This window comes from Sphingomonas sp. P3_C5 (assembly GCF_056402635.1).
The window spans coordinates 57,672-114,101 of record NZ_JBFUHA010000008.1; the positions used below are offsets into that span (position 1 = coordinate 57,672).

The window sequence follows — 56,430 nt, forward strand, 5'->3', positions numbered from 1 at the left end:
TGGCGTGCAGCATCTCGGACCGAACGTCGGCGCCGCTGAACGCTGTGTAGGTGCCGTAATACTGCACGCTCCCGTCATCCTCGACGAAGCGCACCATGCGCATGTCTTCGATCCCCTGACGCTGGCTCGGCAGGATCGGGAAGATGACGGTTTCGGACACTTCGCGGCTGTCGCCACAGATGAAGCGGACGACGTCGTCATTCTCATTGCCCTGCTCGATCCGCGGCGGCACTCCCTCCGGGCTCGCCGGATCGACGACGATGCTGCCATCGGCATGCCAGATGCCGGTGCGAAAGGTGATCGAGGAGACATGGCCCTCGCCGATGCCGCGCAGCGAGAGGATGAAGCGCAGGCATCCCTCCGGCACCTCTTCCTGATCGGGATGCGGCACGATGCTGGGATTGAACAGCGCGGCTGCCTCGAAAGAATATTCCTCGCTGAAATAGGCGCCCATCAGGAGCCTTTGTTCGCGGCTGAGCGGCCCGCGCCCGGTCAGCTTGCTCACCTCTTCGGCCCGCCTGAGGAACAGGTCGTCGACGCCGCGGTGCCGCGCTTCCATCGTGCCGAGCAGCAGCGACTGGACGTCGCCGAGCCAGCCTTCGTCCATGGAGAGCACACGGTCGGCGATCCGCTGTGCGCGCGGGTGGTCCTTGACCGCGAAAGCGGGCGGGTCCTCCGGGGCGAAGGGCCGGATGACGGTGCGCGACGGGTCGGGCCGGAGGATGATGTCCGAATGCGTCATCAGATCGGGCCCGATCAGCTCGTCGCGTGTTTTGCCTTTGGTCATGCCATTCCGCCCCGCAGGAGTTTCGCGGGCGCAACGCGCGCCGGGGTGATTGAGGTCCTTAACCACCGTGAATATCCGCGATGTTTCGCAACCGAAACCGCTTCAAATCCCCGGTGCCTCGATTGACGGCGGGACGGCCACCCCTTTAGCTTCGGCCGCGTCGCTGAGCCGGAGAGATATCATGCCGAAAACGCCACGGATCATGTTCATCCGCCATGCCGAAAAACCCGACAAGGTCGCGACCGGCGTGACGGCGGCCGGCACGCCGGACAAGGAGGACCTGATCGTCCAGGGCTGGCAGCGCGCTGGTGCGCTTGGCCGCTTCTTCGCACCGGTCGATCCGGCGACGCGTGTAAAGGGCATTTCGCAGCCCGGCATCATCTTCGCGGCGATGGTGAATACGAAGAGTAGCAGTCTGAGGCCGCAGCACACGGTCGGGCCGCTCGCGGGCCTGCTTGGGCTGACGGTGAATATCGGTTTCGGCGAGGGCGACGAACCCGCTCTCGCCAAAGCCGCGATCGCCGCCGCGCAGACCATGCCGGTGCTGATCGCCTGGCAGCACCAGGACATCCCCACCATCATCAAGGCAATCAACAACAAGCACCATCTCGGCCCGCACAAATGGCCGGGCGACCGGTTCGATCTCGTCTGGGTGCTGGATGGCGACGGCAAGGGCGGCTGGACCTTCTCGCAGGTGCCGCAGTTGCTGTTGCCGGGGGATAGCCCTGAACTGGTTCCGGTGAGCGGTTAGGCGCCGCCCTCCACAAGCCAATCCTCGCAGCGCAGCCCGTCGACGCGGGTAAACTCCCCCAGATTGCCGGTCACGACGACAAGGCCCTTGCTCCGGGCATGGCCGGCAATCAGCACGTCATAGCCACCGATCATCTTGCCCGCGCGCTCGAGCGTGGCGCGAATATCGCCCGCGTGAGCAGCAGCCTCCTCGTCGAAGGGCAATAAAGTAAGCCGCGCAACGAAGCGTTCGACCTCTTCGCGGTTTTCGATCGGCCGCGCCGACTTGGCGGCACCGTGGAGCAATTCGGTGAGCACGATGGTCGAAATACAGAGTCCGCTTGCCTCGGCATTGAAGCGGTCGCGTAAACCCGCCGGTCGATCACGCAGGACACGGATGCATAGATTCGTGTCGAGCAGGTAACGCAGCATCAAAAACTCTCGCGTTCCTGCGCCTCGGGCTGATCACGGTCGCCGAGATCTACGCCCGGCGCCGCAAAGAAATCGTCCCACAGGGCATTGGTCGGCACAATGACGCGGCGCCTGCCCTCACGCAGAATCGTCACATCCTTCACACCCTGAGGGAAGGCAACGTCCTTGGGCAATCGCACCGCTTGCGAGCGATTGGACTGAAAAAGGACAGTGCGGGTCATATCAGGTCTCCGAGCAACGGAGGAGATATGTATATCCCGCTGGGATATGTCAACTTATGCGGCATACCGCGAGCGGCCCGAGCTCTTGCGAGCCCGAACCGCCCATAATATTCCCTCAAGTGGAGGCGCTCGCCGGCCCACCTTTCACCCGGTAACCCCAGAGCGCGTAGTACAGCACATAGAGTTCGCAGGCGGCCGTCACCAGGAAGGCCCATTGGATGCCGAACTTGTCGGCGATGTCGCCCTGGATGAAGACCAGCGCGCCGCCTGCGATCGACATGATCAGCAGGCCCGAGCCCTCCTCGGTCAGCGGGCCGAGGCCGCGGATCGCGAGGGCGAAGATCGTCGGGAACATGATCGAGTGGAACAGCCCCACCGCGATCAGCGCGTACATCGCCATCGGGCCGCTCACCAGGCTGGCGACAAGCGCGCCAACAAGAGCGCCGACAGCGAACACCGCCAGTACCTTTTCAGGCGCGATATAGCGCATGATCCACGCACCGGCGAAACGGCCGACCATCATCCCGCCCCACACGAAGGTCAGGTAGAAAGCGGCTTTTTCGTGCGTGATGTTGGCGATCGTCGGCTGCGAGGCGAAGTTGATGAACAGATTGCCCACACCGATTTCGGCGAGGACGTAGAGGAAGATGCCGATGCAGCCCAGGATGAGGTTGGGGTGCCGCCAAATCGACATCCCCTTGCGCGCCTCGGCCGAGGCCCGCTGCGTGGCGGCTCCAAGCGCGGGCAGTTTGGCGCGGGCGATGATGACCGCCAGGATCGCCAGCACGACGCCCACGATCAGATAGGGCAATTCAGTGGCCTGCGCGTCAGCCATGCGCTGGGCATAGGTGATCTGGGTGCCTTCCACTGACGTGCCGCCGGTGGTGCGCGCGAGGATCAGATAGCGGCCGAAAATGACCGCAAGCACGTCGCCCGTCGTGTTGAACGCCTGCACCAGCGTCAGCCGCGATTCGGATGATTCAGCCGGTCCGATCACTGCGACATAGGGGTTGGCGGCAACCTGCAGCAGCGCGATGCCGCATGAGACGATGAACAGCGAGGCGAGCGTCACCCAGTAAGAGGGCAGGCTCGCGGCGAGGATCATGCCGAACGAGCCCACGGTCATGACCGTCAGCCCGACCGTCAGCGCGCGCTGATAGCCGATTCGCTCGATCAGGAACGCAGCGGGCAGCGAGGCGACGAAATAGCCGACGAACCAGGTCGATTCGATCAGCGTCGTCTGCAAATAGTTCAGCTCGAACACACTTCGCAGATGGGGCAGCAGCGTGCCGTTGATGACAGTGATGAACCCCCACATGAAGAACAGGGTCGCGAGCAGGGTGAGTGCCCCGCGATAGCCCTGCGCCCCTGGTGGCGCGTCGAGCCGCACTCCACCACCGCCTATTGGTCCCGCCATAAATCCGTACTCCCTGAAGCAGCCCGTCGGGCGTCGCTTGTTTTTTGTCTGAGTATATGCAAGCAAATTCGCGGTCAATGTCGCCGAGTGAATGACGGCAACGGGGAGTGGATGATGCAATTGATTTCGAAGACGATGGCCATGGCCCTGATGCTGGCGGCAACGACACAGGCCGAGGCGGGGACAGTCTCGCGCAAGCCGCTTGGTGATGTCGGCGGCAGCCCGGTCGAGGCGATCACCCTCGCCAACACACACGGCGTCTCGGCGCGAGTCCTGACTTATGGCGCCACGCTGCAATCGCTGATCGGCCCCGATCGCAAGGGCAAGCTCGCCGATGTGGTGCTCGGCTATGACGATCTCGCCTCCTATGTCGCCAAGCCCAATTATTTCGGCGTCACGGTCGGCCGCTATGCGAATCGCATTGCCCGCGGGCAATTCTCGATCGACGGCAAGACCTATCAGCTGCCGATCAACAACACCCCCAATTCGCTGCACGGCGGGACGGTCGGTTTCGACAAGGTCGTGTGGCGCGTCGTCTCGGTCGAGAACGGCCCGGTCGCCAAGGTCGTCATGGCTTATACCAGCCCGGACGGCGACCAGGGCTATCCCGGCAAGCTCGAGGTCACCACGACCTACAGCCTTGACGAGAAGGGCAATCTGTCGATCGATTTCAAGGCATCGACCGACAAGCCGACCATCGTCAACATGACCAATCACGCGATCTTCGATCTCGCCGGCGAGGGCTCGCGGCTCGGCATCCTGAACCACCGCTTGACGATCCCGGCCCGCGCTTACACCCCCGTGGACGCGACGCTGATCCCGACCGGCGAGCGCCGCCCGGTCGCGGGCACCGTCTTCGACTTCACCAAGGGGCGCGTCCTTTCCGACGATCTTCGCGACGGGCGCGATCCGCAGATCATCGCTGGGCGCGGCTATGATCATAATTTCGCGCTCGATGCCGGCCTGACCGCAACGCCCAAGCTCGCCGCGCGACTCGAAGATCCGGCCTCGGGCCGCGTGCTCGAGGTGCTGACGACTGAGCCGGGCGTGCAACTCTATACCGGCAATTTTCTTGACGGCACGCTGGTCGGCAAGCGCGGCCATGTGTACCGGATGGGCGACGGCGTCGCCCTCGAGCCGCAGAAATTCCCCGATACCCCGAACCAGCCGAATTTCGGCTCCGCGCGGGTCGATCCGGGCAAACCCTACCACCATCTGATGGTCTACCGCCTCTCGGTGGCACCGAAATGATCGTTCGAAAGCCTTTTTCTAAATGACTGACACTCCCCCACCCGGCCTCCGTTCGCGCGCCTGGTTCGACAATCCCGCCAATATCGACATGACCGCGCTCTATATCGAGCGGTACATGAACTTCGGGCTGAGCCAGGAGGAGTTGCAGTCAGGCAAGCCGATCATCGGCATCGCCCAGACGGGCTCCGACCTGAGCCCGTGCAACCGGCACCATCTGGTGCTGGCGGAGCGGCTGCGCGAGGGCATTCGCGAGGCGGGCGGCATTGCGATCGAGTTCCCGGTCCATCCGATCCAGGAGACCGGCAAGCGGCCGACGGCCGGGCTCGACCGCAACCTCGCCTATCTGGCGCTCGTCGAAGTGCTTTACGGCTATCCGCTCGACGGCGTGGTGCTGACGATCGGCTGCGACAAGACCACGCCCGCCTGCCTGATGGCGGCGGCAACCGTGAACATCCCGGCGATCGCGCTCTCGGTCGGGCCGATGCTCAATGGCTGGCACAAGGGCGAGCGGACCGGCTCGGGCACGATCGTGTGGAAGGCGCGCGAGCTGCTCGCGGCCGGCAAGATCGACCATGCCGGCTTTGTGAAGCTCGTCGCCTCGTCGGCGCCGTCGACGGGTTATTGCAACACCATGGGCACGGCGACGACCATGAACAGCCTTGCCGAGGCGCTCGGCATGCAGCTGCCCGGTTCGGCTGCGATCCCCGCGCCGTACCGAGACCGCCAGGAGATCGCCTATCTCACCGGCAAGCGCATCGTCGGGATGGTCGCTGAGGATCTGAAGCCCTCGGATATCCTGACCCGCGACGCCTTCCACAATGCGATCGTCGTCAACTCGGCGATCGGCGGCTCGACCAATGCGCCGATCCATCTCTCGGCGATCGCCCGCCATATCGGCGTCGACCTGCCGCTCGACGACTGGCAGACTCATGGCCATCATGTGCCGCTGCTGGTGAACCTCCAGCCCGCCGGCGAATATCTCGGCGAGGATTTCTACCATGCCGGCGGCGTCCCGGCCGTGGTGGCCGAGCTGATGCGCCAGGGGCTCATCCATGAAGATGCGATCACCGCCAATGGCCGCAGCATCGGTGACAATTGCCGCGACGCGACAATCGAGGACGACAAGGTCATCCGGAGCTTCGACGCGCCGCTGATGGAGGATGCCGGGTTCATTGTCCTCAAGGGCAATCTATTCGACGCCGCGATCATGAAGACCAGCGTCATCTCGCCCGAGTTCCGCGAGCGCTATCTGTCGAACGCCGATGATCCCGAGGCGTTCGAAGGCCCGGCGGTCGTATTCGATGGCCCTGAGGATTATCACGCCCGCATCGACGATCCGGCGCTCGGCATCACCACCGCCTCGCTGCTGTTCATGCGTGGCGCCGGCCCGATCGGCTATCCGGGTGCCGCCGAAGTCGTGAACATGCGCCCGCCGGCTTACCTGATCCGCGAGGGCATCTCCGCCCTGCCCTGCATCGGCGATGGCCGGCAATCCGGCACCTCGGGCTCGCCCTCGATCCTCAACGCCTCGCCCGAAGCTGCTGCGATGGGCGGGCTTGCCCTGATCCGCACCGGGGACAGGGTGCGCATCGATCTTGGCCGCGCGACGGCAAATGTCCTGATCGACGATGCCGAACTGGCCGAGCGCCGTCGGGTGCTGGCCGAAGCGGGCGGCTATCCCTACCCTGCGTCCCAGACGCCCTGGCAGGAGATCCAGCGCGCGGTCGTCGGCCAGCTCAATCAGGGCGCGATCCTCGAAGGTTCGGAACGCTATCAGCGCATCGCCCAGACCAAGGGACTGCCGCGCGACAACCACTGATCCCATCGCGGCGGCGCGGGGCGATTCAACTCTTCCGGGTTTTTGCTATGGTCCTGCCGATCCGGCCTTGTGTCGGATCGGCTCTTTCCCATTGTCGAGACAATCGAAACGGCAGAATTGGCCGGCGGTGAGACCGCGCTCGCTGCGGTCCAGAGTCGTCCTCGATCAGGTCAACCGTCATGCGGGGACTTGGCCCGATCAACATTCAGGAGACCCACATAATTCCTCTCCTTTGGGAGAGGATAGTGTAGCTTGTCAGCTTGCTGACTAGCGAAACTTGGTGAGGGGCTCCGGGAGCTATCGAGAGCTCCCGGAGCCCCTCACCAACTCCGACTAAGTCGCTGCGCTCCTAAGTCTTCGTATCCTCTCCCAAAGGAGAGGAATTATGTACCTCCCAAATGTCGATCAGCCCTCGTTCCGCCATCCACGGCGGCGCGCTTAGTCGACCCCGGAACCAGCCCGGGGTGACGATTGAGCTTGGCTCGCAATCGCCCCCAAACCGGAAAAGTAAGAAAAAGGGCACAGAATTCACGCGACTCGCAAAATTGAATACTTTGGCATGATGAATAACCAATCCCATCAGCGACAGCATGGATGATATGCCAAGGAATAAATCGGGAACCAGCCTCGTAACGGCTCTAATTCAGTACCAAAAGCGCACCGGACTCAAATTTGAATCCCCGCCTGGTGGCTCGCAAAAATGCCATTTCGCAACCCACGGCACCGAGGCGAGCCCCAACAGGAGCGCTTATTAGCCTCAAAATTACGGCGTCATAAAACAGATACTAAAAGATACTGACACTTTCCAACACAGCGGCTGCCAAACAATAATGCGATGCATCAATCCATTCACATCACTGGATAATAAGCCAAAAACAGCCCAGAATCCCGGCAGTTTCACCGCTTTTTCCCCAATTTTCCCTCTAATTCGGAAAAATCCGGCAACTAATCCTGTTGGATATCATGAACAGGAATCCGCCTGCTGGTCACCCCAGCGACATCTCCGTATCCACCAGCGCCCGCCGCACAAGTTCGGCCATCGCCGCGCGCGCCGCGTCTGCATCGCCCTCGGCAATGGCGTCGTACAGGAGCTGATGGTCGGGCAACGGGTCGCGCGGCAGCCGGCGCTTGCGCTGCTTGAAGATCGTCGTCCACCCGACCGCGGCCGCGATCGAGCTCGACAATGTCGTCAACGGCTCGTTGCGCGTCGCCTCGAGGATCAGATGATGGAAGGCCTGGTCAGCGGCCCGCCCTTCGACGGTGGTCAGCCCATGCCGCGCCATCTCGCCGAGCGCATGCCCAAGCGCCGACAGTTCGCGGCCGGTCCGCCGCTCCGCCGCCAATGCCGCCGCGGCGGGCTCGACGATCATGCGAAGCTCGAACAGGCTGCGGATGAACGCCTCGCTAGGCTCCCCTTCGAACATCCATTCGAGCACATCGGGGTCGAGCAGGTTCCACCGGCTCCGCGCGCTCACCTGCGTTCCCGCCTTGGGCCGGCTTTCGACCAGTCCCTTTGCGGCCAGCATCCGCACAGCCTCACGGTACGCGCTGCGCGAGACATGCAGGGTCTCCGCGCATTCGATCTCCCCGGGCAGGGTGTCGCCCGGCTGGTGCGCGCCGGTGACGATCGCCACGCCCAGATCACGCGCGATCGACGCGTGGATGCGCCGCGCCTTTGGCGTGGCGGCCTTCATCGGGCGGGCGGGGTCATGTATTTCCATCCAGCCCTACAGCACCCGCACGCCGACATCGCGCGGCTTCTCGATCGCAATCGGGTTGCGCGCCGGCAGCCGGAAGGGCGGTGCCGAGATCTCGAACACATCCCCCTCCTGAGTCGTCACCCCTTCGGAGAAGGACAGGGTCGCTGTCCCGAAGAAGTGGACGTGAATGTCGCCCGGCTGGCAGAACAGGTCATATTTGAAGTGATGATGTTCGAGATTGGCGATGCTGTGCGACATGTTCGCCTCGCCCGTCACGAACGGCTTCTCCCACAGCACCTCCCCGTCGCGCAGGATCCGGCTGGTGCCGCGCACGTCCTGAGGCAGTTCGCCGAGCAGCAGTTCCGGCCCCAGAGCCGCCACGCGCAGCTTGGAATGGGCAAGCCACAGATAATTGCCGCGCTCAGTCACATGGTCCGAGAATTCATTGCCGATCGCAAAACCGAGCCGCGCCGGCACGCCATCGTCACCGATCATGTAGATGCCGGCAATCTCCGGCTCCTCGCCCGCATCAAGCGCGAAATCGGGCGACCTGAGAGTGGCGCCAGGCGCGACCAGCGAGCAGCCATTGCCCTTGTAGAACCATTCGGGCTGCGCACCGGCCTCACCCGCTTCCGGCTTGCCGCCCTCGACGCCCATCAGAAACATCCGCATCGAATCGGTCTGTTCGTTGGACTCAGTCATGGAGCGGTGCATCTTGTCGCGGCCCTCGGCCGAGCCGAGATGAGTCAGGCCAGTCCCCGTCAGCGCCAGATGCGCCGGGTCCTCATGGTCGATCGGCGGCAACAGAGTCACCGCGTCGAGATCGACCTCGCCCCCGTCCCCGGCCGCATCGACCTGCGCGACGAGACTCGTCCCTGCCGCCATTGCTGCCCGAGCCAATTCCCGCACGCTCTCGATCCCGGCAAGGCGACGCGGCGGCTCCATATAGCGGAGCACGGCGACCCCGCGACCGGCACTATCCTCGAACTGGACCAACGACACTCGCATTTTCCGACTCTCCGCCTTTTCGCTTGTCCAATGATATATACTCGGACAATATAATGCCGATAGCCATCGAACGTGAGCGTGGCAAATCTGAGGGGATGGTAATGGTTGGCCTGGGACAAAAAGCGCGGTTCGCACTGTTCGGAGCATTGGCTTTGGCGGCGACCACAAGCGCTGTCGCGAAAGAGGCGACCGTCATCGTCCATGCCGACAAGCCCGGCCCCAAGGTCCAGCGCCAGATCTTCGGCCAGTTCGCCGAGCATCTCGGCACCGGCGTTTATGGCGGTCTCTGGGTCGGCCCCAAATCGTCGATTCCCAACACCAACGGCTTCCGCAACGACGTGATCGGCGCGCTCCGCGCCATCAAGGTGCCGTTGATTCGCTGGCCGGGCGGCTGCTTCGCCGACGAATATCACTGGCGTGAGGGTGTCGGCGCACCGGCAAAGCGTCCGGTCAAGGTCAACACCCATTGGGGCGGCGTCACTGAGCCCAATGCCGTCGGCACCAACGAATTCATGAACTTCTCCGAGCTGGTCGGTGCCGAGGCCTATGTCTCGGGCAATGTCGGCAGCGCGCCGCCGCAGGAAATGGCTGACTGGGTCGAGTATATGACCTCGCCGACCGCCTCGACGCTCGCCAATGAGCGCCGCGCCAATGGCCGTAAGGAACCGTGGAAGCTCCCCTATCTCGGCCTCGGCAACGAGCTCTGGGGTTGCGGCGGCAATATGCGGCCGGAATATGCCGCGGACGTCACCCGCCGCTACGCGACCTTCGTCAAGGCGCCGGCCGGTACGCACATCATGAAGATCGCAAGTGGCGCCAGCGACGAGAATTACAACTGGACCGAAGTGATGATGCGCGAGGCCGGTCGGCAGATCGACGGCATCGGCGTCCACTATTACACCGTCGGCGAAAGCTGGGCGCACAAGGGCTCGGCGACCGGCTTCGACGAGACCTCCTGGGCGCGCATTCTGTCCAAGACGCTGAAGATGGACGAATATATCACCAAGCACAGCGCGATCATGGACAAATATGATCCCGAGAAGCGCGTGTGGCTCGCGGTCGACGAATGGGGCACCTGGTATGATCCGGAGCCCGGCACCAACCCCGGCTTCCTCCAGCAGCAGAATTCGCTGCGCGACGGCCTTGTCGCCGCGATCAACCTCAACATCTTCACCCATCATGCCGAGCGGGTGAAAATGACCAACATCGCCCAGATGATCAACGTGCTGCAGGCGATGGTGCTGACCGACGGACCCAAGATGGTGCTGACGCCGACCTATCACGTCTATCACATGTATATGCCGTGGCAGGATGCGACCGAGCTGCCGGTCGATCTCGCCGGCCCGCGCTATGACAAGGACAAGTTCACCATGCCCGCGCTGAACAGCTCGGCGGTGCGCGCAGCGGATGGAACCACGCATGTCTCGCTCGTCAACCTCGATCCGAACGAACCGATGACGGTGACGCTGAAGGTCGACGGCAGCACCGCGACCATGCTCAGCGGCGAGGTGCTGACCGCGGACCAGATGGATGCGCATAACAGCTTCGACAATCCATCGTCGCTCAAGCCGCGCGACATCGCCCAGGTTCCGGTGAGCAACGGTACGGTCACGCTGACCCTGCCGGCGAAATCGGTGACGGTGGTGGCACTGCGGTGAGCGAAGTCGAAGTGCTCCCCATCGCCATTATCGGCTTTGGCAAGATCGCGCAGGACCAGCACGTCCCTGCCCTTCGCGCTGATCCGCGCTTTCAGCTCGTGGCGACGGTCGATCCGCATAGCGAGCTCGAGGGCGTGGCTCACTACCGCGATGTCGAAGGGTTGCTCGCCGCCGATATCGGCGTGAAGGCAGTTGCGATCTGCACGCCGCCATCGGTGCGCAACATCGTCGCGCKCGCGGCGATCGCGGCTGGCCTGCATGTCCTGCTCGAGAAGCCTCCGGGCGAGACKGTCGACGAGGTGATCGAACTCCAAAGACTGGCGGACGAGGCCGGCGTCACCCTGTTCGCTGCCTGGCATTCGCGCGAGGCGGCCGCCGTGGACAGCGCGCGCGATTGGCTTTCGGACCGCGCGATCGATGCAGTGCGGATCGCCTGGAAGGAAGATATCCGCGTCTGGCATCCCGGACAGGAATGGATTCTCGAGGCCGGCGGCTTCGGCGTTTTCGATCCCGGCATTAACGCGCTGTCGATCCTCACCCATATCCTGCCGGAAGCGCCGGTGCTGGTCTCGGCAAGGCTGTCGGTCCCACGCGGTCGCGCTTCCCCGATCCTCGCGACCATGGAACTGCGCTCTGGCAATGTGCCGGTATCGGTCGATCTCGACTTCCTGCAAGAGGGTCCGCAACGCTGGGATATCGAGGTCGATACGCCTGACGGCCCGCTCGTCCTGCGTAACGGCGGTGCCACGCTGTCGATCGCCGATGGACCGGATGCAGCATCGCTCAACAGCGAATATCCGCGACTCTATGCACGCTTCGCCGAACTGATCGCCGCGGGTGAAAGCGATGTGGATCTTTCGCCGCTACAACTCGTCACCGAGGCGATGGCGGTCGGCGAGTATGTCGAGACCGATCCTTTCGCCTTCGAGCGTGGTACTGTCTGAACGACGCAGCGCGTGACGCGTGAATGAGGAGAGTGCGCATGAGAGCAATCGCGGCCCTTGGTTTCATCGGGGCGTTGGCGCTGTCGGCGCCTTCCTTCGCACAAACTGTACCCGCCGCGCCGGCCAGACCTCCGGTCGGCCAGGGTGAGAATGGCGACTGGGCCAATATCGCCCGCTATCGCGACGCCGATCAGCCATTGCTCGCGACCGTGGACCCTAAGCGGGTGGTGTTCATGGGCGATTCGATCACCCAGGGCTGGGCGCCCCAGCCTTTCATCAAGGACAATGCGAGCTTTGTGGGCCGTGGCATCAGTGGCCAGACGACTCCACAGATGCTCGTCCGCTTCCGCAGCGACGTGGTCGCGCTCAAGCCAGCCGTCGTCCACATCATGGGCGGCACCAACGACGTCGCGCAGAATACCGGCCCTGAAACGGCGGAGGAGATCGAGGGCTATGTCTCCGACATGGTCGAGATCGCACAGGCGAACGGCATCAAGGTCATTATTGCCTCGATCCCGCCCGCTATGGATTTCCCCTGGCGGCCGGGTATGGCGCCGGGGCCCAAGATCCAGACGCTAAATGTGTGGCTGAAGGCTTATGCCGCGAAAAAGCATCTCGTCTATGCCGATTACTGGCCAGCAATCGCCACCCCTGAGGGCGCGATGAAGCCGGAGTATTCGAAGGATGGCGTTCATCCCAACGCCGAGGGCTATGCAGCGATGGCGCCAATAGCGCAGGCGGCGATCGCCGAGGCTCTTCGGCGGTAGCGCCTCCTTGGCGAGGCGGGCCTAGGGCGCCACCCGCCCCATTTGGCGATCAGCCCAGCCGATGAAATACTTCATGTTGGGCGCGTCGGTATGTCCGCCATCATGCTGGCGCCAGGCAAGCTGACCGTCCAGCAATTCAGTCCCCTGCGGCACCATCACAGCATTGCGATAGTCGTTCCCTACCCCGAGGTCCTTCGCGCCAAGCAGCTTCCACACCGATCCCGCCGCGACCGTCGCCATGAAGCTCCCCTGCTGGTCGAGCCAGTTGGCATCGCCCTTTTCGGGCAAGCCATAGCTGATGAAAGTCAGGCGCGGCGCGCACAGCGCGATCAATTCATGCGAGTCGACCGGGAGATCGCCAGCATTGCGGCTGCCGAAGCGCGATTCCGAGGCGCCGTACTTCATGAAATTGCCCGCCATCCAGTGATACTCACCAGTGCCGGTCAGGCTCTCGACCGCCTCGCCGAAATTGCGGCGGTGCGGCTTGGCCCCGCCCTCGCCCGACGAGCCGACCAGCACCATCGCGAAACGCTGGTCGAACGCCATGGTGATCAGCGCCGCCTTGCCATAGCGCGAGACACCCTCGATCCCGACATGCTTCGCATCCACCGACGGATCGGTCTCGAGATAATCGAGCGCCCTGCTTGCACCCCAGCCCCATGCGCGCAACGCACCCCAATCCTCCGGCTTGCGCGGCCCGCCTTTGTTGACGAGGCCAATCACGCCGCTCCTGAGGCCGGCGCCATTGTCAGCCTGGATGCTCGATGGATCGAGCAAGGCCACGCCCCAGCCATCCGCAACGAGGGCGCTCACCCGCTCATCGCTCGGCGGTGCCGGGAAGAAGCTCGGCGGATGAACGAACTCGAACCCGGGATGCGCCTTGAACGCCGCCGCCAGCGAGGGATCGCGCGCCACAAGCTCGGCTTTCATCGCGGCATCGATCCGCGCGGACTCGTCCGCACTGGGCTGGCTAGGTGCCGGATAGCGCGCGGCGCCGAACATGATCAGCAACGGCACCGGTCTGGTCGTCTCTGCCGGCGCCAGCAGCGTCATCCGGATGCCGACGTCGATTGCCGGATAGGCCGCGTTGTCGACATGGCCGATCAGCTGTCGCGCAACCATGCGCTTGCCGGCGATATACTCATTGTCTGTGCTGACCACCGACCATGTCACCTTCGGCGCATTGGCGGGTACGCGCCCAACCACCTCGCGCTCGAACGCCTCGACGATCTCGGGCCGGCGCTGCTTCCACCAAATATCCGCGCTCGTCACCTTGCGGCCATTGTCGAGCGTGAGGACATCGGGCCAGTTGGGGAACGGGTTGGCCTTGGCGGGATCATAATTGGCGTGATCAGGCGCCTTCTCATTGCCACTCGGCCCAGGACGCAGCTTCGTGATGCCGAGCTGGTCCATCATCTGCTGATGATCCTGCTCCGCGGTGATCGGCGCCGTAACCGATGATTGCGAAAGGGCCGGCGCGGTGACGACAAGTGCCACCCCGGCAAGCAGGGGCAGAGAGCAGCAGGCCCGCAGCGCGGCTTTCATCGCATTCCCCTCACAGTGAGCGCGATCCGCGCCTCACATCCTATAGGATATACGGCGGCTATGGGGATTGCCAACAGGCTATTGCAGCGGCGGCCGATGCCTCCCCTTATGCTCCTGCAGAATATCGCGCTTCATCGGCGCAAGCTTCGCGAGAAACCGGTTCTGTGCAAAGAACGGCACCTTCTCCGCCCGCATCGCAGCCTGCAGATTCTCGACCAGCGCACCCATGTCCACGGTCTGGATGCCCATGTCCCTATGGGCGTCCTTCATCGATCGGCCGGTATAATCGCACCCGCCGTTCAGGACGTAGCAGAAGTGCAGCTTCAACATGCGGCGCAGCCGGACGATGTCCTGCTTGTCGAAGATTTCCCTGATCCGCTTGTCGCGCAGGTTGCGATCGACAAGTCCGTCGGCGATGCGATCGATGCCAGCGCGGCCATGGAATGCGTTGAGCATCGCCTTGCCGGTAAAGGGTGTTGCATCGGCATTGGCATTGCTCTGGACATAGGGATCGACCGGAGTCTCACCGGGAGGAACGTCCTGGAGCGCAGCGGCGGCGGCGAGCGCGAGAATGAGCATTGATCGTCCTTCAGAAACTGCCCTGAATCGACAGGAAAGCGCCGCGCTGACGCTCCACCGTCGCGATATTGCCGAGATCGACCCAGGCGGCCGTCAGTGCAACGTGCCGTGCGACCGACCAGGCCGCGAACAGATCATAGGTGTCGTCCTCCTCGGCGAAACCGAGATTGTCCGGCCTGGTGCGATATTCAGCGCCGACCAGCAGCCTCCGCGTCAGCAAAATGCCGGCCGAGCCTTCGAATTCCGGCTGATATTTGGCATTCAGATCGCCGCCAAAGCCGAGCAGTCCAAGCTGGTTCGCCTTGGTGATGCGCACCGTCGCGTTCAGCACCAGGCTGCGCGACAGCAGGACTTTGGTCGCCGACGCAAAGACATCGGTACCCCTGCTTTCCTTGCCACCGACCGCGGCGATGATCGGACCCTGATTGGCGCGCTTGTGCTGCACGCCGATCGAGATCTGCGGCATCACCCGATCCTGATCATAAACCGCATCGCCGATCAGGCGGAGCTTCGCCCCGAACACGTCCTGGGCGAACGCGAAACCGTGGCCAAGGCCAAGCATCGCGCCGACGCTGCGCGTATCAAAGCTCTGATGCGCATAGGAAAGTTCGATCCGATTGCGAAAGCCGATCGCCGCGCCATAGCTGGTCAGATCGAAATCAGGGAGCGCGATATAGGTCGCGTGGGCGGTGCCGCCGATGCCTGCCTCGGTCTCATCACCAGCGATCACGGCCCAAGTCGCGAGGCCGCCGCCCGCCGCTCCCTCAATGCTCGTGACGCCCCCGGTCAGGAGCAGCTTGCCGCCGTCGCGCCATTCCTCGGCCATCGCCGATTGGGGCAATATGGATGTGGAGATAGCGAGCGCGAGGAAAAGACATCGGATCACGAACCACTCCATTTCGGAAGAGATCGTGAATTAGACGTTTACCCTTAGAATAGCGTAAAGATCGCCTTCAGAACTTGAATACGAGTTCGTGCTAAAGCCGCCATGAATGCGGATGATTCCAGCCCTGTCTTGCGCCCTGTTGGTGCCCGCGTCTCTCAACGCGGCGACCGTCGATATCACCGTGCACAGCGCCAACGGCAAGCCTCTCGCAGGCGCGGTGATCATGATCGACACCCCTGGAAAATCGACGACGCCGATCCACTTCAGCTGGGGCACTGAAATGGCCCAGCACAATATCGCGTTTGATCCGCATGTCCTGATCGTGCCGGTGGGCTCGACGGTAACCTTCCCCAACCGGGACAAGGTTCGCCACCACGTCTATTCCTTCTCGAAGGTGAGATCCTTCAACCTCAAGCTCTACGGACGCGAAGCGGTGCCGAGCGTGACGTTCGACAAGACCGGAATCGTCTCGCTTGGCTGCAACATCCATGATGCGATGAGCGGCTTCATCATGGTGGTCGATACGCCTTATGCGGTGCAGACCGATGCAAGCGGCCATGTCCAGATCTTGGGTGTACCGGCTGGCGGCGCAACCATCCGACTTTGGCATCCCTCAGTGCGGGCACCGGGGAACATGCTCCAACAAGCGGTCACCGTCGCGCCGACCGGCTTTGCGATCGCCTATTCGGTGCGCGGCAAATGAGGCTGGCCACGCTTTGGAAACTGGTGACGCCGCCTTATGCTTTCTCTCGCCTCGGCACTCGGCTCGCAATTCTCTACGCAGCGCTCTTCACGCTCTCGCTGATCGGCGTCGCGGTCGTCGCGCAGATCATGATCTGGAGCCACGCCCGCGAATCGGTGCGTGCGGAACTCGCCACCAGCGGGGCAGTCTATGATCGTATCTGGACGCTGCGGGCAAAGTCGCTCGCCGGCTCGGCGGAGATACTGGCGCGCGACTTCGGCTTCCGGACGGCAGTCGCGAGTGGTGACCGCCCAACGATCGAATCCGCGATCGGCAATTTGCGTGAACGCGCCGATGTCTCGAATGCGTTTGTCGTCGATCCGGCCGGCGATGTGCTGGGCAATGGGCCGTCGGATCTGCGCGCAGCTGTTGCAAAAATCCCGTCCGACCTACCGGACGGCCGCAAAGACGCAGTCATCCAGACCACCGCAGGCGTCTATCGGTTGATCGTCTCGCCCATCCTCGCGCCGACCGAGATCGGCTGGGTTGTCTTTGCCGTTCCGCTCGATGCGCGTGAAATGCGCGCGCTCGAACATCTTTCCGCGATCCCGCTGACCGCGACCATTCTGCATCGTGACGCGAACCGCCATTGGGTATCGGGAGACGGCACCATCAATCCCGATCCGGATCTGGATAGTCTGGTCGAGCAGAGCACGGGGGCGAAGGATGCGGCGCCGGCCACGTTGCGCCTGCCGCAGGGCGCTGCCTTTGCAGTGGCGCGCCAGCTCGATGGACGCGGTAGCGAGCCCGAGACCGCCCTGCTGCTGAGCTATGCGCAGAACAAGGCACTCGCATCCTATTCGTCGCTCGAGCTTGGCATCGCGCTTGCGGGCCTGCTTGGGATTGTTCTCGTCGTGATCGGCAGCCGCCGCCTCGCCAACACTATCGCCCGCCCGATCGCTGCGCTCGACGCCGCCGCCAGGGCGCTCGAGGAAGGCGCCCGCGCAAGGGTGACAGTCGAGGGGTCGGACGAAATCGCGCGGCTGGCGGAAAGCTTCAACCTGATGTCGGCCGGCATCGCCGAGCGAGAGCGCCGCATCATTCATCTCGCTTTCCACGATACGCTGACCGGCCTGCCCAACCGGACCTTCTTCCGTCAGCAGGTCGAAGCCGCCCTGATGCGCGCCAACAAGCGCGACGAGAAAGTCTCGGTGCTTTGCATCGATCTCGATAATTTCAAGGGCGTCAACGATACGCTCGGCCATGCAATCGGCGATGCGCTGCTCCGGGACGTCGGCAACATGCTGATCGAGATCGCCTCCGACGGGATCGTCTCGCGGCTCGGCGGTGATGAATTCGGGGTGATCCTTGCCGATCGAGCCGATGAAGATCGCCCCCGCGCCCTTGCGCAGGCGATTCTCGACCGGGTGCGCGAGCCGTTGCGGGTCGACGGCCACATCGTCCCCTTGAGCGTAAGCATCGGCATCGCGATCGCCCCGGCGGACGGCACTGATGCGGATGCCCTTCTCAAGAGTGCAGACCTCGCCCTGGACCATGCCAAGCAGGACGGCCGCGGCATCTTCCACTTCTTCGAGCCGGCGCTTGATGCCGCCGCGCGGAAGCGCCGCCAGCTCGAACTCGATCTGCGCGAGGCGCTCCAGACCGGGCAGTTCCGCCTCAATTTCCAGCCGATCTTCGATTTGAAGACGAACCTTATCGATGGCTTCGAATCGCTGCTCCGCTGGGAGCACCCAACCCGGGGCGACGTCACGCCGAGCGAGTTCATCCCGGTTGCCGAGGACCTTGGGCTGATCAGCGGCATTGGCGAATGGGTATTGCACGAGGCCTGCCGCCATGCGGTCGGCTGGCCCGATCATGTCCATGTTGCGGTCAATGTCTCGCCGCTCCAGTTCCGCAGCACCGGCTTTGCGAACATCATCTTCCAGGCGTTGTCGCGCAGCGGCCTCGCGCCCTCCCGGCTCGAGGTCGAGATCACTGAGTCGGTTTTCCTCGAAGACGAGACCTCCGTCGTCACCCTGCTCCACCAGTTGCGCAGCATGGGCGTTCGCATCGCGCTCGATGATTTCGGCACCGGCTACTCGTCGCTCAGCTATTTGCGCAGCTTCCCGTTCGACAAGATCAAGATCGACAAGAGCTTTGTGAACCGCATCGCCCTCGACATGAGCTCGGCCGCGATCGTTCACGCCATAGTCGACCTCGCGACGGCGTTGCACATGGAAACCACCGCTGAGGGCGTCGAGGACAGCGATCAGCTTGCCTGCCTGCGCGACCAGGGGTGCACAAGCGTCCAGGGCTTCATCTTCAGCGCAGCGGTCGAGGGAAATCAGGTGCTCGACCTGCTCGGCAAGCGGATGACCGCTGCCGCCTGACGCTCCCTTGAAAGTCGGGCGCCGAACGGGGCAAAGGCGGTCCTCAGCCTTTGTTGTCGCATTCTGAGGAGAGACCCATGCCGCTTTACGCCATCGAGGGAAAACAGCCGGTGCTCGGCGCTGATGCATGGGTCGCTCCCAGCGCCGATGTGATCGGCGATGCCCATCTCGGCGACGAAGCGAGCGTCTGGTTCGGTGCGGTGATCCGGGCGGACAACACGCCGATCATCGTCGGCGCGCGCAGCAATATCCAGGAAGGCGCGATGCTGCACTCCGATCCTGGCGCACCGCTGACGATCGGTGCCGGTTGCACGATCGGCCATCACGCGATCCTTCACGGCTGCACGATCGGCGACAATGTGCTGATCGGCATGGGCGCGACAATCCTCAACCGCGCCGTGATCGGTGACGGCTGCCTGGTCGGCGCCGGGGCGCTGGTGACCGAGGGCAAGGTTTTCGAGCCTGGCTCACTGATCGTAGGCAGTCCCGCCAAGGCGATCCGCACGCTCGATGAGCAGGCGCTGGCTGCACTCAAGATCTCGGCGGCGGGCTATGTGGCGAAGAGCAAGGCCTTCGCCGATGGGCTGACGGTGGTTGGGTAGCGGTTCCTCCCCGGCACGGGGAGGGGACCATTCGCTTCTTCAGCGAATGGTGGAGGGGCTTGGAGCGCGGAACACCTGCCCCGCGCTCCAAGCCCCTCCACCGCGCAAGAGCGCGGTCCCCCTCCCCGAGCAAGCTCGGGGAGGAATTAGCTGCCCGCCACCCACTTAGTCACATCTGCGCGCATGCGGTCAGCGCTCTGCCGCCGGACGCCGATAACCGCGAGCGCCCGCTTTGCGCCGCCCCGTGATGCCTCGGGCAGGTTCTTCTCGGCAAAGGCGGTGATCTTGTCAGGCATCGCCGGATCATTCGATCCCTGGCCCAGCCCGACGATGAACCCGGCGCGCGTACTCGTTTCCAGCAGGCCGTTGACCAGATCCATATTCGCGACCGCGAAATCGAACGCCATGTCCGGGTGCCGCCCGGCGATCGACCGGATCAGGCTCGCCTTTTGCGGCGCGGTGAAATCATCGGTTTTCAGCAGGCCGAGCGCCCGCTGCGCCAAGGCGTCGTTGCGGGCGGTGCCGAGCAGGCGCACATAGCTGTTCCTGATCACCGGGTTCTTCTCGGCCTTGGTCGTCGCAAGCAGTGCCTCCCATTCGACGGGAGTCGCATTGGCGGCATAGACACCGAGGATCGGCGTGCGGATAGCGGGCGGGATTGCGTTCGGGTCAGTGGCCAGCGCGGCGAAATAGGCGCGCGCCTTTGCCGCCACTTCGGGGTCACCGCTATAGCCAAGCCGGCTGACCAGGGCTTCTCGCAGATTGGTGGCCAAAGGCGACTCGTCCGCCCGGGCCTCGAAGCCAATCCGCTTCATCACCGGCGACAGGATCGCAATAGTCCGCGCATTGAGCTGCGCTTCGAGCGGCGTGCCTTGATAAAGCCCCCTCAAGGTCCCGAGATTGCCCGCGATCACATCCCAGGCGAGCGGGCTCGCATCCAGCGGCACCGCCCCCAAATCAGCGAAATAGGCGTCGACTGACTGATCGCCGCTCATCGCCAGCGCGAAATCGTCGCCAAGGGTACCGAGCTGGTCCGTCAGCTCCAGCTTGGTGAAGTCGCGGACCAGCGCGGCATGGCTGGCCGGGTCGTACATCACCCGGGCATAGCTGCCCTTGTCGCGGTTGAGCACGATCGTGCCACAACCAGCGACTGAAACGCTGTTCACCGCCGGGCCCTGCACGATCGTCCGGGTCACAGGGCCACCGACCACGCCCAGCGTCAGCGGCACCCGCCAGGTCAGCGGTTTTTTCGAAGGCTCGTCATAGCCGAACCGGCCCTGAGTCAGCGTCGCGGTGGTGGTGCCGCCCGCGCAGGTCGCGCCGGTCAGCGTCACCAGCGGCACGCCTGGCTGCAGCGTGAAATCATGCGCCACGTCCTTGACCGGCTTGCCCGCGGCGAGCGCCAGCTCGGCCCAGAGCTGATCGGTATCGGTGTTCCCATATTTATATTTCGCCATGTAGCTGCGGATGCCCTTGCGGAACACGTCCGCCCCGAGCGTCGACTCCATCATGCCGATGACGGCCTGGCCCTTCTGATAAGTGATGCCGTCAAACGCCTCACCAAGCTGATCGACGGTCTCGACATGGCGGATGATCGGATGAGTCGCAGCCGTCCCGTCAAAGCCAAGCGCGCCCTCGCGATCCTCGGCCACCGCGGTCGCCTTCGCGTCCCAGGTCGGGTTGAGGTCGCTGCTCGTCTTGTTCTCCATCCACGAGGCGAAGCCCTCGTTGAGCCACAGATCGTCCCACCATTTCATGGTGACGAGATCACCGAACCATTGATGCGCCATCTCGTGCGCGACCACAGTGTAGATCCGCTCGCGGCCGCTCTGCGTGGCGCGCTTGGGATCGAACAGCACCTCGGGCTCGAAATAGAAGATCGCGCCCCAATTCTCCATCGCGCCGAAGAACTGGCTCGAGCCCGGGCCGGCGATCATATCGAGCTTGGGCAGTGGATAGGGCTGGCCGAAATAGTTGTTGTAATAGGTCAGCAGGCGCTTGGCCTGGCTCAGCGCATAATCGCCCTGATCGACCACGCCGCGCCGGGTGATGATGCCGATTTCGGTCTTGCCCGCCATCACCGTCTTGCGCTCGACATCGCCCATGCCGAGGAACAGCAGATAGCTTGACATGGTCGGCGTCTGCTGGAAGCGATAGAGCTTGGTGCCGTCAGCCTGCTTCGTCACCTTCGCTGCGGGCATGTTGGAGAACGCAGTCTGGTCGCCAGGCGACACGGCGCTCAGCGTGAACTTCGCCTTGAACAGGGGCTCGTCCCACATCGGCGCGAAGCGGCGTGCATCGGGCGCCTCGAACTGGGTCGCCAGCATTCGCGCCTTGGAGCCGTCGGCATTGCTGTAGTCGATCGCGAAGAATCCGGCGGACGTGGTGTTGATCTTGCCGTCCCAGGCGAAGGTCATCACATGCGTGCCGACCTTTGCCGCCGCCGGCAGCTTCACCGTCATCTGCTGCGTGGCTTCGTCGAGCGTGAAAGGCGCGCTTTTCCCGTCGAACGTGACGCTGCTCAGCTTGAGCTCGGCGGCGTTTAGCGTGATCGTGCTGGTCGCACGCCTGACGTTGATCGTCACTGTCTCGGTGCCGCTGAAGGTCATCGCCTTGGCATCGGGCTTGATGGCGATGTCATAAGCGAGCGGCGCGACCGCGTCGGGCAATTGACCGATGGCCAGCGCCGGCGTGGAGACACCGAGCAACAGCAGCGTGGAGAGAACGAGCTTCATGGGAGAGGAACTCCGAAAGACGGATATAGTATGAAAATATACTATATCGTGATGTAGTGCGCTCATAAGGCGTTCCCGCCCGGACGCAATATGTCGGCAGGTAGACAGATATTTCGGTTGCGCTATGAAACGCACCCATGAGCCTTCCGCCCTTGTTCGATCGCCTGCGCCTGCCCGTCATCGGGTCGCCGCTGTTCATCATTTCAGGTCCMGAGCTGGTGATCGCGCAGTGCAAGGCGGGAATCGTCGGTTCCTTTCCAGCGCTTAACGCCCGGCCCGCGGCGCTGCTCGACGAATGGCTGCATCGCATCACTGAGGAACTCGCAGCGTACAACCGTGCGAATCCGGATCGTCCCGCCGCGCCGTTTGCGGTCAACCAGATCGTCCACCGCTCGAACGAACGGCTCGAGGCGGATCTCGAGACCTGTTCAAAATGGCAGGTGCCGATCGTCATCACCTCGCTCGGTGCGCGCGAGGATCTGAACCAGGCGGTGCACGGCTGGGGCGGGATCACTCTTCACGACATCATCGATGATCGCTTCGCCCGGAAGGCGATCGAAAAGGGCGCTGACGGGCTGATTGCCGTCGCGGCTGGTGCCGGCGGCCATGCCGGGCGGCTCTCTCCTTTCGCGATTATCCAGGAGATACGGCAATGGTTTGCCGGGCCCCTGGCGCTATCGGGCTCGATCGCGACCGGTGACGCAGTGCTCGCCGCCCAGGCGATGGGCGCCGATCTTGCCTATATCGGCTCCCCCTTCATCGCGACCGAGGAGGCCAATGCCGATCCGGCCTACAAACAGGGAATCGTCGAGGGCAAGGCAGCCGATATCGTCTATTCGAACCTCTTCACCGGCGTGCACGGCAATTATCTGCGCGGCTCCATCGTCGCAGCCGGAATGGACCCCGACAATTTGCCCGAGGGCGATCTCAAGACGATGAATTTCGGCGGCGGCAATAGCAGCAAGGCCAAGGCCTGGAAGGATATCTGGGGATCAGGCCAGGGTATCGGCGTGGTCGACCGGATCGAGCCGGTGGCGGTGCGGGTCGATCGGCTGGAACGGGAATATAAGGCAGCGAGAGCGCGACTGGCGCTTTAAAACGCCATCGCCAGCCGCTCGAACATCGATCGTGCCGGGCTCGGCGACACTTCTTCATCGCTTTGCGCATTATCGAGCCGCTCGACGCGGCGGTACAGCTCAGTGCTCGCCGCGATCAGCCCCTGGGCGGCCGGCGGCATCGCTTCGACCGCATCCATATCGCTCACAGGCGCCGGCCCAAGCCGCCGCGATGGGTCGAGCGCCTCACGCGGCGCCATCTCGCCGCAATCAACTGCGCGCTGAGTCAGCAGCCAGGCGATGACGTGCATCAGCCGCGTCGTCACCTTGAGCGACTCGCAGGAGAAACACACCCTCGACATCGGATCGAGCGAATCGCGGTCGTGCCGGCCACGCTGATCGAAATAGCCACGCGCCTCATCGGCGAGCAGCATCGCATCGACATAGAGCGTATCAATCAGTCGGCGATGGATCCGTGAGTCGCTCATATTTCCTCCATGCCGGGTCAGAGTGACATAAAGTTTGCGTTAACCCTATAGGCTTGCGCCTTGTTTTTCAGGGCGTGCGCGTCCCAATTAGGATCATGCTCGAAACGAGTTCCGGAATTGGCCGGTCATCAGGCGATAATGTCCGGAATCAGCTGATCCTCGAGCATCGATATCTCGTCGCGTAGCCGCAGCTTCCGTTTTTTCAGCCGCGCAAGCTGGAGCTGATCCTTCGAGCTGGTTTCGAACAGGGCAGCGATCGCTGAGTCGAGGTCGCGATGCTCGACCCGCAATATCTCCAGGCGCTTGGCGATTTGGCTTTCGTCCATCGGCTCCCCGTTCACATCCGGCCTTAGGACACAGCGCGACAAAATGCACCAGCCGCCCACCACAAAAGCGGGCTATCGCAAAAAATGCATCGGCGTGTCGATTGTGCCCCCAAAACGGGAAGACAATTCACCATTCGCATGTTTTACTCCGACCCCCGTCCAGCAATGTAGGAGGAATGCTTCCATGCAGACTGCGCATTTCACGGCTCTCGAAGCCAAGCATGCGGTCCTAGACCGCAAGATCAGCGCCGAGTCGCAGCGACCATTGCCTGATACCGCAGCGCTAGCGACGCTCAAGAAACTGAAATTGCGCGTAAAGGAGGAAATGTCGACGCTCTAGCAGCGCACGGCGAGCCTCGCGCGGCGACGCCGCGCGGGGCCTACGCCCGATCGACCGCCTCACATCATTTCTGAAATTTCCCGAGTCGACTCGGATCAGCGAAGCGGCAGGATCGGTTTCACGAAGACCGGAGTCTTGCTGCCAGTCCCCACGGGCTTGCGCGCCAACATCGGATCGATCACGCGATCGAACGCAACTCCGACGCGCCCGGCGGCTGACCAGGCGACCTTGCCCGGAACCCAGCCAATTCCCCTGACATCGAACTCGACCTGAAGGCCGAGCTCGAGGCCGTTGGCGATTTCGGCCATCAGCCCGCCCGCGGAAAGATTCCGCACGCGCACCTGAGTGACATCCGTTGATCCGGTGACGCGGAAATCCGCCATCAGGAAAAGGCTGTCGCGGGCCTCGTTCCGATTATGTGCGGCATCGTCGCCAGTCATGGCGCTGAAAGGGTCTTGGGCAAATTGGTCCATCGCGTCTGCTCGAACGACCTCCGTTGGGCCGGCGATAGCCGCACAACCGTATCCAATCGCTTAATTGGACGCACAAAAAGAACTATACTCAATCTTCGCGAGATATTTTCTCATGTCGCTCGTGGCGCTCCTGCGCCTCGACCGTCATCGTCGCGATCGGCCTGGCTTCGAGACGAGCCAGCGAAATCGGCTCGCCCGAGACTTCGCAATAGCCATATTCGCCTTCCTCGATTCGGCGCAGCGCAGCGTCGATTTTCGAGATCAGCTTGCGTTGCCGGTCGCGCGTGCGGAGCTCGATCGACCAGTCCGTCTCGCTCGAAGCGCGATCCGTCAGGTCGGCTTCGCGCAGGGAATCGACCTGAAGCTGCGAGAGCGTACCGGCCGCCTCTCGCAGAATCGCCTCTTTCCAGCCCTGCAGCTTGTCGCGAAAATACGCCAATTGACGTGGATTCATGAAGGGTTCTTCGGCACTCGGCCGATAGCCATCACCCGTGCCGCCCACGGGCGGCTGAAACTTTTCGGATTCGTCCAATCGATTCAAGACCGTCGCCATCCCACTCTCCCGCCAGCCGCTTGGGCGCTTTCGCGCCTCAGGGCTGTCCCGTTCCCGATGCGGGCCTATAACCGCGCCGCCCCCGCACCACAAGCAACCCCGCAACCAAAGTGTTGCCGAATTGGCAGAATCGCCCTTAGCCCATTCTATCTTGCACTTTCGTGAACCGACGCGCCGCGCCGTGTTCAGCCGGGCAAAGTGTTAACATGAGCCCCCGTAGTATCCCCCTATTAACCATAAATCCGTTTCATCCTGGCACATTAACCATGACAATGGTCGGGTCGGGTACMGATTTTAGACAAAGTCAGGCCAAAGTTGGGTTAACGCTCTTGAACTTAATTCTTTGTTCGGCACTTTGCGGAATAGCGGCGAATAGCTGCTGTAAACCACGGATCCGACGCATGAAATCAGCGTCGGCAACGAAAGAGTGACATAATGTCGGTGCGGATGGCCTTGGCTAAACTATGTGCCTGCGCATGCGGCGGCGCCCTGGTGGGCGGCGGCGCGGTGCATGTCGCTGAAGTTTCCCACACACGTCACGTTTATGCGCAACAAACCCGGCGGGTCGTTCACCGCACGGTGGCCAGGCCTGCGCGCCAGGTTCGCCGAGTCGTGACCCAGACGAAGGCGGTCTGCCCGCCTGCGGTCGTGACCCTAACCAGCCAGGGCGCACCCATTCCGCTTCCTCCCAGCTATGGCGGAGCCGGCGAGATGGCTGGTGGTGGTGGCGGCGGTGCCGCTGCGGTCGTCGGCGGCAGCGGCGGTTATGGCGGCGGCGGCGGATTTTTCGCGGGCGGCTTCTTCGGCGGCGGCTCTTCGGGCGGCAGCAGCGGAATCATCATTTCCTCGACCTCGAGCGGCGGCTCGACCAGCTCAAGCGGGGGATCGACCTCGACCGGCGGCTCTTCCACCTCGACGGGCGGCTCCTCGACCTCGAGCGGCAGCGTATCGAGCACATCGTCGACCGGAGGCTCGTCTTCGAGCACGAGCACGGGCGGCTCTTCTTCGAGCACGTCCAGCGGCGTCTCCTCGAGCACGTCCAGTGGCGTGTCCTCCTCTACCTCGTCGAGCACCTCGAGTGGTGTCTCCTCTTCGTCGAGCACATCGAGCTCGTCGAACGGCTCGAGCACGAGCACGTCCAGCTCATCCAACGGATCGAGCAGCAGCAATTCCTCGGCAAGCTCATCCAGCAGCTACGGCTCGAGCAGCCATGGCTGGAGCACCAGCAGTGGCTGGAGCACGAGCAGCGGCTGGAGCAGCAGCGGCCATGGCAGCACCGGATCGACCGGTGGCTCACCGGCTCCCGTCCCTGCCCCGCCGATGGTTTTGCTGTTCGGCGCTGCAGCTGCAGCGCTGGTTGCACGCAAGCGCTTCTCGAAACCGGCCGCTATCGCCGCCTGAGTCGCATTACCGCGCAGCCTTGATCGCCGACTCGATCTCCGGGATCGGATGATTCGTGAGGTCCTTGTCCAGCTCGCCCGCGAGCCGCGCGCTCACCTCGCTGTGATAATGTTTGCGCAGCTCGCCCAATGTTCGGGGCGGGGCGACAACGATCAGTGATTCGAACTCGTTCGATAACGCACGGCGTTTGAGGAGATCGGCCGCCTCAGCGGCGAACCGATCCTCCTCGAGCTGATGAAAGTCGGTTTCCTGCATTGCACTGCGCGCCGGACTGAACTGACCGCCCTGGCCGCGCCCCGCCTGACCGCCGGCATAGCCGACCGGCTGCCCATGCCCCGACTGGCTGCCGCCGCCCCAGGCGGACGAACTGCGGCCGGCCGCGTCCGATTTCTGATCGCGGTCCTTTGGGTTGATATGCTCTTCGCCATATTCGACAACGAGGTTCGGATATTCCTCGTCGCCTTCATTGCGCAGGAACAGCAATTTGCGGCCATCGGCGACCAGCACGGCGGCGTTGTGGGGAATCTGCATGATCGACCATCCTCTCCGATATGAAGTCGGGAAGGATAACGCCTCGGCAGCACGACGGGTTGCGCGCGCGCCGGGCCGCCGCCATAGCCTGCCGCCATGCACGATATCCGCCTGATCCGCGACAATCCCGCCGCCTTCGACGCAGCGCTTGCAAAGCGCGGCTTCGCACCCGTTGCCGACGCTCTGGTCGCCCTCGACGAACGCCGCCGCGCCMTGATCACCGAGGCACAGGCCGGCCAGGCCCGTCGCAACGAGGCGTCGAAGGCAATTGGTGCCGCCAAAGCCGCGAAGGATGAAGCAACCGCAACCGCGCTGATGGCTGAGGTGGCGCTGCTCAAGGAGCGCATGCCGGCAATAGAGGCTGAGGAGAAGGTACTGGGCGAGGAGCTCAACGGTCTGCTCGCCTCGATTCCCAACTTGCCGCTCGCCGATGTGCCTGAGGGTGCCGATGAAGACGGCAATGAACTCATCCACAGCCGCGGCGCCCAGCCCGCCTTCGCCTTCGCCCCCAAAGAGCATGTCGATTTCGGACCGGCGCTCGGTCTGGATTTCGAAACGGGCGCGACACTGTCCGGCACCCGCTTTACTCTGGTGCGCGGCGCTGCCGCGAAGCTGCACCGCGCGCTCGGCCAGTTCATGCTCGATACGCTCTCTGGCCATGGCTATGAGGAGGTCGCCCCGCCGCTGCTCGTCCGCGACGAGACGATGTTCGGCACTGGCCAGCTCCCGAAATTCGCCGAGGATTCGTTCAGGACGACTGATGGTCGCTGGCTGATCCCCACCGCTGAGGTGAGCCTCACCAATATCGTCCGCGAGAAGATCCTTAGCGAAGGCGAATTGCCGATCCGCTTCGCCGCCCTCACCGCCTGTTTCCGTTCGGAGGCTGGCTCGGCCGGGCGCGACACGCGCGGTTTCATCCGCCAGCATCAGTTCGAAAAGGTCGAGATGGTCTCGATCGTCACGCCTGATCAGTCAGAGGCCGAGCATGAGCGGATGACCGCCTGTGCCGAGGGCATTCTTACCGCGCTCGGCCTGCCCTTCCGCCGCATGAAGCTCTGCACCGGCGACATGGGCTTCACCGCGGCGCGCACCTATGATCTCGAAGTGTGGCTACCCGGCCAGGGCCGCTACCGCGAGATTTCGAGCTGCTCGACCTGCACGGATTTCCAGGCACGCCGGATGAACGCCCGGTACCGCCCGGAGGGTGAAAAGGGCACGCGCTTCGTGCACACGCTGAATGGCTCGGGCCTCGCGGTCGGCCGAACCTTGGTCGCTGTGCTGGAAAATTATCAGCAGGAAGATGGGTCGGTCGCGATTCCCGATGCGCTCCAGCCATGGCTCAAGGGTCTCAACCGGCTCGAACCAGCCTGATGCGCATCCTCCTCAGCAATGACGACGGCATCAACGCCCGCGGCCTCGCCGTGCTGGAAGCGATTGCCCGTACGCTCTCCGACGACATCACCATCGTTGCTCCGGCCGAAGAACAATCGGGCAAGAGTCGCTCGCTGACGCTCACCGAGCCGCTCCGCCTGCGCCGCTTCGGCGAGAAGCGCTTCGCCGTCACCGGCACGCCGACCGACGCAGTGATGATCGCACTCGCGGACATCATGAAGGATGCTCCACCCGACCTGATCCTGTCGGGCGTCAATCGGGGTGCCAATCTCGGCGAGGATGTCAGCTATTCGGGCACCGTCGCCGCGGCGATGGAGGGCGCGCATGCCGGCATCCGCTCGATCGCGCTCAGCCAGCGTTACCCTGACCAGGGCATGGGCGACCGAGTCGATTTCGCCGCCGCCGAGGCCTGGGGCGAACGCGTGCTGCGGCCGTTGCTCGACGCTCCGCTCGCGCCGCGCAGCCTGGTCAACATCAACTTCCCGCCGATCGCCGCCGACGCGGTCAAGGGCATCAAGGTCGTGTCTCAGGGTCTGCGCGATTATGGCCGGCTGGCGCTCGACAAGCGGACCGATCCACGCGGTTACGATTATTACTGGCTCGCGCTTGGCCGCATGGCACACACGCCGACTGCGGAGACCGACCTCGAAGCGATCGAGCAGGGCTATATCACGGTAACACCGTTGCATCTCGACCTGACACATCGCGAATCCCTCGATATGCTTAACGCCGCCTATAGGTGAGGGGATGGCATGGGGGAGCATCGGAACCGGCTATGCGGGCGCATGGCCATATCGCTGATCGCGCTGGCGTTGCTTGGCGGCTGTATTCCGCAGATGGGTGGCCCCGAACGCGACTATCCGCCCCCTGCCCCTTATCAACCCCCGCGCTATGACCAGCAACAGCCTTATCCGAGGCAGCGCGCTCACGACAATCGCCGCGACCTGGAAGCTCCTCCGCCGGCCTGGGTCGCCCGCCCCGTCATCGCTGATGCGCAGACGATCCGCTCCACCACCTATATCGTCCGGCCTGGCGACACGCTTCGCGGCATAGCTGACCGGACCGGCTCCGGATCCGAGGCGATCGCGAGGGCGAACGGGCTTGTGGCGCCCTTCACCCTGCGCACCGGCCAGCATCTCGCGATTCCCGGCGGCCGCTACCATCTCGTCCGTGCCGGTCAGACCGGCATCGCCATCGCCCGCGCTTATGGCGTCGACTGGTCGCGGATCATCACCCTCAACGATCTGCAGGCGCCCTATACGTTGCGCGTCGGCATGCGGGTGCTGATCCCGACTGGGGCAGCCACGGCTGGAGAGCGCGCTGTCACCTTCACCCTCGACGTCGACGATATCCTCACCGGCGGGGAACCCGCCCTCGCTGTCAACCAGCGCCCGACCCGCCCGAGTCCTTCGCCCAGCCGCACCCTCCCGCCCAGCGCTGCGCTCGCCGAACCGGCAAGGCTGAAGGGAGCCTTTGCCTGGCCGGCCCGCGGCAATATCGTCGCCCGTTTCGGCCCGGGCGCGACGGGCGAGAAATTCAACGGCATCAATATCGCCGTGCCGCTCGATACGCCGATCCTCGCGTCAGCGGACGGCGTCGTCGCCTATGCCGGCAATGAGGTCGCCAATCTCGGTGGCCTCGTGATCCTGAAACATGGCGGCGGCTGGACGACCGTCTACGGTCATGCCAACCAATTGCTCGTCAAGCGCGGCCAGTCAGTCAAGAAAGGCCAGACGATCGCGATGTCGGGCGATTCCGGGCTCACTAATCGTCCGCAGCTGCATTTCGAGATCCGCCAGGGCCGCACCCCGGTCGACCCACTTGGACAATTGCCGCGACGTTGAACCTTTCCCATTACGGGGAGCTTCGGGGTATCTTGTCCGAGGTTCTGGATCATGCTTACCCTTCTGCACCCGAAGAGCGACTCAGCTTGCGGGTGGGGAGATCGATGATGAAGGTGCGGCTCCTATTTCTGGCGGCGGCTGCAAGCACGCTGTCGCCATGCGCCGCGAGCGCGCAATCCAGCCAACAGCCGGCCATCGCAGCGCCCGACATCATCGTCAGGGGCGTCCGCAACAAGCCGAGCGGCTGGCGCGAGGCTGAAACAAGCCATGTGATCGTCCTGAGCGACGGCCCCGAAAGCGAACTCATTCGCCTGACGCGTAACCTGGAGCGACTCCACTTCCTTCTCTCGGGGCTGCTCGGCCGCACGAACGTGCAGGACGATACGATCAAGCTTCGCATTACGTTGATCGGCGATGTCGCCGAATTCGACGAACTGGATCTCAGGAACAAACGCTGGCAGCAAGGCCCGTTCAACGACCTGTTCCAGATCAGCCGCTATTATGATCCGCGCGAGGACGGCCCGGTCATGGCGACAACGCGGGTCGACCAGCGAACCGTGATCGAACGCTCCCCGGCCACGCCCGCCCGCGTCCTTTCGGCAGTGTCCAGCGCGATGGACCATCGCAGCGCCGATCCGATGGGGAATCCGATGGCGCAGGCGGACCTGCAAGGCGCCGTGATCGGCGATTTCGCGACGGCGGGCATGATCGGATCGCACGACCTTACGACCACCTTTGGCGAGCATGCGATCGAGGTACCGGCTGAAAGCCTCCTCTATGCCGGCTATGCCCAGCACTATCTCCTTACCTATTTTCCCGCCGCCTATCCGCGCTGGTATCTTGACGGCTTCGGCCAGATTTTTGCCTCCTTCGCCACCAAGGGAAATAATATCCTGGAATTCGGCCGCTCGCCGCGCGGCACGGCGGCCGTGCTCGATGTGTTCGGCAGCTTCCCGGTCGAGGATATCTTCAGCGACAAGTATCTGACGGAAAAGCCGCACAAGACCGACTGGACACCGATCCACGCCTGGCTCCTGACTCACTTCCTGATGTTCTCGGACACAAGGCGCCCACAGCTCCGCCAATATCTCACCGCCCGGAACAACGGTGCGGATGCCGCAACCGCCGCGGCGATCTTCGGCGATCCGAAGCAATTCGCCCGCGAACTGCGCACCTATTACAGTGCCCGTAAGCCGTACGAGCAGGTGACCTATCCCGTCGACAAGACGGAGGAGCCGATCGTGCACCGACTGAGCCAGGGTCAAGCTGCCTTCGTGAAGGGACGGCTCGAATTGGGCGCCCGCGTCCTCATCCCGCCAGCCCCCGGCGGCGACATGGACTCGAAACAGGCGAAGCTACTCTCCAAAGCGCGCGAGGAAGCGCTCAAGCAGCGCGATCAATGGCTTGCTCGGCTGCGGCAGGATGCCAATCGCTGGTCCGGAGAGCTTGGCGCCCAACTCCTGCTCGCCGAGGCTGAATGCCGCAGCGACAACGCGGCCCAGTGCCTGGCGGCAGCGGAACGTGCTCTGGCGCTGGCACCAACCGATTCAAGGCCGCTGGTCTGGAAGGGCACGGCGATGGTCCAGCTCGCCGCAGCCGCACCCGAATCCGAGCGAGTGGCCCGCCTGGTGGAAGCGCGCAAGGTGATTGCGGCCGCAAATCACGCCGATGTCGAGGCTGTGCAGCCTTTGCTGGCCTATTATGCCAGCTATGCAGTTAACGGTGAGAAGCCCCCGATCACGGCGGTCGATGGCCTGCAAAAAGCGGTCGGCGAGGTGCCGAGTGCCCCGGCGAGCCGGCTCAAGCTCGCCACTGCGCTCGCCGATCGCGGCCAGACCGATGTCGCGCGCATGGTCATCATGCCGGTCGCGGCGGGACCCTATGATTCGCCCGAGCGACCCGCGGCCCGGGCCTTGATCACCCGGACCGGCACTGGCGATCAGGCGCCTTCCGTGGCGCCCTCGCCATAGAGGACAGCCGGGACGATGCTTGAAAGTTCCGATTTTCAGCCAGGAACCGAGACTGTGGCGGCCAGCGTGGAAATCCGATAAGCGCCCCCGCATCATGACCGAGCATAGTTCCGATCTCCTCCGCCTGCTTGCGAGCCGCGGCTATATCCACCAGCTCACCGATGCCGCCGGCCTCGATGCGCTCGCTAACAAGCAGGTCGTGCCCGGTTATATCGGCTTCGACGCAACCGCGCCTTCGCTGCACATCGGCAGCCTCGTCCAGATCATGATGCTGCGCCGCCTCCAACAGGCCGGCCACAAGCCGATCGTCGTGATGGGCGGCGGCACCACCAAGGTCGGCGACCCTTCCGGCAAGGACGAATCGCGCAAGCTGCTCGACGATGCTGGCATCGCCGCCAACATCGCCTCGATCCGCCGCGCATTCGAGCGCTTCCTGGTGTTCGGAGACGGACCTACCGACGCCATCATGGTCGACAATGCCGAGTGGCTCGACGCGCTCGATTACATCCCGTTCCTGCGCGATGTCGGCCGCCATTTCACCATCAACCGCATGCTCGCCTTTGATTCAGTCAAGCTCAGGCTTGATCGCGAACAGCCGCTGACCTTCCTTGAATTCAACTACATGATCCTACAGGCCTATGATTTCATGGAGCTTTCGCGGCGTGTCGGCTGCCGGCTCCAGCTTGGCGGCTCGGATCAATGGGGCAATATCGTCAACGGCATCGAACTGACCCGCCGTATCGACGGCGTCGAAGTGTTCGGCCTGACGACCCCGCTCATCACCACCGCCGATGGCGCCAAGATGGGCAAAACTGCTTCGGGCGCGGTGTGGCTCAACGAGGATCAGCTCTCCGCCTATGATTACTGGCAATTCTGGCGGAACACCGATGACCGCGATGTCGGCCGCTTCCTGAAGCTGTTCACTGATCTCCCGCTCGACGAGATCGCCCGGCTGGAAGCGCTGCAGGGCGCCGAGATCAACGAGGCCAAGAAAATCCTCGCGGATGCCGCGACAAGCCTGTGCCGCGGCGAACAAGCCGCTGCCGAGGCCGCTGAAACCGCCCGCCGCACATTCGAGGAAGGCAGTGCAGGCGATTCTCTGCCGACGCTCGCAGTATCGGGCGGTACCATCGGCATTGTCGATGCCCTGGTCGGCCTCGGGCTCTGCGCGTCCAAAGGCGAAGCACGGCGGCTGATCAAGGGTGGTGGCGCGCGTGTCGGTGCCGACAAGGTCAGCGACGAGACGCTCCAGATCGCAGTCGGCGCCGATCCGGTCCGCATCGCCGCCGGCAAGAAACATCACGGGCTTCTGACCGCCGCCTGACCCAAATGCTGATTTTCGCGTTAAGCAGCTTTGTTGCGAGGCAATTCACGTCCGGCATTGCAGACTGGGGTGAGGCCGCACGAGGACTGTGATGGGTCAGGTATCGATAATGCCGATTGATGAGCGTGCCGTCCCGCGGGACGAGGTGCATTATCGCGCCCGTGCGCTCGGGCCCGACGACAAGATGCTGTCCCTGCTCATCGTCAATATGTCAGCGCTTGGGCTGATGGCGCGCGCCGACACCAATTACGACGTCGGCGATCAGCTGCGCGTGACCTTGCCTGTGGTCGGCACGATCGTCGCGGAGATCCGCTGGACCCTCGGGGGCCGCCTCGGCTGCCAGCTCGCGCGTCCGATCGATCTCGCCAGCTATTATGATCTGCTCGCGGTGCTCGTCCGCGGCACCTGAGATCGCGGCGGCATGCAGCCGCTGCTCCAGCACTAACCGGGGATAGCCAATGGCGCTGGAGCAGCATGATTTCATTGAGCAGCGCGCGCACAAGCGGGTGCCTGTCTTCCACCGCACCCGCGCGGCCGGCGCTGACGGTCAGCCCTTGTCCCTCGTCATCGTCGATCTTTCGACCAACGGACTGATGGCGCGCTGCGACCAGGGACTTTCCACCGGAGAACGCCTGAAGGTCGATCTGCCCGGGGTTGGCGCTCGCGCAGCCGTGGTCTGCTGGTCGATGGGCGGTCGAATCGGCTGTGAATTCGACGCGCCGATCAATCTCGAATCCTGTCTGGCCCTCGCGGCGAACTGATCCCGCTCAGCCCGATCGCAACAGCGCCACCCCCGCGTCGCGCTCGAACAGATACAGCGCCGTCCGTGCCGCCTGGCCGCGCGGTCCCTCAAGCCCGCCATCCCGATCGATCAGCAACCGCGCATCGTCAGTCGCGGCGGGCAACATTTCCATCAGCATCTCCGGCGTCGCCAGCCTGAAGCCGGCCTCCCCCGATTGTTTCGTGCCGAGCAATTCGCCGGCACCGCGCAGCCGCAGATCCTCCTCCGCGATCCGGAACCCGTCGTTGGTTTCGCGCATCAGCGCCAGTCTCGCACGGGACGTCTCGCCAAGCTGATTGCCCCGGATCAGCAGGCATATCGATCGCCCGCTCCCGCGCCCCACCCGTCCGCGCAGCTGGTGGAGCTGGGCAAGCCCGAAACGATCGGCATGTTCGATCACGATCAGCGTTGCATTCGGCACATCAACACCGACCTCGATCACCGTCGTCGCGACCAGCACTCCGATCTGCCCACTCGCGAACGCACCCATCACTGCGTCCTTCTCGGGACCCTTCATCCGGCCATGGATGAGTCCGACCCTGTCGCCGAAGCGCGCCCTCAACGTCTCTGCCCGCGCCTCGGCTGCGGCCAGATCGCTCTTCTCGCTCTCCTCGACCAGCGGACACACCCAATAGGCCTGCCCCCCATCGGAGAGATGCCGCGCCAGCGCATCGACGATCTCAGGCAAGCGGTCCTCGGAGATCACTCGCGTCTCGATCGGCTGGCGGCCCGGTGGCATTTCATCGAGTTGGCTCACATCCATCTCGCCATAATTGGCGAGCGTCAGCGTGCGCGGGATGGGCGTTGCGGTCATCGCCAGCAGATGCGGTGGCCGCTCCGCCTTGGCCTGCAGCATCATCCGCTGCGCCACGCCAAAGCGGTGCTGCTCGTCCACCACCACCAGAGCCAGGTCCTTGTAGCTTACCGCCTCCTGGAAGATCGCATGCGTACCGATCAGGATATGAATCGCGCCCGAAGCGAGCCCCATCAACGTCGCCTCGCGCACCCTGCCCTTGTCGCGCCCGGTGAGCACTGCGATCTCGACCGGCAGCCCGCCAAGCTGGCGCCTCAGCGTGTCATAATGCTGGCGGGCAAGGATTTCGGTCGGCGCCAGCAACGCCCCCTGCGCCCCAGCCTCGACTGCCATCAGCAACGCCATCGCCGCGACCAGCGTCTTGCCCGATCCGACATCCCCCTGCAGCAGCCGCAGCATCGGCTGGGCCTGTTGCAGATCGCCCTCGATCTCCCGCACCGTCCGAGCCTGCGCTCCGGTCAGCGTATAAGGCAGCTCGAGCGCATCGCGCAGCCGCCCGTCGCCCGCCAGCGCCCTGCCCCGCCGCGCTTTCGACGATTGCCTGACCAGCATCAGCGCAAGCTGATTGGCGAACAGCTCGTCATAAGCGAGCCGTTCTTTCGCCTTCGCATCGGATGGGTCGGCATGAACCCGCACCAAAGCCTCGCGCCACCCCGGCCAGCCATGTTTCGCCAGCAATCCCGGCTCGATCCATTCAGGCAGCTCAGGCGCGCGCTCGAGCGCCTGCGCCGCCATCTGCCCCATCCGCCGCGACGTAATCCCTTCCGACAACGGATAGATCGCCTCGCGTTCCGCCACATCGGGCGCCTCGTCGAGCGGCAGCACATAGTCCGGATGGACCATCTGCAATTCCTGCCCATACATTTCGAGCCGCCCGGAAACCCGCCGCTGCTCGCCGATCGGCAGCAGTTTCTTCGCCCAGCCGGGATGCCCGCCGAAATAGACCAGGCTGACATAATTGCCCGCAGCATCAGTCGCATGCACCCGCGTCGGCCCGCGGCCATTGCCAGAGCGATAATCCCGCGCCGTCAGCGTGATCGCGATCGTCCGCCCGGCATCCGCCATATCGAGCTCGTCACGCGCGACCCGGTCGATCCATCCGGTTGGCAGATGAAAAGCGACATCGATCACCCGGTGCAGCCCAAGCTTGTCCAGCGGCTTGGCGAGTGCTGGCCCGACGCCTTTCAATGCCGTGATCTCGGCGAACAATGGATTGAGGATATCGGGCCGCATGACTATCTGCAGTCTCCTACCCCCAGCCGACGTGCGCCGCCAGCGCCCGCCGGCCAATCGTCGTTGGAAATATATGGATCGCGAAACCCGCCTGAAACGCCTGCGCTTCCGCGCGTGGCACCGCGGCACCAAGGAAGCCGATCTCCTGATCGGCGGCTTCTTCGATGCCGCCGGTGAGGGCTGGAGCGATGCCGAGATCGACCTTTTCGAAGAACTGCTCGAGGAACAGGATGTCGACATCATGGCCTGGGCGATCGGAACGGACACTTGCCCGGCCCGTTTCGAAGGGCCGATTCTAGAGGCAATGCGCGTGCTGAACTACGTACCGATTGCCGAATGAGAACAATAAAGCCCCTCCCCTTCAGGGGAGGGGTTGGGGTGGGGCAGCGACCAACGAGGCTCGATGCCTCGTTGGTCGCTCCAGCGGAACGCCCCTGAGTCTTTATGAGCGCGCAGACGCGCGCACCCACCCCCTACCCCTCCCTTGAAAGGGAGGGGCTGGAGTTAGAATGCCCGACCTGAACAAGATCCTCTCGGCCAAGCGCCCTTTGACCCTCGCCGGTGTCCCCACCGGATTCGAGCCGTGGCTGCTCGCCGATCTCGCCCGCGCCGCGAAGACCCGCGCCGTCTTCATCGCACCCGATGAAGCCGCGATGCGCGCAATCGCCGCGACCGCCACGATCTTCGCGCCCGAACTCGAAATCCTGACCTTCCCCGCCTGGGATTGCCTCCCTTACGACCGCGCCTCGCCGACGCTCCGTGTCATGGCCGAGCGCATGGCGACTCTCCACCGCCTCCAGAAACCAGTCAAAGGTCCGCAACTCCTCGTCACCACCGCCAATGCCGCCGCGCAGCGCACGCTCACGCCGTTCCGCATCCGCCAGCTCGTCGCAACGCTCGCCCCCAAGGAGCGCATCGGCCGCGACAAGCTTGCCGCCCAGCTCCAGGCGAACGGCTATATGCGCGTCGAAACCGTCGCCGATTCAGGCGAGTTCGCGGTCCGTGGCGGTCTCGTCGATCTCTTCCCCTCGGGCGAGGAACAGGCGCTCCGCCTCGATTTCTTCGGCGACGAAATCGAATCGGTCCGCACTTTCGATCCAGCCGACCAGCGCACCACCGGCCGCATCGACGGCTTCACCCTGCTCCCTGCATCCGAAACCCTGCTCGACGAAGACAGCATCAAGCGCTTCCGCAGCCGCTACCGCGAGCGCTTCGGCGCCACCGCAACCGGCGATCCGCTCTACCAGGCCATCTCCGAAGGTCGCCGCCTCGCCGGCATGGAGCATTGGCTCCCACTGTTCGAAGAGAAGATGGCGACGCTCTTCGACCATCTCGGCGACGAAGCGGTGGTCGTTCGCGACGCCGGTGTGCTCGGCGCGGCGGAGCAGCGTTTCGAAGCCATCACCGATTACCACGCCAACCGGGTAAAGGCGCAGTCGAGTGATCCCGGCAGCTACCGCCCCCTCCCGCCTGACGCGCTCTACCTCGCGGCAACTGACTTCGCCGAACGCCTCGAAGCCGCGCCCGCCCATCTCACCACCCAATTCCACGAACCCGAAAGCGCCACAGTCCTCGATTTCAACGTCGACGGGCCCCGCGATTTCGGCGCGGAACGCTCGGGCGGCGCGAACATCTACGAAGCCGTTGTCGATCACGTCGCAAAGCTCCGCCGCGACGGCCGCAAGCCCATCCTGGCGAGCTATTCCAATGGTGCCCGCGAACGCCTCGCCGGCCTGCTCGCCGACCATGGTCTGAAAGCCGCGCGCAACGCCGACACCTGGCAGGAAGCGCTGGGCCTCGCCGACAAGGGCGTCGCCCTCATCGTCCTCGCGCTCGACCACGGCTTCACCACCCCCGACGTCGCGCTCCTCACCGAGCAGGACATGCTCGGCGACCGCCTCGTGCGCCGCGCCAAGCGCAAGAAATCGGCCGACGCCTTCCTCGCCGAGCTGGCGATGCTCACGCCCGGCGATCTCGTCGTCCATGTCGATCACGGTATTGGCCGCTATGAGGGGCTGACCTCGATCCCGGTCGGCCAGAGCCCGCATGACTGCGTCGCGCTGACCTATGCCGGCGGGGACAAGCTGTTCGTCCCTGTCGAGAATCTCGAAGTCCTCTCCCGCTACGGCGCCGACAGCGAAGGCGCGAGCCTGGACAAGCTGGGCGGCGAAGCGTGGCAGCGCCGCAAGAGCCGGATGAAGGAGCGCATCCGCGAAATCGCCGGCGAGCTCATCGCAACCGCCGCCGAACGCGCACTCCGCCCCGCCGACGTGATCGAGCCCGACAGCAGCGGCTATGCCAGCTTCGTCGATCGCTTCCCGTACGAGGAAACCGACGACCAGGACCGTGCGATCAACGATGTCCTTGCCGATCTCGCCTCAGGCACGCCAATGGACCGCCTCATCGTCGGCGATGTCGGCTTCGGCAAGACCGAGGTCGCGCTCCGCGCCGCCTTCGCCGCCGCCATGTCGGGCATGCAGGTCGCGGTCGTCTGCCCGACCACGCTCCTCGCCCGCCAGCATTTCCAGAACTTCACTGCCCGCTTCGAAGGCTTCCCGCTCAATGTCGGTCGACTCTCGCGGCTGGTGCCTGCCGCTGAGGCCAAGGCAACCCGCGAAGGCCTCGAAAACGGCACGATCGACGTGGTCATCGGCACTCACGCCATCCTCGCCAAGTCAGTCGCGTTCAAGCACCTCGGCCTGGTCGTGGTCGACGAGGAGCAGCGCTTCGGCGTCACCCACAAGGAACGGCTGAAGGCGCTCAAGACAGACGTCCATGTCCTGACCCTCACCGCCACGCCGATCCCGCGCACCCTGCAAATGGCGATGTCGGGCCTGCGCGAGCTCTCGGTGATCCAGACCCCGCCGGTCGATCGCCTCGCGGTCCGCACCTATATCATGCCCTGGGATCCGGTCGTGCTGCGCGAGGCGCTGCTGCGCGAACATTATCGCGGCGGCCAGAGCTTCTTCGTCACCCCGCGCGTCGCCGATGTCCCTGATATCGAGCAGTTCATGCGCGAGCATGTCCCCGAGGTCCGCGCCGTCACCGCGCACGGCCAGATGTCGCCGACTGAGGTCGAGGAGCGCATGTCGGCATTCTACGACAAGAAGTTCGAAGTGCTGATCTCGACCACCATCGTCGAAAGTGGCCTCGATATCCCCAGCGCCAACACAATGATCATCCACCGCGCCGATCGCTTCGGCCTCGCCCAGCTCTATCAGCTGCGCGGCCGTGTCGGCCGGGCCAAGACCCGCGCCTACGCCTATCTCACCACCCCCGCCGACCGCATCGTCACCGAGACCGCGGAAAAGCGCCTCAAGGTCCTCAGCGATCTCGACAGCCTCGGCGCAGGCTTCCAGCTCGCCAGCCACGATCTCGATATCCGCGGCGCCGGCAACCTGCTTGGCGACGAGCAATCGGGACATATCAAGGAAGTCGGCTACGAGCTCTACCAGTCGATGCTCGAAGAGGCGATCATGGAGGCCCGCGCCGGCGGCCTCGCCCAGCGCCCCAAGGACTTCTCACCCCAGATCACCGTCGACGCGCCGATCCTGATCCCCGAGGATTATGTGCCCGATCTCGATCTGCGCATGGGCCTGTATCGCCGTCTCAACGAGCTCGACGAAAGCCAGGCGGTCGAGGCCTTCGCCGCCGAGCTGATCGACCGTTTCGGCCCGCTCCCCGATCCGACCGAGAACCTCATCCGCCTCATGGAGATCAAGCTCAACGCCAAAAAGGCCTGTGTCGCCAAGATCGACGTCGGCCCGCGCGGCGCGCTCGTCACCTTCCACGACGACAAGCCACCCAATGTCGACGGCCTGCTCGCCTGGGTCGCGCGCCTGGACGGCGTGGCCAAGCTCAGGCCCGACCACAAGCTGGTCGTGACGCGGACCTGGGCCGACCCCAAGGCCCGCCTCAACGGTGCGCTGCAGCTGTCGAAAGGGCTGGCCAAGGCGGCGGGCTGACAATCTTCGCCCTGACCACACGCGACCGGAAATTAGGCCTAAACTTTCGTTCAAGCGTCCCGATTATGTAACCGGGCCAGCGAAGGTGCGGATTGGTTCGGACGAATGGAGCGGAAAATGTTCAGTGTCCTGAAGAGACTTGGTGTGGCGGGAGTGGTCGCCGCTGCCTCGCTGGCCGCGATCCTGGGGGCTGCGATGCCTGCGTCCGCCCAAAATGCCGCCGATTATATGGTCCAGTCAGTGTGCGTGAGCACAGCGGACGTCGCGCTGCCGCTTGATCCGGCGACCTGTGGCGCATCCGGCTACACGATCCGTCCGCTCAAGGTGGGCGAGGCGCTGCCCTATCACAAACACGATGTCGGCAATTATCAGGTCAGCGACACATTCCCCTTCGACGCTGGCATCAACTCCCCGACGATAAAGGCGGTGCAGACCTATTTCTTCACCTCGAGTTACGGAACCGATCCCCGCTTCGGCAGTGCCCAACCGTTTCTCGATGCGACCAACGGTGGCTACAATATTCTGGCTGTCGATGGCTCCTATCTGGGTTTTGAAGGAACCGTCGATCCGAGCGGCGGCTGGCAACCATGGTGGAAAAGCTCCTGCCAGACAGGCGGTTGGCTATTGATGCCCAGTGGATCAGGTGCGGTCACCACGACGATGAGCGCGCTTACGGATTCGCCCACCGATCATGCGCCCGATTGCACAACCACGCCCTTCACCACCACCGCGTCGAAAGTGCGGTGGAAGCGGATTAACACCTTTACTTATGAGAGCGGTAAGTCGCTCGACTCACTTGTCGGCTATCATTTCTCGGCGGGCCTTCACGCGCTGGAAGTGAGCTACCTCACGCGCCAGTACGGTGTTACCCGGTTCGAAGCCTGGATCGATAACGTGACAGGGTATGACCAAAGCTACGCACACGCGCGCTGTCCGACAGCGCCTTTGACGATGACATTGAGCAGTGTCAGCTATTGGCTCATCGATTGTCGTGACTGGTCGAATATTGATCTGCTATCCACCCCGTGGGATCCCAATGGCCCAGCCGCCAACGATGCCAATGTGATCGCGTGGCATGTCGATCCTCTCTATCGAACGCGCAATCTGATCAAGGATGCGCATTGGGCGCGCGATAGCAGCAACAATTGCGTGCTCGGCAGCAACTGGGCGCGAATCAACAGCCCTGATGTGCTCAACTGGGCCTGGGATAGCAGAGTGCCCACTTCGACATCGCCCTGGCCCTTCACCAGCGGCGGCAACTGCAGCCTGATTTTCTCGACTCCGTCGACTGGCGCGGGGCAGGTATTGTATCAGGTTGTACCTGTAGGCAGTCACCTCACCGCCACGGGTACGTTTGGTGCGACCTTGTGGGCGCCCGACTGGACCGGTGGTTCAAATCCGGGATTGGTCGCGCGCCTGTTCCAGAGCGACGCGTCCGGCGCGCTTCTGTCCTACACCGATATAGATGCGTCGGCCCCATTGTCGTTGAGCGGCAAGCCGGCAACCTATGGCCACACTTTCATTCTTCAGCCCGCCACCGCTTCTCTCACCCTGGCCTTCTATCCGATCACGGCCAACACCAACATTGAGATAACCGGGGCATGGATATCGCTTGACCCGTACCAAGTTCGGTAGCCAAGGCTGGGGCGCTGCCTCTTCCTCCGGGGGTGGAAGAGGCCCCTCCACCTTCTGGGATCCGAAACAGCCCGCCTCGACGGTGCGTTGCAATCGTCGAAGACCTGGCGGAAGCCGCGAGCCCGCCCTATCCTTCTCCTTGAGCGAATTCTTCGGCCCTTCAGGGCCTCTGCGGTAGCGTTAACTTTTTCATCATTGCTGTTCCCTTATTCCATTGAGCGGGTCGGGGAAAAACATGGCTACACGAGCATCCCAGTTTCGCACTGTGCAGGCGGCGTCGCTTGATCTGCGCGCTGAGCCGCGCCATTCAGTCCACATCACCCGGACAACCGCGCATTCTAGCCGTGCGCGAAAATTGGCCGCTGACCTGTGCGACATCTCCACCTATGGCTGCCGCCTCGTTTCATCGACCCGGCACGCCCCCGGCGACCGCCTGTGGCTGGGGCTTAACGGCAACCCGCCCATGGCAGCGACCGTCGTGTGGTGCGCTGACGGCCGGATCGGCTGCCGCTTCGATGAACCGCTGCCGCGCGCGCTCATGCGCCAATTGATTACCGCCAGCTCGGAATAAGGCGCCACCGCCAGCAATATTGCATCCCCAGGCTAAAGCGCTCGGTGACTCGCCAGGGCTTCGTCGACGGCGCCGGCAAGCGTTTCCATGCGATAGGGCTTGCGCACCAGCGGAAAGCCGCGCGCTCCCGCGGCAACGATGCCCTCGCTATAGCCCGTCGTCAGGATGATCGGCAGGAGCGGGCGGCGCTTCTTGAGCTTGTCGGCAAGCTCGAGCCCGGTCATGCCGGGCATGACCACATCGCTGAATACGATGTCGAATTGCGCGCCATTGTCGGCCAGGCGCAGGGCCTCCGGGCCGCTGCGGGCGCGGATCACMTCATGGCCCAGCTCGCCGAGCAGCGATTCCGCAAGGTTGCCCACCGCTTCATTGTCCTCGACGAGCAGAATCCGGCCGGCCTGCTCCTTCGCTGTGACCTCCTGCCGGACTTCCGGCGCCACCGGCAGCGGCTTGTCGCTCGCCGGCAGCAGGAGCGTCAGCTTCGTGCCCTTGCCGACCTCGCTGCCGATCCGCGCCTCGCCGCCCGATTGCGCGGCAAAGCCGTAAACCTGGCTCAGGCCGAGCCCGGTTCCCTTGCCCACCGTCTTGGTCGTGAAAAAGGGTTCGAACACATGTTCGAGCTGATCCGGAGCGATCCCGCGGCCGCTGTCTTCGACCGTAACCGCAACCGCGCGCTCGCGCCCGCCCGCGTCCTCGCCCGTCACGTTGCCGGTGCGGATGGTGATCTCGCCGCCCTCGGGCATTGCGTCGCGCGCATTGACCACGATGTTGAGCAAAGCCGCCTCGAACTGGCCGGGATCGACATCGACTGGCAGCAGCGCCGGCTCGAGATGCGTGCTGAGCGCTATGTTGGGCCCAAGCATCGGCTGGATCATGACCAGCATCGTCAGGATGCGGTGGTTGATGTCGAGGGTTTCGGGCCTGAGCGGCTGGCGGCGGGCGAAGGCGAGCAGCTGCCCGGTCAGCAACGCCCCTTGGGTGGAGGCATCGATGATCGCCTTGGTGAACCGCGCGCGCTTCTCCTCGGACAATCCCGGCCGCTGCAGGATATCGGCTGAACCCTGAATAACCGCCAGCAGGTTATTGAAATCATGCGCGATACCACCGGTCAACTGGCCGAGCGATTGCATCTTCTGGGCCTGGCGGAGCTGCTCCTCGGTGCGGCCATGTTCCTCCATCTGGAGCTGGAGCTGGCGATTGGCTTCAGCAAGCGTCCCGTTGACGCGGCGCAGGGCGGCCTGCCCAAAGCCGAGCACGCCGAGCACCAGCGAGGTCATCCCGGCCAGGAGCGCGATCATCGCGTAGCGCGACAGGCGGCGGGTGAGCGGATCGATCGTCCCGGCGAGATAGACCGTCCCGATCTTCGTACCGCTTCGCATCACCGGCACGATCGCCTGCACCGAGGTGCCATCTGGTGCGCTGATGTCCTGGAGCCGCGCCGGCAGAGCCTCTGCCCGGGCATAGCCGGCGAAGCGGTCGCCCCGGACGTCGTAGATGCCTGCCATCTTCACCTGCGGGTTCGCGCGCAGGGCGTTGGCTGATTCCTGCGCGGTCGCCCGATCCTCGAAATCGAGGGCAGCGGTGGCGCTAGCCGCAAGAATCTCCGCCTGTACCTGAGCAGCGCGCTGCTGCTCGGTGCGATAGCTTCGCTCGCCCTGATAGATGATCCACAGGCTGGCGATCAGGAGCATCACCACCGCCAGCGGCACGATGAGCGAAAGGCCTCGCCGCATCCGGAGGATCGCCATGGTCATGATATGCGCGCTCTTGGTTTCACGCTGATCGCCAGGCTGAGCAAACGCGCGCTGATCCCGAGATTGCTGCGCGCGGCCAGCGCGTCGTCGATATGAAAGCGCACGCGTCCGTCCTTCAGTACGAAATGCACCATGCCGCGCTCGGCCCCGAGATCGGCATCGGTGACGGTCAGGATCGGTTTCCCGCGCAACGCATCCTGCATCGCGGCGGCGCTTTGCCGGGTCGATCCGCCGAGAAAGGCGATGTTGCAGCGCGCCGCATTCGCGGTGCCGTCCAAGCGGCGCACGACAAAAGGGTGCTGATCGATACGCTGACTCGCCGTTGCATCATCGATCTCGGAGCCGAAGGGATCGCGGCCGAGGATGCAGAGCTGGATCGGATCGTCGGCCGCGCCCAGGGCACCGGGTGGCCAGCTCACATAGGCGGCGAATTTCTGGAGGAATGCGGCCTTGACCTGCGATCCAAGCGGTTTCGTCTGGGCTGTCGCCATGGTCGCCATGGCGAAAGCGGCCAATGGCAAGCCAAGGCCGACGGCCAGGCGACAGACTCTGCCGTCACGCATCAGTCGCCCAACCCTGTACTGGGCCCGATACCGGCCCCACGCGCGGACGCCACGGCATCGACGTGCGGCCCGTTCAAAATTTCCACCGCGCGGCGCCAAGCACGCTTCTCTGGATCCGGGTGCCGATCGGGCCGACCTGCAGCGTGTTCGTCACAGTACCGAATTCCGCATGATAAGCATGGAGGAGATTTGACCCGGTCACCGACAGTTCGATCCTGTCCGAGGCCGCCCAGGCGATCCTCGCATCGAGCTCGGCATAAGCGGGCGAGGCTGGCGCCGGCAGGGCACCGATCTGGCGCAGACCGAGGTCCAGCGTAACTTTGCCCAAGTTCATCGCGGAGCGTAGCGAGAGCTGATATTCCGGATCGTTTCCGGCGATCTGCAGTCCGCCGACGCCGCTGCTGCCCGGCTTGAAGCGCAGGTCCTCATGGAGCCAGTTGGCGCCGGCGATCAGGCGCCACCAGGCCGTTGGGTTATAGGTCGCCCAGAATTCCAAGCCATAAGTCTCGCCTTCCATGCCGTTACCGAAGGTGATCGGAAAACCGCCATTGGTCAGCTCGGCGCTGCGCAGGTTCGGATATCGGTTGTAGAAGCCGGAGATCGAGAAGGAGAGATTCGCCAGCGGCTGGGCTCGATAGCCGAGCTCATAGGCGTCCACCTTGACGGGCTGCATATTGCCGCCAGTGATGATGAGCAGCGAACCGACACGCTGGTTGACGTCACGGTCGAGCCGCGAAGGAACGCGTACCGCACGCGAGGCGGCGAGCCATAACAGGCTTCTCTCGGTGATCGCCCAGGACAGGCGGATATTCGGCATGGCTGCGACGCCGGTATAGGGTTCCTTCTCGATCTTGATGCCTGCGATCAGCTTCAGCCTGTCCGTCACGGAGAAGGAATCCTGCGCGAACAGGTTCCAGAGATGGAAGGTGCGGCTCTGGGGTACGAACTGCACCGCCTGGGTCGCCGAGAGCGTGGTCGGGAAATCGTCGTGCAGCATGCGATATCCGCCGCCCCACACCATTTCATGATTTCCCAGGGTGAAATTGTGCTGCGCCTGGAGATCATAGGTGTCGAGGGCGTTCGCGAACCGGTTCGGCACCGCATATTCGACATGGTCATAATAGGTCTGGAGCTGCAGGCTCGATCCGCCGGCCAGATTGTGGGTCCAGCGTGCAAGCAGATTATGGCCCGATATGGCCTGGTCCCCTGCGGCAGGCTGCCGTTCCGCCCCATCGTAAATGTCACCCTGGAGCGTGACGAGGTCCCCTTCCGGCGCCCAGTCCATTCGGAAGCCGCCCTGCACCTTGTGCCAGCCATCGCGGGCGCTCGCACCGGTGCCGGTGCGGCCCGTATCCCCGTGCCTGAACCCGCCAACATAGGCGCGATAACTCAGCGTGTCGGATATCCTGCCGCCATATTGCAGGTGCCCCCGGAACTCGGCGTTGCCGCCGGCGACCTGCCCCGCAAGACCCTGCGTCTCACTCGATTTGCGTGTGATGATGTTGATCACACCGTTGACGGCGTTGGCGCCCCATAAGGTTCCGCCCGGGCCGCTCACCACCTCGATCCGCTCGATCTCCTCGGGCGAGACTTCCTGCAGATCCCAGTTCACGCCCGAGGTGAAGGGCGTGTAGATACTGCGTCCGTCCACCAGCACCAGCAGCTTGTCGGATGCGCCGCCGTTGAACCCGCGCGCGGTGATCGCATAATGGCTGGCGGTGATCTGCGCGACCTGTAGGTTTGGCGCGAGCCGCAGCATCTCCGGCAGGCTGTTCGCGCCGGCCCTGACGATGTCTGCCCGGGTGATGACATAGATCGCCGCCGGGGCATCGCTGACCGGCTCCGCACGTTTGGAGACCGAGGTCACCTCGATCTGGGCAAGCTGCTCGATCGACAGCGTGCCGAGGTCGATCTGCGCCCCTTCCGCCGCCTCGGCTTTCGCCGCCAGCATGGAAAGGCCAGCCGCCACGGCCCACGCACCACCCTGCAAGGATTTCAAGACTCTGCCATTCGACATTACAGCATCTGCCCCGATGCTTCCGCCCAAGGATGTGCCGTTCCCGGCAGACCGTCAGGATTAGGAGGCCATTCTTAACGAGAGGATATGGCCGGCCTAGGTATAACCCCATCAGGGACGCAAGCACCTGCCCCGCTTGTTGAAAGCCCCATCCCTTTCAGTTCCAGACACACTTTACCAATCCAGAGGATGATCCACTTCGCGGTGCAGCGAATCTGAATGCGCAATCGTGGCTCTCAGCCACACCAGGGGCAATCCTGACTTACGGCCCCTTCCTGATTCAAACTCTTCTCCGCACCTGCCACAGGTCCGGTCATGGATCCTCGCGCCGCCTTTAAAATCGATTTCGCGCATCAGTTGAATCACGCGCTGGCTGTTCGCTGGCTGATACTGGCTGTTCCGGCGAAAAAGCTGGCTGTTTTCTGGCTGTTATTCAGGAACAGCCAGCCCACCCACAAGCCGCTGAGTTATAAAGATAATTTCACGAGAGAAATCCAACATAACAGCCAGCAAAAAAATTTAGCTGAAAACAGCCAGGAACAGCCAGCCCGCGCTCGATCCCGCCCCCCGCTGCCTTCAGCTGCTATGGTCCGAAATGATCCGCCACCCCTCGGGCCGGCGCTCGAACAACAAAGTCGTCATCCCGGTCCGACCTTTGCCGCCGCGCCGGCCGGAGTCAGCGTCCATCGTGCCCAGAGCAGCATATGAGTCGGGCTGACACTCCGAGTGCCCAGGGTCTCGAAGCTGAGCTTGCCGCGCTTGTTGCCACCGCCCGCGAAACTCGGCCGGTAGCGGTCGGCGATCGCGGCCCGCCCTCGCACCAGCCCCTTCTCGGTCACGAAGGTCGCATCGGGCGCATAGACTGCAACGAACCGCTCGAGACTGCCGGCATTCCAGCCCGCCGCGCTCTCGGCCATGGCGGCCGCCACCCCAGCCTCGGCTGTGGCCGCGGAAGCCGTCATCGGCTTTTCCGTCCGGGCAACAACGGGTGTCGTCAGCAACAGCCCCAGCAGGATCATCCCACGCATCGCCTCGGCTCCTTCAATCCAGTCCGCTCACTCCGTCGGCACACTGATCTCTTCGCGTTCTTCGAGTTCCTCGGTCGTAAAGCTCTCGCGCTGCATCGTGAAACCGCCCGAATACGTCGAGAAATGCCAGGTGCCGGCAATCTCGGTGCCGCTGCTGTTGATCTTGCCGGTGTAAAGCACGGCATGCGACAGCCGCCCGCTCCCGTCATAGCGCTTGACGAAGCGGATATCGGCACCCGCCCGCGCGCCTTCGACAAAGGCGCGGAAAATCGCAGGTCGGCGATTAACATCCGGCTCGGTGATCGATCCCGAGAACAGAGAGTAGCTCTCGACCAGATTGGCGATGAAACTGTTGGGATAGATGGGATGCGTCGCTGTCCAGGCACCGTACCACACGCCCGTCAGGTCCATGGGATCGCTCACGCGCTGACCGCCATCGCCGCCAGCGCGTCGCCCGATACCGGCTCGGAATAGAGGAAGCCTTGGTATATCTGGCACCCCTCCTTGGCGAGCAGTTCGAGCTGCGCCTGCGTCTCCACGCCCTCGGCGATCACCACCAGCCCGAGCGACCGCGCCATGTCAATCACGCCGCGCACCACCACGCGGTCGCGGGTTGTGCCGGTGATGTCCTGGGCAAGCTTCTTGTCGATCTTGAGATAATCCAGCGGCAGGGATTTGAGATAGGCGAGGCTCGAATAGCCGGTCCCGAAATCGTCGATCGCGACCCGCAGGCCAGCCCTTCGCAGCGAGGCGAGCAGGCCCGCCGCCGCGCCGAGATCCTCGATCAGGCCGCTCTCGACGATCTCCACCGTCAGCCGCCCACGCGGGAAGCCGCTCGCATCGACCCGGTCGAGGAACAGATCGGCAAAGCCCGGCCGCGCAATGTCCGCCGCGGTCAGGTTGAGCGAGAGCCGGAGGCCCCGCAACCCGCTCGGCCACGCCGCCGCCCGCGCGAGCACGATCCGCTGGATATGGTCGGAAAGGCCGATTTCGAGATCGGCACGCGCCGCCGCCGCGAACAACGTGTCGGCACCGATCGTCCCCAGCACCGGATGGTCCCAGCGCGCCAACGCTTCGACGCCGACCATGGTCCCGGTGGAAACCGAAACCTGGGGCTGGAACAAAATGTCGATCTCGCCCCGTTCGATCGCATGGTGCAGCTCGACCGCCAGCGCTTCGAGCGAGGCTTCGTCGCCACTCGAATCGGCGGTGCGCACGGTTGCGCTGTCCGAGGCGCGGGCGTCGGCCAGCGCCTCGCTCGCGCGGCGCAACAGGCTTACCGCATTGTCACCCGGCTGGCGCCCGGCAATGCCGATGCGACACCCGAGCACGGCGATCGCTTCGCCCGTCACGAATGGCCGCGCCAGCTCGCCGGCCACTCGCTCGGCGACCAGATCGACACGGGCACCCTGGTCCTCGATCGCAACCAGGAATTCCGATCCCCCAAGCCGCACCGCAAGGGCGCCGTCGGCCACGTCCTCGATGCGCTTCAGGGCAGCACGGAGAAGATCATCGCCCGCCGCCCGGCCATAGGCCGTATTGACGATATCAAACCGATTGAGCGCGATCAGCATCGCCGACAGCGGCCGGCCATCGGGGTCAGCCAGCCGCCGGTCGAGCCAGCGCCGTGCACCGGCGGCCCCCTGCGACCCGATCAGCGCATCGCGCAGCACCGAAGCCGGCTCAGGCGCGCTGCCCAAAGTCTCGACCAGCGCATCGATCCGCTGGCTCTTCGCATCATATTGCAGATGCTGGACGATCCGCCCTACTCCAGGAAGATCATGGGCGAAAGCCGTCGCGCTATGCGTTGCCGAAAGCCGCCGCAGCGCGGCGATCCCCGCGTGGCGCTCAGCCGGATCGATTCGTCGCCACAGTGCGATCAGCCGCGGTTGCTCGTCGACGCCGAGCAGCCGCGCAAAGGCGGGAGTCAGCTGCAGCGCGCGGTTGGCGATATCGAGCCGCCAGCCCAGGGGTTCGGCCGATCCGCTTGCCCGCCATTCGCCGGCCATGCGCTCGGCATGCCGGGCAGCATAGCGCAGTGCCTGAACAAATTCGGCTTCAGTGAACGGGCTTGCGAGGAAATGGGTGGCGCCCGCATCGAAGAAGGAAGCGATCGCATTGGTGTCGCCGCGCGACACCAGCGCGAGCAGCGCACCGCCATTGGCCGCGATCACGCCGCCGATCGACGACGCTGCCTCGAGCCCATCGTCCAGCGCACCGCGCGCATCGATCACCGCGATCGCCGCGCCGCTCGTCAGGAAGCGCCGTTCGGCCCCCGCCGCTCGCCTTGCCGCGACCACCTGCCAGCCGGCGCCGGCGGCGAGCGCTGCCAGCTCGTCGCGCTGCCTGAACGACAGGACGAACAGTGGCGGGGCATGCGATGATGTGGTTTCCGTCACAACCCTCCCCCATTTGCCCGCTCTGCCTTAGCCACTCCATGCACTTTCGGCAGTTTACAAGGGGTGAGCGAGCTTTTTCATCGCAACCCCACACTTTAATCGGGGTTGTTACCAGCCCCGCGAAGGCTTAGCTCCTCCCTCATGGCCTGCGCCCCAGCCCTGATCGACCGACATGGCCGCACGATCAGCTATTTGCGGATCTCGGTGACGGATCGCTGCGATCTGCGCTGCCGCTATTGCATGGCCGAGCAGATGACCTTCCTGCCGCGCGCGGCCTTGCTCAGCCTCGACGAGATGGCGATCATCGCCGAACGCTTCATCGCCCGCGGCATCCGCAAGATTCGCCTGACCGGCGGCGAGCCGCTTGTCCGCCGCGACGTCGGCGATCTCGTCAAGCGGCTGGGTGGCCATGTCGGCGCCAAAGGAAGTGGGGGGGGCCTCGACGAGCTGACGATGACGACCAACGGCAACCACCTCGCTGATCATGCCGAGGCGATGGTCGCGGCCGGCATCCGCCGAATCAATGTCAGCCTCGACAGCCGCGATCCCGAAACCTTCCGCTACATCACCCGGCATGGCGATGTGGACCGCGTGATCGCCGGCATCATGGCCGCGCGCGACGCGGGGCTGGCGGTCAAGATCAACATGGTCGCATTGAACGGCCTCAACGAAGCCGAGATCGCGCCGATGCTCGCCTGGTGCGTCGCCGAAGGCTTCGACCTGTCGCTGATCGAGACAATGCCGCTCGGCGCGATCGACGAGGACCGCACCGACCGCTTCCTCCCGCTCACCAAGGTGTTCGACGATCTTTCAGCGCACTTCCCGCTTGCGCGCGACACCCATAAAACCGGCGGCCCGGCGCGCTATTGGCGCGTCGAGGGCACCGGGACGCGGCTTGGCCTCATTTCGCCGCTCACCGCCAATTTCTGCGACACCTGCAACCGCGTCCGGCTGACGACCGACGGCATCCTCTATACCTGTCTCGGCCATGACGATCAGGTCGATCTCAAACGGGCGCTACGGGATGGCGGCCTCGCCGGACTCGACACTGCGCTTGACGCGGCGATGATGACCAAGCCGGTCCGGCATGATTTCGATATCGCCGCCTCCGCGCCCGCCGTTGCGCGTCATATGAGCGTCACCGGCGGATGAACTGTACCGTCGAGCCGCGGATGAACGAGCTGCGGCGCGCGCTCGTCGCCTCCCCGACTCCGCCCGCCCAGGCAGCCGCCGCCGAGCTCGCCGATGCCTATGACTGGGTCCCGGTCGATGATGCCGAGATAATCGTCGCGCTCGGCGGCGACGGCTTCATGCTCCAGACGCTTCACGCCATGCTCGAGCGTCGCAAGCCTGTCGTCCCGGTTTTCGGCATGAACCTCGGCACCGTCGGCTTCCTGATGAACGAATGGCGCCCCCACGGCTTCGACGACCGGCTCTCGCGCGCCAAGACGTTCAAGGTCATCCCGCTCGGCATGACAGCCGAGACGGTTCACGGCGAGATCTTCACTTTGCCCGCGATCAACGAGGTCTCGTTGCTCCGCGAGACTCGCCAGACCGCGAACCTCGAAGTGACCGTCAACGACCGAATCGTTATCGAGGAACTCGCCTGCGACGGCATCCTCGTCGCAACCCCGGCCGGCTCGACCGCCTATAACCTCTCCGCCCAGGGCCCGATCCTTCCGCTCGGTTCGGGTATGCTCGCGCTCACCCCGATCAGCCCGTTCCGCCCGCGGCGCTGGCGCGGCGCGATCCTGCCGGACAAGGCGCGAATCAGCCTGCGCGTGCTTGATCCCGGCAAACGCCCGGTCAGCGCCGTCGCCGACCAGCGCGAAATCCGCGAGGTCGCCCGCGTCGACATCATGATTGACCGCTCGCGCGAACTCTGCCTGCTGTTCGATCCCGAGCATGCGCTCGACGACCGCATCACGATGGAGCAATTCATTGCCTGAGCAGATTGGAGAAGCTTGGGGCGCAAACAGGCTTGCATCCTGAAAATCGCCGCCTATAGAAGCCCCCCACGGCTACATTCCCTGATAGCTCAGCGGTAGAGCTCTCGACTGTTAATCGAGCGGCCGTTGGTTCGAATCCAACTCAGGGAGCCAGCCGTAAACCGGGAAAGGCGCGGTCATCCGCGAGCACGGCGCCAGCGCCTCCCCGGATACCGCGCCGGTTAGGCCGCGGTTCAGCCTCAAGCCTTATCCTGTCCTTCGACTACGACGCACGAGCCGGCCCGCCTCGCTCAGCGTCATCCCTGATGTGCCAGAGGAACATGATATGGCCCCATTGATCATCGCAGCGCTCCTCGCAGGCGCCCCGGCGTCGGCCGATACCATCCTCGGCAAGTGGAGAACTGAAACCCGCAACGCGATCATCGAGATCAGCCGCTGCGGCCCCACGATCTGCGCGAAGATCCTCACCTCGGACATGCTGCGCGCAAACCCGGGGATGAAGGACAAGAACAACGCCAATCCCGCACTGCGCAATCGTCCGCTCATCGGCCTGTCGATGTTCAGCGGCTTCAAGCCCGCCGCTGGCGGCGCCTGGGTCGATGGCTCCGTCTACAATGCGGAAGACGGCAAGACCTATAGCGGCAAGGTAACCCCGGTCGGCAACGACCAGCTCAAACTGCGCGGCTGCGTGTTCTTCCCGCTCTGCAAGACCCAAACCTGGACCCGGGTGCGCTGAGCGTCGGCAACAGCCAGCCTCAGCCGTAAACAGCCTGGTGCGGATCGCCCTCCCCCGCACCGTCTAGACCAAGACCCTCACCCGCCAGGAACAAGCCGCCATCATGAAATCCTTGTCCGTCGCCAGCTTCCTGCTCGCTCTCCTGATGACGTTCGGCGCATTACCCGCCTCAGCCGAAATCATCGGCGAGGATGCCGCCGCCTGCGTCGCCGGCCACGGCCCCGCGATCCAGGTCAATATCGCCGGCCTCAAGGATCGGACCGGCGAGATCTGGCTAGAACTCTATCCAGCCACCGAGAGCGATTTCCTGCGCCCGGATCAGGATCTCGTCGCCGAGGGCAAGGTGTTCCGGCGCACCCGTTCCAGGCCACCAGCGTCAGGCGCCGTGTCGATCTGCATCCGCACGCCACACCCCGGCCGCTTCACCGTGATGCTCAGGCACAATCGCGTCGGCAAGGACAAGTTCTCGGTCTTCTCCGACGGCGTTGGCATCCCGACCAACAAGCCGATCGGCCGCTCAAAACCCAAATTCGATCAGGCCGTCATCGGCGTCGGGCAGACGGTCACGGTGGCCAACATCCGCCTCCAGTATCTGCGCGGCCTGCGTGGCTTTGCGCCGCTTGATTCCTGAAACGCACACCTCCCCACCTGAAACATTTGTCACCCATAATCCGCGGCACCAACCGCGAGCTTGATCGTTCCACCACTAACGGCGCGTGCGTATCGTTTCACCGCATCGTGCCGGCTATGGAGGATCGCATGGAGTACAAGAGAGTAAGGCGCGGCACGGCAATGGCGCTGCTCGCGTCGGCGATGCTGGTGGTGGCGGGCTGCGCCACCGAAACCGCCTATCGGCCCGCTACCGGATCAGGCTTCGAACGCGCCGGCTATAGCGACCGGATGATCGAGCCCAACCGGTTCATGGTGAGCTTCGCGGGCAACAGCTACACCTCGCGCGATACGGTCGAGCGTTACCTGCTGTACCGCGCGGCTGAGCTGACGGTGCAGCAGGGCTATGATTATTTCATCCTGTCGGACCGCAATACCGACAAGCGCACCCGCACCTACGCCACGCCCAGCTTTGCCGGCGGCCCTTATGGCTATGGCTATTGGGGCCCGAGCTGGCGCTATCGCGGCCGCGGCTTTGGCTGGCGCTCCTGGGATCCGTTCTGGGGCGACCCGTTCTTCGATCGCAGCATCGACGTTCAGACAATCGATAAATATGAGGCAAGCGCCGAAATCGTGCTCGGCCGCGGCCCGAAGCCGAAAGACAATGTCCGCGCCTTCGATGCCCGCGAGGTAATGCGCAATCTCGGCCCGACGATCGTCACGCCGAGACCCTGAAACCGTATCCCCCCGCCACAAGGCGGGGGGAATTCGTTCAGACTGCCCCGTGGCAGTGCTTGTACTTGCGACCCGATCCGCACGGGCACGGCGCGTTACGGCTCACCTTGCCCTCCCAGTCGGCCGGGTCCTCGCCCATATTACTGCCATCCGGCTGCGGAATCGATAGCGGCGCGATCCGGGTGGTGATCAGCCCGCGCGTGCCCCCGTCTATATCGGCGCTGTCGTCATCGCCCGAGAACGGGTCGAAATGGCTGGTGATGAAATCCGGCAGATCGGGCATCGGCGGCGGCGCCTGCATCTGGAATTCGGCATGGGCGATCGTCCGCGTCACATCCTCACGGATATTGCCGAGCATCCGCTCGAACAGCTGGAAAGCTTCCTGCTTATATTCGTTGAGCGGCGTCTTCTGCGCATAGGCGCGCAAATGGACGACCTGACGCAGCGCATCGAGCGTTGCGAGATGCTCCTTCCAGTGATGGTCGAGATTCTGCAGCAGGATCGATTTCTCGACGTGGATCCAGCTCTCCGGCTCGAGCTGCGCCGCCTTTTCAGCGACCATGGCATCGGCCGCCTCGCGCACGCGCTCCTCGATCACTTCCGGATCGACCGCCTCTTCCTTCAGCCACTCGTCGATCGGCGGGTTCAGCCCGAGCGTCTCGGCGAGCTTGGCGCGCATGCCCTCGATATCCCATTGCTCGGGATAGGTGCCATGCGGGCACGCCTCGCCGACGATGCTGTTGACCAGCTCGGTACGCATATCGGTTACGACATCACCGACCGTGTCGGCATCCATGATGTCCGAGCGCTGCTCATAGATGACCTTGCGCTGGTCGTTCATCACGTCATCATATTCGACGACCTGCTTGCGGATGTCGTAGTTGCGCGCTTCGACCTTCTTCTGCGCGGTCTCGATCGCCTTGGAGAGCCATTTCGAACCGATCGCCTCGCCATCGCCGATGTTCGATCGCATCATGCGGGCGAACAGGGTGTCCGGCCCAAAGATGCGCAGCAGATCGTCGTCAAGGCTCAGGTAGAAGCGGCTCAGCCCCGGGTCGCCCTGACGACCTGAACGGCCGCGCAGCTGGTTGTCGATGCGGCGGCTCTCATGGCGCTCGGTGCCGAGCACGAACAGCCCGCCGGCTGCGAGCACCTCGGCCTTTTCAGCGGCGATCTCGGCCTTGATCTTCGCGATCGCTGCCTCGCGCTCGGGCCCCTCGGGCATGTCTGCAAGCTCGTCGCCGACCCGGAATTCCAGGTTGCCGCCAAGCTGAATGTCAGTGCCGCGGCCCGCCATATTGGTGGCGATCGTCACGACGCTCTTGCGGCCGGCCTGCGCGACGATATGCGCCTCGCGCTCATGCTGGCGGGCGTTCAGCACCTCATGCTTCACACCTTCCTTGACCAGGAAGTCGGACAGCAGCTCGGATTTCTCGATCGAGACGGTGCCGACCAGCACGGGCTGGCCCTTTTCCGCATGGATCTTGATCTTCTTGGCGATCGCCTGGAATTTGTCGGCGGTGTCCTTGTAGAACTCGTCTTCCTCATCGACGCGCTGCACCGGCACGTTGGTCGGGATGGTCACGACATTCATCTTGTAGATGTCGAAGAATTCGGCCGCCTCGGTCGCGGCGGTGCCGGTCATGCCGGAAAGCTTTGGGTACATGCGGAAATAATTCTGGAAGGTGATCGAGGCCATGGTCTGGTTCTCGGGCTCGATCGCAACGCCCTCCTTGGCTTCGACCGCCTGGTGAAGCCCGTCCGACCAGCGCCGGCCGTCCATCATGCGGCC

General features: G+C 64.0%; 53 protein-coding genes and 1 tRNA gene (2 of these 54 running past the window's edge). 29 read left to right on the plus strand and 25 right to left on the minus strand.

Going from position 1 to position 56,430, the window contains the following annotated elements:
* A protein-coding gene (locus tag AC1DVS_RS18935) for a glycoside hydrolase family 130 protein (RefSeq protein WP_478025475.1) crosses the window boundary here: on the minus strand, positions 1-787 show its 5' portion. 527 nt of this gene lie to the left of the window's left edge; the window shows 787 of its 1,314 coding nt (coding positions 1-787); its start codon is at positions 785-787; its stop codon lies off the left edge, out of view.
* Positions 788-968: 181 nt separating this feature from the next.
* Between AC1DVS_RS18935 and AC1DVS_RS18940 the strand changes: the two genes are divergently transcribed.
* Positions 969-1,538 carry a hypothetical protein gene (locus tag AC1DVS_RS18940; protein WP_478025476.1) on the plus strand — a complete coding sequence of 190 codons (570 nt, stop codon included), beginning with the start codon at positions 969-971 and terminating at the stop codon, positions 1,536-1,538.
* On the opposite strand, the gene vapC is transcribed toward AC1DVS_RS18940, so the two are convergent.
* The 3 genes from vapC to AC1DVS_RS18955 all read right to left on the minus strand — a co-directional run bounded on the left by vapC (position 1,535) and on the right by AC1DVS_RS18955 (position 3,586).
* Positions 1,535-1,948 carry a type II toxin-antitoxin system tRNA(fMet)-specific endonuclease VapC gene (gene vapC, locus AC1DVS_RS18945; RefSeq protein WP_478025477.1) on the minus strand — a complete coding sequence of 138 codons (414 nt, stop codon included), beginning with the start codon at positions 1,946-1,948 and terminating at the stop codon, positions 1,535-1,537. The two genes, AC1DVS_RS18940 and vapC, sit on opposite strands and share 4 nt — an antisense overlap.
* A complete protein-coding gene (vapB, locus tag AC1DVS_RS18950; protein WP_478025478.1) occupies positions 1,948-2,169 on the minus strand; it encodes a type II toxin-antitoxin system VapB family antitoxin in 222 nt (73 codons plus the stop codon). Before vapB ends, vapC begins: the two co-directional genes overlap by 1 nt.
* A gap of 115 nt (positions 2,170-2,284) precedes the next feature.
* A complete protein-coding gene (locus tag AC1DVS_RS18955; RefSeq protein WP_478025479.1) occupies positions 2,285-3,586 on the minus strand; it encodes a sugar MFS transporter in 1,302 nt (433 codons plus the stop codon).
* A 114-nt stretch (positions 3,587-3,700) separates the two neighbouring features.
* Between AC1DVS_RS18955 and AC1DVS_RS18960 the strand changes: the two genes are divergently transcribed.
* Together AC1DVS_RS18960 and AC1DVS_RS18965 are read left to right on the plus strand one after the other, a co-directional pair.
* Entirely contained in the window at positions 3,701-4,837 is a 1,137-nt protein-coding gene (locus tag AC1DVS_RS18960) for an aldose epimerase family protein (protein WP_478025480.1), read from the plus strand.
* Positions 4,838-4,859: 22 nt separating this feature from the next.
* A complete protein-coding gene (locus AC1DVS_RS18965; protein ID WP_478025481.1) occupies positions 4,860-6,656 on the plus strand; it encodes an IlvD/Edd family dehydratase in 1,797 nt (598 codons plus the stop codon).
* A gap of 986 nt (positions 6,657-7,642) precedes the next feature.
* Here the strand turns inward: AC1DVS_RS18965 and AC1DVS_RS18970 are convergent.
* Both AC1DVS_RS18970 and araD1 read right to left on the minus strand, forming a co-directional pair.
* Complete coding sequence (locus AC1DVS_RS18970; RefSeq protein ID WP_478025482.1) at positions 7,643-8,350, minus strand: FadR/GntR family transcriptional regulator; 708 nt, start codon at positions 8,348-8,350, stop codon at positions 7,643-7,645.
* A gap of 33 nt (positions 8,351-8,383) precedes the next feature.
* Positions 8,384-9,364 (minus strand): AraD1 family protein, encoded by a 981-nt coding sequence (gene araD1 / locus AC1DVS_RS18975; RefSeq protein ID WP_478025483.1) that lies wholly within the window; start codon positions 9,362-9,364, stop codon positions 8,384-8,386.
* Between the two features lie 101 nt (positions 9,365-9,465).
* On the opposite strand from araD1, the gene AC1DVS_RS18980 reads away from it, so the two are divergent.
* The 3 genes from AC1DVS_RS18980 to AC1DVS_RS18990 are packed head-to-tail and all read left to right on the plus strand — an operon-like array spanning position 9,466 to position 12,733.
* Entirely contained in the window at positions 9,466-11,022 is a 1,557-nt protein-coding gene (locus AC1DVS_RS18980; protein ID WP_478025484.1) for an alpha-N-arabinofuranosidase, read from the plus strand.
* Complete coding sequence (locus AC1DVS_RS18985; protein ID WP_478025485.1) at positions 11,019-11,966, plus strand: Gfo/Idh/MocA family protein; 948 nt, start codon at positions 11,019-11,021, stop codon at positions 11,964-11,966. The genes AC1DVS_RS18980 and AC1DVS_RS18985 overlap by 4 nt, the downstream gene beginning before the upstream one ends.
* A 38-nt stretch (positions 11,967-12,004) precedes the next feature.
* Positions 12,005-12,733, plus strand: a complete 729-nt coding sequence (locus AC1DVS_RS18990) for a GDSL-type esterase/lipase family protein (protein WP_478025486.1) — start codon at positions 12,005-12,007, stop codon at positions 12,731-12,733.
* Positions 12,734-12,754: 21 nt separating this feature from the next.
* Here AC1DVS_RS18990 and AC1DVS_RS18995 read toward each other — a convergent pair whose 3' ends face one another.
* The 3 genes from AC1DVS_RS18995 to AC1DVS_RS19005 all read right to left on the minus strand — a co-directional run bounded on the left by AC1DVS_RS18995 (position 12,755) and on the right by AC1DVS_RS19005 (position 15,743).
* Positions 12,755-14,278, minus strand: a complete 1,524-nt coding sequence (locus AC1DVS_RS18995) for a glucuronyl esterase domain-containing protein (RefSeq protein ID WP_478025487.1) — start codon at positions 14,276-14,278, stop codon at positions 12,755-12,757.
* A gap of 78 nt (positions 14,279-14,356) precedes the next feature.
* Positions 14,357-14,857, minus strand: a complete 501-nt coding sequence (locus AC1DVS_RS19000; RefSeq protein WP_478025488.1) for a group I truncated hemoglobin — start codon at positions 14,855-14,857, stop codon at positions 14,357-14,359.
* Positions 14,858-14,867: 10 nt separating this feature from the next.
* Positions 14,868-15,743, minus strand: coding sequence for a DUF3034 family protein (locus tag AC1DVS_RS19005; RefSeq protein ID WP_478025489.1), 876 nt, complete (start codon positions 15,741-15,743; stop codon positions 14,868-14,870).
* Positions 15,744-15,885: 142 nt separating this feature from the next.
* Here AC1DVS_RS19005 and AC1DVS_RS19010 point away from each other — a divergent pair, with 142 nt between their 5' ends.
* The 3 genes from AC1DVS_RS19010 (at position 15,886) to AC1DVS_RS19020 (ending at position 19,417) form a co-directional block, all read left to right on the plus strand.
* Positions 15,886-16,446 carry a cupredoxin domain-containing protein gene (locus tag AC1DVS_RS19010; protein WP_478025490.1) on the plus strand — a complete coding sequence of 187 codons (561 nt, stop codon included), beginning with the start codon at positions 15,886-15,888 and terminating at the stop codon, positions 16,444-16,446.
* A complete protein-coding gene (locus tag AC1DVS_RS19015) occupies positions 16,443-18,815 on the plus strand; it encodes a bifunctional diguanylate cyclase/phosphodiesterase (protein WP_478025491.1) in 2,373 nt (790 codons plus the stop codon). Before AC1DVS_RS19010 ends, AC1DVS_RS19015 begins: the two co-directional genes overlap by 4 nt.
* A gap of 77 nt (positions 18,816-18,892) precedes the next feature.
* The gene (locus AC1DVS_RS19020; RefSeq protein WP_478025492.1) at positions 18,893-19,417 is read left to right on the plus strand and encodes a gamma carbonic anhydrase family protein; all 525 of its coding nucleotides are present in this window, start codon (positions 18,893-18,895) and stop codon (positions 19,415-19,417) included.
* Between the two features lie 146 nt (positions 19,418-19,563).
* On the opposite strand, the gene AC1DVS_RS19025 is transcribed toward AC1DVS_RS19020, so the two are convergent.
* Entirely contained in the window at positions 19,564-22,152 is a 2,589-nt protein-coding gene (locus AC1DVS_RS19025) for a M1 family metallopeptidase (protein ID WP_478025493.1), read from the minus strand.
* 137 nt (positions 22,153-22,289) lie between these two features.
* Between AC1DVS_RS19025 and AC1DVS_RS19030 the strand changes: the two genes are divergently transcribed.
* A complete protein-coding gene (locus AC1DVS_RS19030) occupies positions 22,290-23,249 on the plus strand; it encodes an NAD(P)H-dependent flavin oxidoreductase (protein WP_478025494.1) in 960 nt (319 codons plus the stop codon).
* Here the strand turns inward: AC1DVS_RS19030 and AC1DVS_RS19035 are convergent.
* Both AC1DVS_RS19035 and AC1DVS_RS19040 read right to left on the minus strand, forming a co-directional pair.
* Positions 23,246-23,695, minus strand: a complete 450-nt coding sequence (locus tag AC1DVS_RS19035) for a DUF1465 family protein (RefSeq protein WP_478025495.1) — start codon at positions 23,693-23,695, stop codon at positions 23,246-23,248. The two genes, AC1DVS_RS19030 and AC1DVS_RS19035, sit on opposite strands and share 4 nt — an antisense overlap.
* A 128-nt stretch (positions 23,696-23,823) precedes the next feature.
* On the minus strand, positions 23,824-24,021 hold the full coding sequence (locus AC1DVS_RS19040; protein WP_478025496.1) for a YdcH family protein: 198 nt from the start codon (positions 24,019-24,021) through the stop codon (positions 23,824-23,826).
* 184 nt (positions 24,022-24,205) lie between these two features.
* Between AC1DVS_RS19040 and AC1DVS_RS19045 the strand changes: the two genes are divergently transcribed.
* A complete protein-coding gene (locus AC1DVS_RS19045) occupies positions 24,206-24,361 on the plus strand; it encodes a YdcH family protein (protein ID WP_478025497.1) in 156 nt (51 codons plus the stop codon).
* 95 nt (positions 24,362-24,456) lie between these two features.
* On the opposite strand, the gene AC1DVS_RS19050 is transcribed toward AC1DVS_RS19045, so the two are convergent.
* The 5 genes from AC1DVS_RS19050 to AC1DVS_RS19070 all read right to left on the minus strand — a co-directional run bounded on the left by AC1DVS_RS19050 (position 24,457) and on the right by AC1DVS_RS19070 (position 27,319).
* Positions 24,457-24,834, minus strand: a complete 378-nt coding sequence (locus tag AC1DVS_RS19050) for a PilZ domain-containing protein (protein ID WP_478025498.1) — start codon at positions 24,832-24,834, stop codon at positions 24,457-24,459.
* A gap of 88 nt (positions 24,835-24,922) precedes the next feature.
* On the minus strand, positions 24,923-25,387 hold the full coding sequence (gene dksA / locus AC1DVS_RS19055; protein WP_478025499.1) for an RNA polymerase-binding protein DksA: 465 nt from the start codon (positions 25,385-25,387) through the stop codon (positions 24,923-24,925).
* A 764-nt stretch (positions 25,388-26,151) separates the two neighbouring features.
* Complete coding sequence (locus AC1DVS_RS19060) at positions 26,152-26,556, minus strand: hypothetical protein (RefSeq protein ID WP_478025500.1); 405 nt, start codon at positions 26,554-26,556, stop codon at positions 26,152-26,154.
* Positions 26,557-26,580: 24 nt separating this feature from the next.
* The gene (locus AC1DVS_RS19065) at positions 26,581-26,754 is read right to left on the minus strand and encodes a hypothetical protein (protein ID WP_478025501.1); all 174 of its coding nucleotides are present in this window, start codon (positions 26,752-26,754) and stop codon (positions 26,581-26,583) included.
* Positions 26,755-26,794: 40 nt separating this feature from the next.
* Positions 26,795-27,319 (minus strand): host attachment family protein, encoded by a 525-nt coding sequence (locus AC1DVS_RS19070; protein ID WP_478025502.1) that lies wholly within the window; start codon positions 27,317-27,319, stop codon positions 26,795-26,797.
* Between the two features lie 96 nt (positions 27,320-27,415).
* Here AC1DVS_RS19070 and serS point away from each other — a divergent pair, with 96 nt between their 5' ends.
* The 7 genes from serS (at position 27,416) to AC1DVS_RS19105 (ending at position 34,610) form a co-directional block, all read left to right on the plus strand.
* Positions 27,416-28,690, plus strand: a complete 1,275-nt coding sequence (gene serS, locus AC1DVS_RS19075) for a serine--tRNA ligase (RefSeq protein ID WP_478025503.1) — start codon at positions 27,416-27,418, stop codon at positions 28,688-28,690.
* Positions 28,690-29,454, plus strand: coding sequence for a 5'/3'-nucleotidase SurE (surE, locus tag AC1DVS_RS19080; protein ID WP_478025504.1), 765 nt, complete (start codon positions 28,690-28,692; stop codon positions 29,452-29,454). The genes serS and surE overlap by 1 nt, the downstream gene beginning before the upstream one ends.
* Before the next feature lie 42 nt (positions 29,455-29,496).
* Positions 29,497-30,555: a peptidoglycan DD-metalloendopeptidase family protein gene (locus AC1DVS_RS19085; protein ID WP_478025505.1), complete on the plus strand. Its 1,059-nt coding sequence runs from the start codon at positions 29,497-29,499 to the stop codon at positions 30,553-30,555.
* A 107-nt stretch (positions 30,556-30,662) separates the two neighbouring features.
* Positions 30,663-32,525: a hypothetical protein gene (locus tag AC1DVS_RS19090; protein WP_478025506.1), complete on the plus strand. Its 1,863-nt coding sequence runs from the start codon at positions 30,663-30,665 to the stop codon at positions 32,523-32,525.
* A gap of 94 nt (positions 32,526-32,619) precedes the next feature.
* Positions 32,620-33,849 carry a tyrosine--tRNA ligase gene (gene tyrS, locus AC1DVS_RS19095; RefSeq protein ID WP_478025507.1) on the plus strand — a complete coding sequence of 410 codons (1,230 nt, stop codon included), beginning with the start codon at positions 32,620-32,622 and terminating at the stop codon, positions 33,847-33,849.
* A gap of 109 nt (positions 33,850-33,958) precedes the next feature.
* Positions 33,959-34,258 carry a PilZ domain-containing protein gene (locus AC1DVS_RS19100; protein ID WP_478025508.1) on the plus strand — a complete coding sequence of 100 codons (300 nt, stop codon included), beginning with the start codon at positions 33,959-33,961 and terminating at the stop codon, positions 34,256-34,258.
* 49 nt (positions 34,259-34,307) lie between these two features.
* Entirely contained in the window at positions 34,308-34,610 is a 303-nt protein-coding gene (locus tag AC1DVS_RS19105) for a PilZ domain-containing protein (RefSeq protein WP_478025509.1), read from the plus strand.
* Positions 34,611-34,616: 6 nt separating this feature from the next.
* Here the strand turns inward: AC1DVS_RS19105 and recG are convergent, their stop codons facing one another.
* Positions 34,617-36,677, minus strand: a complete 2,061-nt coding sequence (gene recG / locus AC1DVS_RS19110) for an ATP-dependent DNA helicase RecG (protein WP_478025510.1) — start codon at positions 36,675-36,677, stop codon at positions 34,617-34,619.
* 73 nt (positions 36,678-36,750) lie between these two features.
* Here recG and AC1DVS_RS19115 point away from each other — a divergent pair, with 73 nt between their 5' ends.
* From AC1DVS_RS19115 to AC1DVS_RS19130, 4 genes are all read left to right on the plus strand, one after another.
* Positions 36,751-37,017 carry an FAD assembly factor SdhE gene (locus tag AC1DVS_RS19115; RefSeq protein ID WP_478025712.1) on the plus strand — a complete coding sequence of 89 codons (267 nt, stop codon included), beginning with the start codon at positions 36,751-36,753 and terminating at the stop codon, positions 37,015-37,017.
* 169 nt (positions 37,018-37,186) lie between these two features.
* On the plus strand, positions 37,187-40,642 hold the full coding sequence (mfd, locus tag AC1DVS_RS19120) for a transcription-repair coupling factor (RefSeq protein WP_478025511.1): 3,456 nt from the start codon (positions 37,187-37,189) through the stop codon (positions 40,640-40,642).
* A 117-nt stretch (positions 40,643-40,759) separates the two neighbouring features.
* Positions 40,760-42,277: a hypothetical protein gene (locus AC1DVS_RS19125; protein ID WP_478025512.1), complete on the plus strand. Its 1,518-nt coding sequence runs from the start codon at positions 40,760-40,762 to the stop codon at positions 42,275-42,277.
* Between the two features lie 235 nt (positions 42,278-42,512).
* On the plus strand, positions 42,513-42,848 hold the full coding sequence (locus tag AC1DVS_RS19130; protein ID WP_478025513.1) for a PilZ domain-containing protein: 336 nt from the start codon (positions 42,513-42,515) through the stop codon (positions 42,846-42,848).
* A gap of 32 nt (positions 42,849-42,880) precedes the next feature.
* On the opposite strand, the gene AC1DVS_RS19135 is transcribed toward AC1DVS_RS19130, so the two are convergent.
* The 3 genes from AC1DVS_RS19135 to AC1DVS_RS19145 all read right to left on the minus strand — a co-directional run bounded on the left by AC1DVS_RS19135 (position 42,881) and on the right by AC1DVS_RS19145 (position 47,164).
* Positions 42,881-44,602 carry an ATP-binding protein gene (locus AC1DVS_RS19135; RefSeq protein ID WP_478025514.1) on the minus strand — a complete coding sequence of 574 codons (1,722 nt, stop codon included), beginning with the start codon at positions 44,600-44,602 and terminating at the stop codon, positions 42,881-42,883.
* A complete protein-coding gene (locus tag AC1DVS_RS19140) occupies positions 44,599-45,165 on the minus strand; it encodes a TOL_0243 family YfiR-like periplasmic protein (RefSeq protein ID WP_478025515.1) in 567 nt (188 codons plus the stop codon). The genes AC1DVS_RS19135 and AC1DVS_RS19140 overlap by 4 nt, the downstream gene beginning before the upstream one ends.
* Before the next feature lie 73 nt (positions 45,166-45,238).
* On the minus strand, positions 45,239-47,164 hold the full coding sequence (locus AC1DVS_RS19145) for a TOL_0244 family TonB-dependent receptor (RefSeq protein ID WP_478025516.1): 1,926 nt from the start codon (positions 47,162-47,164) through the stop codon (positions 45,239-45,241).
* Positions 47,165-47,497: 333 nt separating this feature from the next.
* Between AC1DVS_RS19145 and AC1DVS_RS19150 the strand changes: the two genes are divergently transcribed.
* The gene (locus tag AC1DVS_RS19150) at positions 47,498-47,890 is read left to right on the plus strand and encodes a hypothetical protein (RefSeq protein WP_478025517.1); all 393 of its coding nucleotides are present in this window, start codon (positions 47,498-47,500) and stop codon (positions 47,888-47,890) included.
* Here AC1DVS_RS19150 and AC1DVS_RS19155 read toward each other — a convergent pair.
* The 3 genes from AC1DVS_RS19155 to AC1DVS_RS19165 are packed head-to-tail and all read right to left on the minus strand — an operon-like array spanning position 47,821 to position 50,609.
* The gene (locus AC1DVS_RS19155; protein WP_478025518.1) at positions 47,821-48,210 is read right to left on the minus strand and encodes a YybH family protein; all 390 of its coding nucleotides are present in this window, start codon (positions 48,208-48,210) and stop codon (positions 47,821-47,823) included. The genes AC1DVS_RS19150 and AC1DVS_RS19155 overlap by 70 nt on opposite strands.
* 27 nt (positions 48,211-48,237) lie before the next feature.
* Positions 48,238-48,633, minus strand: a complete 396-nt coding sequence (locus AC1DVS_RS19160; RefSeq protein WP_478025519.1) for a hypothetical protein — start codon at positions 48,631-48,633, stop codon at positions 48,238-48,240.
* Positions 48,630-50,609, minus strand: a complete 1,980-nt coding sequence (locus tag AC1DVS_RS19165) for a putative bifunctional diguanylate cyclase/phosphodiesterase (RefSeq protein WP_478025520.1) — start codon at positions 50,607-50,609, stop codon at positions 48,630-48,632. Before AC1DVS_RS19165 ends, AC1DVS_RS19160 begins: the two co-directional genes overlap by 4 nt.
* 141 nt (positions 50,610-50,750) lie before the next feature.
* On the opposite strand from AC1DVS_RS19165, the gene moaA reads away from it, so the two are divergent.
* The 6 genes from moaA (at position 50,751) to AC1DVS_RS19195 (ending at position 54,638) form a co-directional block, all read left to right on the plus strand.
* On the plus strand, positions 50,751-51,761 hold the full coding sequence (moaA, locus tag AC1DVS_RS19170; RefSeq protein ID WP_478025521.1) for a GTP 3',8-cyclase MoaA: 1,011 nt from the start codon (positions 50,751-50,753) through the stop codon (positions 51,759-51,761).
* A complete protein-coding gene (locus tag AC1DVS_RS19175; protein WP_478025522.1) occupies positions 51,758-52,558 on the plus strand; it encodes an NAD kinase in 801 nt (266 codons plus the stop codon). Before moaA ends, AC1DVS_RS19175 begins: the two co-directional genes overlap by 4 nt.
* Positions 52,559-52,636: 78 nt before the next feature.
* Positions 52,637-52,711 (plus strand) — tRNA-Asn (locus AC1DVS_RS19180).
* Between the two features lie 172 nt (positions 52,712-52,883).
* The gene (locus AC1DVS_RS19185) at positions 52,884-53,294 is read left to right on the plus strand and encodes a DUF2147 domain-containing protein (protein ID WP_478025523.1); all 411 of its coding nucleotides are present in this window, start codon (positions 52,884-52,886) and stop codon (positions 53,292-53,294) included.
* Between the two features lie 103 nt (positions 53,295-53,397).
* On the plus strand, positions 53,398-53,925 hold the full coding sequence (locus AC1DVS_RS19190) for a DUF2141 domain-containing protein (protein WP_478025524.1): 528 nt from the start codon (positions 53,398-53,400) through the stop codon (positions 53,923-53,925).
* 128 nt (positions 53,926-54,053) lie between these two features.
* Complete coding sequence (locus tag AC1DVS_RS19195; RefSeq protein WP_478025525.1) at positions 54,054-54,638, plus strand: CC0125/CC1285 family lipoprotein; 585 nt, start codon at positions 54,054-54,056, stop codon at positions 54,636-54,638.
* A 37-nt stretch (positions 54,639-54,675) separates the two neighbouring features.
* Here AC1DVS_RS19195 and secA read toward each other — a convergent pair whose 3' ends face one another.
* A protein-coding gene (gene secA, locus AC1DVS_RS19200) for a preprotein translocase subunit SecA (protein ID WP_478025526.1) crosses the window boundary here: on the minus strand, positions 54,676-56,430 show its 3' portion. 981 nt of this gene lie beyond the right edge of the window; only the last 1,755 of its 2,736 coding nucleotides appear in the window; its start codon lies off the right edge, out of view — the gene reads right to left on this strand; its stop codon occupies positions 54,676-54,678.

What these genes read in the sequence shown, in the direction of transcription:
- AC1DVS_RS18940 (WP_478025476.1), top strand. Translation starts at nt 969, where the DNA reads ATGCCGAAAACGCCACGGATCATGTTCATCCGCCATGCCGAAAAACCC.
- vapC (WP_478025477.1), bottom strand. Translation starts at nt 1,948, where the DNA reads ATGCTGCGTTACCTGCTCGACACGAATCTATGCATCCGTGTCCTGCGT.
- vapB (WP_478025478.1), bottom strand. Translation starts at nt 2,169, where the DNA reads ATGACCCGCACTGTCCTTTTTCAGTCCAATCGCTCGCAAGCGGTGCGA.
- AC1DVS_RS18955 (WP_478025479.1), bottom strand. Translation starts at nt 3,586, where the DNA reads ATGGCGGGACCAATAGGCGGTGGTGGAGTGCGGCTCGACGCGCCACCA.
- AC1DVS_RS18960 (WP_478025480.1), top strand. Translation starts at nt 3,701, where the DNA reads ATGCAATTGATTTCGAAGACGATGGCCATGGCCCTGATGCTGGCGGCA.
- AC1DVS_RS18965 (WP_478025481.1), top strand. Translation starts at nt 4,860, where the DNA reads ATGACTGACACTCCCCCACCCGGCCTCCGTTCGCGCGCCTGGTTCGAC.
- AC1DVS_RS18970 (WP_478025482.1), bottom strand. Translation starts at nt 8,350, where the DNA reads ATGAAGGCCGCCACGCCAAAGGCGCGGCGCATCCACGCGTCGATCGCG.
- araD1 (WP_478025483.1), bottom strand. Translation starts at nt 9,364, where the DNA reads ATGCGAGTGTCGTTGGTCCAGTTCGAGGATAGTGCCGGTCGCGGGGTC.
- AC1DVS_RS18980 (WP_478025484.1), top strand. Translation starts at nt 9,466, where the DNA reads ATGGTTGGCCTGGGACAAAAAGCGCGGTTCGCACTGTTCGGAGCATTG.
- AC1DVS_RS18990 (WP_478025486.1), top strand. Translation starts at nt 12,005, where the DNA reads ATGAGAGCAATCGCGGCCCTTGGTTTCATCGGGGCGTTGGCGCTGTCG.
- AC1DVS_RS18995 (WP_478025487.1), bottom strand. Translation starts at nt 14,278, where the DNA reads ATGAAAGCCGCGCTGCGGGCCTGCTGCTCTCTGCCCCTGCTTGCCGGG.
- AC1DVS_RS19000 (WP_478025488.1), bottom strand. Translation starts at nt 14,857, where the DNA reads ATGCTCATTCTCGCGCTCGCCGCCGCCGCTGCGCTCCAGGACGTTCCT.
- AC1DVS_RS19015 (WP_478025491.1), top strand. Translation starts at nt 16,443, where the DNA reads ATGAGGCTGGCCACGCTTTGGAAACTGGTGACGCCGCCTTATGCTTTC.
- AC1DVS_RS19020 (WP_478025492.1), top strand. Translation starts at nt 18,893, where the DNA reads ATGCCGCTTTACGCCATCGAGGGAAAACAGCCGGTGCTCGGCGCTGAT.
- AC1DVS_RS19025 (WP_478025493.1), bottom strand. Translation starts at nt 22,152, where the DNA reads ATGAAGCTCGTTCTCTCCACGCTGCTGTTGCTCGGTGTCTCCACGCCG.
- AC1DVS_RS19035 (WP_478025495.1), bottom strand. Translation starts at nt 23,695, where the DNA reads ATGAGCGACTCACGGATCCATCGCCGACTGATTGATACGCTCTATGTC.
- AC1DVS_RS19040 (WP_478025496.1), bottom strand. Translation starts at nt 24,021, where the DNA reads ATGGACGAAAGCCAAATCGCCAAGCGCCTGGAGATATTGCGGGTCGAG.
- AC1DVS_RS19045 (WP_478025497.1), top strand. Translation starts at nt 24,206, where the DNA reads ATGCAGACTGCGCATTTCACGGCTCTCGAAGCCAAGCATGCGGTCCTA.
- AC1DVS_RS19050 (WP_478025498.1), bottom strand. Translation starts at nt 24,834, where the DNA reads ATGGACCAATTTGCCCAAGACCCTTTCAGCGCCATGACTGGCGACGAT.
- dksA (WP_478025499.1), bottom strand. Translation starts at nt 25,387, where the DNA reads ATGGCGACGGTCTTGAATCGATTGGACGAATCCGAAAAGTTTCAGCCG.
- AC1DVS_RS19070 (WP_478025502.1), bottom strand. Translation starts at nt 27,319, where the DNA reads ATGCAGATTCCCCACAACGCCGCCGTGCTGGTCGCCGATGGCCGCAAA.
- surE (WP_478025504.1), top strand. Translation starts at nt 28,690, where the DNA reads ATGCGCATCCTCCTCAGCAATGACGACGGCATCAACGCCCGCGGCCTC.
- AC1DVS_RS19085 (WP_478025505.1), top strand. Translation starts at nt 29,497, where the DNA reads ATGGCCATATCGCTGATCGCGCTGGCGTTGCTTGGCGGCTGTATTCCG.
- AC1DVS_RS19090 (WP_478025506.1), top strand. Translation starts at nt 30,663, where the DNA reads ATGAAGGTGCGGCTCCTATTTCTGGCGGCGGCTGCAAGCACGCTGTCG.
- tyrS (WP_478025507.1), top strand. Translation starts at nt 32,620, where the DNA reads ATGACCGAGCATAGTTCCGATCTCCTCCGCCTGCTTGCGAGCCGCGGC.
- AC1DVS_RS19100 (WP_478025508.1), top strand. Translation starts at nt 33,959, where the DNA reads ATGCCGATTGATGAGCGTGCCGTCCCGCGGGACGAGGTGCATTATCGC.
- AC1DVS_RS19105 (WP_478025509.1), top strand. Translation starts at nt 34,308, where the DNA reads ATGGCGCTGGAGCAGCATGATTTCATTGAGCAGCGCGCGCACAAGCGG.
- recG (WP_478025510.1), bottom strand. Translation starts at nt 36,677, where the DNA reads ATGCGGCCCGATATCCTCAATCCATTGTTCGCCGAGATCACGGCATTG.
- AC1DVS_RS19115 (WP_478025712.1), top strand. Translation starts at nt 36,751, where the DNA reads ATGGATCGCGAAACCCGCCTGAAACGCCTGCGCTTCCGCGCGTGGCAC.
- mfd (WP_478025511.1), top strand. Translation starts at nt 37,187, where the DNA reads ATGCCCGACCTGAACAAGATCCTCTCGGCCAAGCGCCCTTTGACCCTC.
- AC1DVS_RS19125 (WP_478025512.1), top strand. Translation starts at nt 40,760, where the DNA reads ATGTTCAGTGTCCTGAAGAGACTTGGTGTGGCGGGAGTGGTCGCCGCT.
- AC1DVS_RS19130 (WP_478025513.1), top strand. Translation starts at nt 42,513, where the DNA reads ATGGCTACACGAGCATCCCAGTTTCGCACTGTGCAGGCGGCGTCGCTT.
- AC1DVS_RS19140 (WP_478025515.1), bottom strand. Translation starts at nt 45,165, where the DNA reads ATGCGTGACGGCAGAGTCTGTCGCCTGGCCGTCGGCCTTGGCTTGCCA.
- AC1DVS_RS19150 (WP_478025517.1), top strand. Translation starts at nt 47,498, where the DNA reads ATGGATCCTCGCGCCGCCTTTAAAATCGATTTCGCGCATCAGTTGAAT.
- AC1DVS_RS19155 (WP_478025518.1), bottom strand. Translation starts at nt 48,210, where the DNA reads ATGCGTGGGATGATCCTGCTGGGGCTGTTGCTGACGACACCCGTTGTT.
- moaA (WP_478025521.1), top strand. Translation starts at nt 50,751, where the DNA reads ATGGCCTGCGCCCCAGCCCTGATCGACCGACATGGCCGCACGATCAGC.
- AC1DVS_RS19175 (WP_478025522.1), top strand. Translation starts at nt 51,758, where the DNA reads ATGAACTGTACCGTCGAGCCGCGGATGAACGAGCTGCGGCGCGCGCTC.
- AC1DVS_RS19185 (WP_478025523.1), top strand. Translation starts at nt 52,884, where the DNA reads ATGGCCCCATTGATCATCGCAGCGCTCCTCGCAGGCGCCCCGGCGTCG.
- AC1DVS_RS19190 (WP_478025524.1), top strand. Translation starts at nt 53,398, where the DNA reads ATGAAATCCTTGTCCGTCGCCAGCTTCCTGCTCGCTCTCCTGATGACG.
- AC1DVS_RS19195 (WP_478025525.1), top strand. Translation starts at nt 54,054, where the DNA reads ATGGAGTACAAGAGAGTAAGGCGCGGCACGGCAATGGCGCTGCTCGCG.